At 71.8% G+C, this 49,989-nt stretch carries 40 protein-coding genes, 1 tRNA gene and 1 rRNA gene; 27 read left to right on the forward strand and 15 right to left on the reverse strand.

Features of this window, described 5'->3' with window-relative positions:
* The first annotated feature begins 124 nt into the window (after positions 1 to 124).
* From rrf to ACTT8P_RS22075, 3 genes are all read left to right on the forward strand, one after another.
* Positions 125 to 241, forward strand: a 5S ribosomal RNA gene (gene rrf, locus ACTT8P_RS22065).
* Between the two features lie 115 nt (positions 242 to 356).
* Positions 357 to 1,019, forward strand: coding sequence for a DegT/DnrJ/EryC1/StrS family aminotransferase (locus tag ACTT8P_RS22070; protein ID WP_442833459.1), 663 nt, complete (start codon positions 357 to 359; stop codon positions 1,017 to 1,019).
* A gap of 74 nt (positions 1,020 to 1,093) precedes the next feature.
* Positions 1,094 to 1,169 (forward strand) — tRNA-Thr (locus tag ACTT8P_RS22075).
* A gap of 60 nt (positions 1,170 to 1,229) precedes the next feature.
* Here ACTT8P_RS22075 and ACTT8P_RS22080 read toward each other — a convergent pair.
* Positions 1,230 to 3,980, reverse strand: coding sequence for a SpoIIE family protein phosphatase (locus ACTT8P_RS22080; protein WP_442833426.1), 2,751 nt, complete (start codon positions 3,978 to 3,980; stop codon positions 1,230 to 1,232).
* Positions 3,981 to 4,373: 393 nt separating this feature from the next.
* On the opposite strand from ACTT8P_RS22080, the gene ACTT8P_RS22085 reads away from it, so the two are divergent.
* The 10 genes from ACTT8P_RS22085 (at position 4,374) to ACTT8P_RS22130 (ending at position 19,646) form a co-directional block, all read left to right on the forward strand.
* Positions 4,374 to 9,860: a HAMP domain-containing protein gene (locus ACTT8P_RS22085; protein WP_442833427.1), complete on the forward strand. Its 5,487-nt coding sequence runs from the start codon at positions 4,374 to 4,376 to the stop codon at positions 9,858 to 9,860.
* Positions 9,861 to 10,191: 331 nt separating this feature from the next.
* Entirely contained in the window at positions 10,192 to 10,866 is a 675-nt protein-coding gene (locus ACTT8P_RS22090) for a response regulator (protein WP_442833428.1), read from the forward strand.
* A gap of 136 nt (positions 10,867 to 11,002) precedes the next feature.
* On the forward strand, positions 11,003 to 13,714 hold the full coding sequence (locus tag ACTT8P_RS22095) for a DNA translocase FtsK (protein WP_442833429.1): 2,712 nt from the start codon (positions 11,003 to 11,005) through the stop codon (positions 13,712 to 13,714).
* Between the two features lie 249 nt (positions 13,715 to 13,963).
* Positions 13,964 to 14,836, forward strand: a complete 873-nt coding sequence (locus tag ACTT8P_RS22100; protein WP_442833430.1) for a helix-turn-helix domain-containing protein — start codon at positions 13,964 to 13,966, stop codon at positions 14,834 to 14,836.
* Positions 14,837 to 14,927: 91 nt separating this feature from the next.
* The gene (gene rimO / locus ACTT8P_RS22105; protein ID WP_442833431.1) at positions 14,928 to 16,487 is read left to right on the forward strand and encodes a 30S ribosomal protein S12 methylthiotransferase RimO; all 1,560 of its coding nucleotides are present in this window, start codon (positions 14,928 to 14,930) and stop codon (positions 16,485 to 16,487) included.
* Entirely contained in the window at positions 16,484 to 17,497 is a 1,014-nt protein-coding gene (gene pgsA / locus ACTT8P_RS22110) for a CDP-diacylglycerol--glycerol-3-phosphate 3-phosphatidyltransferase (protein ID WP_442833432.1), read from the forward strand. Before rimO ends, pgsA begins: the two co-directional genes overlap by 4 nt.
* The gene (locus ACTT8P_RS22115) at positions 17,494 to 18,039 is read left to right on the forward strand and encodes a CinA family protein (protein ID WP_442833433.1); all 546 of its coding nucleotides are present in this window, start codon (positions 17,494 to 17,496) and stop codon (positions 18,037 to 18,039) included. Before pgsA ends, ACTT8P_RS22115 begins: the two co-directional genes overlap by 4 nt.
* 109 nt (positions 18,040 to 18,148) lie before the next feature.
* The gene (locus tag ACTT8P_RS22120; RefSeq protein WP_189420814.1) at positions 18,149 to 18,532 is read left to right on the forward strand and encodes a helix-turn-helix domain-containing protein; all 384 of its coding nucleotides are present in this window, start codon (positions 18,149 to 18,151) and stop codon (positions 18,530 to 18,532) included.
* A gap of 341 nt (positions 18,533 to 18,873) precedes the next feature.
* Positions 18,874 to 19,344, forward strand: a complete 471-nt coding sequence (locus ACTT8P_RS22125) for a Dps family protein (protein WP_442833434.1) — start codon at positions 18,874 to 18,876, stop codon at positions 19,342 to 19,344.
* A gap of 65 nt (positions 19,345 to 19,409) precedes the next feature.
* Entirely contained in the window at positions 19,410 to 19,646 is a 237-nt protein-coding gene (locus ACTT8P_RS22130; protein WP_442833435.1) for a hypothetical protein, read from the forward strand.
* Between the two features lie 22 nt (positions 19,647 to 19,668).
* Here the strand turns inward: ACTT8P_RS22130 and ACTT8P_RS22135 are convergent, their stop codons facing one another.
* Together ACTT8P_RS22135 and ACTT8P_RS22140 are read right to left on the reverse strand one after the other, a co-directional pair.
* Entirely contained in the window at positions 19,669 to 20,478 is an 810-nt protein-coding gene (locus tag ACTT8P_RS22135) for an Fpg/Nei family DNA glycosylase (protein ID WP_442833436.1), read from the reverse strand.
* An 82-nt stretch (positions 20,479 to 20,560) separates the two neighbouring features.
* A complete protein-coding gene (locus ACTT8P_RS22140) occupies positions 20,561 to 25,528 on the reverse strand; it encodes an ATP-dependent helicase (protein ID WP_442833437.1) in 4,968 nt (1,655 codons plus the stop codon).
* A 386-nt stretch (positions 25,529 to 25,914) separates the two neighbouring features.
* On the opposite strand from ACTT8P_RS22140, the gene ACTT8P_RS22145 reads away from it, so the two are divergent.
* Together ACTT8P_RS22145 and ACTT8P_RS22150 are read left to right on the forward strand one after the other, a co-directional pair.
* On the forward strand, positions 25,915 to 26,598 hold the full coding sequence (locus tag ACTT8P_RS22145) for an AzlC family ABC transporter permease (RefSeq protein WP_442833438.1): 684 nt from the start codon (positions 25,915 to 25,917) through the stop codon (positions 26,596 to 26,598).
* Positions 26,595 to 26,903, forward strand: coding sequence for an AzlD domain-containing protein (locus tag ACTT8P_RS22150; RefSeq protein WP_442833439.1), 309 nt, complete (start codon positions 26,595 to 26,597; stop codon positions 26,901 to 26,903). The genes ACTT8P_RS22145 and ACTT8P_RS22150 overlap by 4 nt, the downstream gene beginning before the upstream one ends.
* A gap of 6 nt (positions 26,904 to 26,909) precedes the next feature.
* Here the strand turns inward: ACTT8P_RS22150 and ACTT8P_RS22155 are convergent, their stop codons facing one another.
* Positions 26,910 to 27,764, reverse strand: coding sequence for a hypothetical protein (locus ACTT8P_RS22155; protein WP_442833440.1), 855 nt, complete (start codon positions 27,762 to 27,764; stop codon positions 26,910 to 26,912).
* Between the two features lie 79 nt (positions 27,765 to 27,843).
* Between ACTT8P_RS22155 and ACTT8P_RS22160 the strand changes: the two genes are divergently transcribed.
* From ACTT8P_RS22160 to ACTT8P_RS22180, 5 genes are all read left to right on the forward strand, one after another.
* Positions 27,844 to 28,038, forward strand: a complete 195-nt coding sequence (locus tag ACTT8P_RS22160) for a DUF3046 domain-containing protein (RefSeq protein WP_442833441.1) — start codon at positions 27,844 to 27,846, stop codon at positions 28,036 to 28,038.
* Between the two features lie 60 nt (positions 28,039 to 28,098).
* Positions 28,099 to 29,346 carry an AI-2E family transporter gene (locus tag ACTT8P_RS22165; protein ID WP_442833442.1) on the forward strand — a complete coding sequence of 416 codons (1,248 nt, stop codon included), beginning with the start codon at positions 28,099 to 28,101 and terminating at the stop codon, positions 29,344 to 29,346.
* Positions 29,347 to 29,595: 249 nt separating this feature from the next.
* Positions 29,596 to 30,723, forward strand: a complete 1,128-nt coding sequence (recA, locus tag ACTT8P_RS22170) for a recombinase RecA (protein WP_442833443.1) — start codon at positions 29,596 to 29,598, stop codon at positions 30,721 to 30,723.
* Positions 30,724 to 31,041: 318 nt separating this feature from the next.
* The gene (gene recX, locus ACTT8P_RS22175) at positions 31,042 to 31,854 is read left to right on the forward strand and encodes a recombination regulator RecX (protein ID WP_442833460.1); all 813 of its coding nucleotides are present in this window, start codon (positions 31,042 to 31,044) and stop codon (positions 31,852 to 31,854) included.
* Positions 31,855 to 32,107: 253 nt separating this feature from the next.
* Positions 32,108 to 33,067 (forward strand): sugar ABC transporter substrate-binding protein, encoded by a 960-nt coding sequence (locus ACTT8P_RS22180; protein WP_442833461.1) that lies wholly within the window; start codon positions 32,108 to 32,110, stop codon positions 33,065 to 33,067.
* On the opposite strand, the gene ACTT8P_RS22185 is transcribed toward ACTT8P_RS22180, so the two are convergent.
* From ACTT8P_RS22185 to ACTT8P_RS22220, 8 genes are all read right to left on the reverse strand, one after another.
* Positions 33,046 to 33,444 (reverse strand): rhodanese-like domain-containing protein, encoded by a 399-nt coding sequence (locus ACTT8P_RS22185; RefSeq protein WP_442833462.1) that lies wholly within the window; start codon positions 33,442 to 33,444, stop codon positions 33,046 to 33,048. The two genes, ACTT8P_RS22180 and ACTT8P_RS22185, sit on opposite strands and share 22 nt — an antisense overlap.
* Before the next feature lie 173 nt (positions 33,445 to 33,617).
* Positions 33,618 to 34,190 (reverse strand): cysteine dioxygenase, encoded by a 573-nt coding sequence (locus tag ACTT8P_RS22190; protein ID WP_442833444.1) that lies wholly within the window; start codon positions 34,188 to 34,190, stop codon positions 33,618 to 33,620.
* Between the two features lie 75 nt (positions 34,191 to 34,265).
* Positions 34,266 to 34,352 carry a putative leader peptide gene (locus tag ACTT8P_RS22195; RefSeq protein WP_311605579.1) on the reverse strand — a complete coding sequence of 29 codons (87 nt, stop codon included), beginning with the start codon at positions 34,350 to 34,352 and terminating at the stop codon, positions 34,266 to 34,268.
* A gap of 80 nt (positions 34,353 to 34,432) precedes the next feature.
* On the reverse strand, positions 34,433 to 36,079 hold the full coding sequence (locus tag ACTT8P_RS22200) for an FAD-dependent monooxygenase (protein ID WP_442833445.1): 1,647 nt from the start codon (positions 36,077 to 36,079) through the stop codon (positions 34,433 to 34,435).
* Positions 36,080 to 36,337: 258 nt separating this feature from the next.
* A complete protein-coding gene (locus ACTT8P_RS22205) occupies positions 36,338 to 37,219 on the reverse strand; it encodes an amino acid ABC transporter permease (protein WP_442833446.1) in 882 nt (293 codons plus the stop codon).
* Positions 37,216 to 37,884 (reverse strand): amino acid ABC transporter permease, encoded by a 669-nt coding sequence (locus ACTT8P_RS22210; RefSeq protein WP_442833447.1) that lies wholly within the window; start codon positions 37,882 to 37,884, stop codon positions 37,216 to 37,218. The genes ACTT8P_RS22205 and ACTT8P_RS22210 overlap by 4 nt, the downstream gene beginning before the upstream one ends.
* An 84-nt stretch (positions 37,885 to 37,968) precedes the next feature.
* The gene (locus ACTT8P_RS22215; protein ID WP_361162929.1) at positions 37,969 to 38,802 is read right to left on the reverse strand and encodes a glutamate ABC transporter substrate-binding protein; all 834 of its coding nucleotides are present in this window, start codon (positions 38,800 to 38,802) and stop codon (positions 37,969 to 37,971) included.
* A 100-nt stretch (positions 38,803 to 38,902) separates the two neighbouring features.
* Positions 38,903 to 39,679: an amino acid ABC transporter ATP-binding protein gene (locus ACTT8P_RS22220; protein ID WP_442833448.1), complete on the reverse strand. Its 777-nt coding sequence runs from the start codon at positions 39,677 to 39,679 to the stop codon at positions 38,903 to 38,905.
* 287 nt (positions 39,680 to 39,966) lie between these two features.
* On the opposite strand from ACTT8P_RS22220, the gene ACTT8P_RS22225 reads away from it, so the two are divergent.
* Positions 39,967 to 40,650 carry a response regulator transcription factor gene (locus ACTT8P_RS22225; RefSeq protein WP_442833449.1) on the forward strand — a complete coding sequence of 228 codons (684 nt, stop codon included), beginning with the start codon at positions 39,967 to 39,969 and terminating at the stop codon, positions 40,648 to 40,650.
* A gap of 9 nt (positions 40,651 to 40,659) precedes the next feature.
* Positions 40,660 to 42,084: an ATP-binding protein gene (locus ACTT8P_RS22230; RefSeq protein ID WP_442833450.1), complete on the forward strand. Its 1,425-nt coding sequence runs from the start codon at positions 40,660 to 40,662 to the stop codon at positions 42,082 to 42,084.
* On the opposite strand, the gene ACTT8P_RS22235 is transcribed toward ACTT8P_RS22230, so the two are convergent.
* Positions 42,074 to 43,069 carry a TAXI family TRAP transporter solute-binding subunit gene (locus ACTT8P_RS22235; RefSeq protein ID WP_442833451.1) on the reverse strand — a complete coding sequence of 332 codons (996 nt, stop codon included), beginning with the start codon at positions 43,067 to 43,069 and terminating at the stop codon, positions 42,074 to 42,076. The genes ACTT8P_RS22230 and ACTT8P_RS22235 overlap by 11 nt on opposite strands.
* Before the next feature lie 89 nt (positions 43,070 to 43,158).
* On the opposite strand from ACTT8P_RS22235, the gene ACTT8P_RS22240 reads away from it, so the two are divergent.
* A complete protein-coding gene (locus tag ACTT8P_RS22240; RefSeq protein ID WP_442833452.1) occupies positions 43,159 to 43,593 on the forward strand; it encodes a MazG nucleotide pyrophosphohydrolase domain-containing protein in 435 nt (144 codons plus the stop codon).
* A 128-nt stretch (positions 43,594 to 43,721) separates the two neighbouring features.
* On the opposite strand, the gene ACTT8P_RS22245 is transcribed toward ACTT8P_RS22240, so the two are convergent.
* On the reverse strand, positions 43,722 to 44,960 hold the full coding sequence (locus ACTT8P_RS22245; protein ID WP_442833453.1) for a cation:proton antiporter: 1,239 nt from the start codon (positions 44,958 to 44,960) through the stop codon (positions 43,722 to 43,724).
* Positions 44,961 to 44,964: 4 nt separating this feature from the next.
* Positions 44,965 to 45,450 (reverse strand): cation:proton antiporter regulatory subunit, encoded by a 486-nt coding sequence (locus ACTT8P_RS22250; protein ID WP_442833454.1) that lies wholly within the window; start codon positions 45,448 to 45,450, stop codon positions 44,965 to 44,967.
* 245 nt (positions 45,451 to 45,695) lie between these two features.
* Here ACTT8P_RS22250 and ACTT8P_RS22255 point away from each other — a divergent pair, with 245 nt between their 5' ends.
* The 4 genes from ACTT8P_RS22255 to ACTT8P_RS22270 all read left to right on the forward strand — a co-directional run bounded on the left by ACTT8P_RS22255 (position 45,696) and on the right by ACTT8P_RS22270 (position 49,903).
* Entirely contained in the window at positions 45,696 to 46,763 is a 1,068-nt protein-coding gene (locus ACTT8P_RS22255) for a HAMP domain-containing sensor histidine kinase (RefSeq protein WP_442833455.1), read from the forward strand.
* On the forward strand, positions 46,760 to 47,428 hold the full coding sequence (locus tag ACTT8P_RS22260) for a response regulator (RefSeq protein WP_442833456.1): 669 nt from the start codon (positions 46,760 to 46,762) through the stop codon (positions 47,426 to 47,428). Before ACTT8P_RS22255 ends, ACTT8P_RS22260 begins: the two co-directional genes overlap by 4 nt.
* A 67-nt stretch (positions 47,429 to 47,495) precedes the next feature.
* Complete coding sequence (gene miaB, locus ACTT8P_RS22265; RefSeq protein WP_442833457.1) at positions 47,496 to 49,016, forward strand: tRNA (N6-isopentenyl adenosine(37)-C2)-methylthiotransferase MiaB; 1,521 nt, start codon at positions 47,496 to 47,498, stop codon at positions 49,014 to 49,016.
* Positions 49,017 to 49,177: 161 nt separating this feature from the next.
* The gene (locus ACTT8P_RS22270) at positions 49,178 to 49,903 is read left to right on the forward strand and encodes a class III extradiol dioxygenase subunit B-like domain-containing protein (RefSeq protein ID WP_442833458.1); all 726 of its coding nucleotides are present in this window, start codon (positions 49,178 to 49,180) and stop codon (positions 49,901 to 49,903) included.
* Positions 49,904 to 49,989: the final 86 nt, after the last annotated feature.

Here is a 49,989-nt window from a genome sequence, read left to right on the forward strand (position 1 = left end):
GAAGCACCGTAAGGTGTGGAGTTGACTGGTACTAATAGGCCGAGGGCTTGTCCTCAGTTGCTCGCGTCCACTGTGTTGGTTCTGAAACCACGAACAGTCTTTTCTGGCTGTTGTTTCATAGTGTTTCGGTGGTCATAGCGTAGGGGAAACGCCCGGTTACATTTCGAACCCGGAAGCTAAGCCTTACAGCGCCGATGGTACTGCAGGGGGGACCCTGTGGGAGAGTAGGACGCCGCCGAACAAATCTTATAAAGAGCGGGACCCGGAACTTCCGTTCCGGGTCCCGCTCTTTTTTGTTTTCTGTCACTTGGTGTTCACGTTCCGCAACGACCATCCAGAGCATGAGTACTGCCGCAATGCTCAGGGCCGCCGGTGTCGGAGTCGGTGACGAGGTCGTCGTGCCGGCCTTCGGGAACGTGGAAGTCGCCGAGGCCGTCGCCCTCGCCGGTGCGATGCCAGTGTTCGCCGACATAGATCCGGTGACCTACTGCCTCGATCCCGCCGCCGTCGAAGCGGTCGTGGGACCACGGACCGCAGCCGTCGTGGCCGTCCACCGATTCGGCCGGCCGGCCGACCTGAAACGGCTGCACGACCTGGGGCAACGGCACGGGCTGCTGGTGTTGCAGGAGAGCGAACCGGGGGCGCCGTCCGACGAGATAGCGCAGCGCAGGCAGCGGGCCGCCTACCTCGACACGAGGCTTCGGGGGGTGCGCACACCTGATGGCGGTGACGGGCACACCTATGGGCAGTACGTGGTGCGGGTGCTCGGCAACGGGCGGCCGGACCGGGACGCGTTCGCGCGGGCCGTGCGCGGCCGGGGTGTCGAGTGCCGGGTGCCGGTGAAGACGCCCGTGCACCGGCTGCCCGAATTCCGGCGCTGTGTCGCGCTGCCGGAGACCGAACGGGCCGCCGACGAGACCCTCGCGCTGCCCGTCGACGCCTCGCTGACCAAGCGGGACATGCAGCGGATCGTGTCCGCGTGCAATGCGCTCGGCGGACTGCTCCAGACCGCTGTTTGAGGTGGTTGGGAGCATGGCTGTGTTCGGGGTATGATCTATTCCGTTGCCGCGAGGGAAACCTCGAAAAGCGACCGGCCCCCATAGCTCAGTCGGCAGAGCGTCTCCATGGTAAGGAGAAGGTCAACGGTTCGATTCCGTTTGGGGGCTCCAGCAGAGCAGTAGAGCCAAAGAAAAGGCCCCGCCCGATTGGGCGGGGCCTTTCTCATGCCCTCAGTCCGTGTGCGGCTCGGGGACCCGCATGGCCAGGATCGCCATGTCGTCGGACGGGGCGTCCGACGCGAAACGCTCCACCGCGCGCATGATGCGGGCCGCCACCGCACCGGCCGTCAGACCCGTGCAGGTGGTGAGGACGTCGGCGAGGCCGTCGTCGCCCAGCATGCGGGTGCCCTCGCGGCGCTCGGTGACCCCGTCCGTGACACAGAGCAGCACGTCGCCCGGGTCGAGGGTGACCGTCTGCTCGTACAGCTCCAGATCCTCTATGACGCCGAGCAGCGGCTGCGGTTCGGCGGCCGGTTCCACCGTGCCGTCCTGGCGGAGGCGGAGCGGGAGCGGGTGGCCGGCGCAGACGACCTTGAGTTCGGCGCTGCCGTCCTCCAAGGGGCGCATCTCGCCGTACAGGAGGGTCAGGAAGCGGCTGCGGGCTCCCTCATCGAGGATGGCCGAATTCAGACGTTCCAGGACCGCGGGGCCGCTGAGGCCCTCGCGGGCCAGCAGGCGCAGGGCGTGCCGGGCCAGGCCGGTGACCGCCGCCGCGTTCGGGCCCGTACCGCAGACGTCGCCGATGGCGAAGCCGTAGACGCCGTCGCGGATGGTGAACAGATCGTAGAAGTCGCCGCCGACCTCGTTGCCCTCGCCGGCCGCGCGGTAGATGACCTCCACCTCGACGCCCTGGATGCGCAGGAGTTCGGGGGGCAGGAGGCTGCGCTGGAGGGCCTGGCTGATGGCCGTGCGCTCCGAGTAGAGGCGGGCGTTGTCCAGGGCCAGGGCGGCGCGGCGGGAGAGGTCCTCGGCCAGTTCCAGGATCTCCTGGCGGAAGTGCTCGTCGGTCGGTTTGCCGAGGGTCAGCATGCCGATGACGCGGTTGCGGGCGACCAGCGGGAGGACGACCGTCTCGCCGCCGACCGCGGCGGCGGTGGCGAGGGTCGGGCCGATGCCCGGGGTGACCTGGCGGGTGGGCGTGCTGCTGAGACCGAGGCTGCGCATGGAGCTGCGGAGCGCCGCCTGGTGGGCGATCTCACCGGGGATGGCCCAGACCCGGGCGCCGGGAGTGGGGACCGGGTCGGGTGGGGAGACCTTGGAGAGCAGGGACTTGATGCCGTCGATGAGCTCCTCGTCCTCGTGCAGGACGTAGGAGAGATACGGCTCGGAGGCCTGGTCGGCGATGGTGTAGACGGCGCACCAGGTGGCCAGGGTGGGGACCGTCATCTGGGCCATCAGGGCGAGTGTCTGGTCGCGGTCCAGGGTGCCGGCGAGCAGATCGGACGCCTCGACGAGGAAGCTGAGGGAACCGCGACGCAGCCGCTCCAGTTCTCCCAGGCGGGCGGACTCGACGGCCAGGGCGATGCGGTCGGCGGCGAACTGGAGGCGCAGCGCCTCCTCGTTGGTGTAGCGGCCCGACGCCTCCGCGGCGACGCCGAGGGAGCCGGTGAGCCGGCCCTCGACCTTGAGCGGGACGGTGACCACCGAGCGCATGCCGGTGCCGCCCAGCAGCGGTACGGCGCCCGGTACGGCGGCCAGGTCGTCGTGGACGGCCGGCATCCGGGCCGAGCCGTAGCGGCCGGGACCGGCCTCCACGGGGACCCGGGCGAAGCGCTGGCGGGCGGAGGGCAGGCCGGTGGAGGCGCGGACCTCCAGTTCCGTCTCGTCGTCGGTGGCCAGCAGCAGGAAGGCGGCGTCGCCGTCGAGCATGTCGCGGGCCCGCTCGACCGTGCGCTGGAGCAGGCCGTCGAGGTCGTCCGGGGCGGGGGAGCCGATGAAGACTTCGAAGGGGTCGGTGTTCTGGCCCTCGGCGGAGGTGTTCGTGTCGGAGGCCGGGACCCGCAACGGGGTCTGGAGCACCGCGCGTTCATGGTCGCGGACGAGGAGGCAGACCGTGGACGGTTCGCCGCCGGTGTCGCGGACCCGCAGGTGGGAAGCGTAGACGGGGGTGATGCGGCCGCTGGCGCCGCGGATGCCGTAGCTGCCCTCCCAGCGGGACAGCCGCAGGGCCTCGACGATGCCGGTGCTGGTGCCGGGGGTGTGCGGCCAGGCGGCGAAGTCGGTCAGCGGCTTGCCGGTGACCTGCTCGGCCCGGTAGCCGAAGAGGTCCTCGGCGTCCTCGTTCCACGCGGTGATCGCGCCGGCCCGGTCGATCTGGACGACGGCGACCCGGACCCGGCCGTCGGCGAGCGGCAGCAGGGCGGCCGGCAGCGCGGGCCCGGCGGCACGGGTGCCGACGGGGCGCTCGGGCAGCGTGAGCCGGAACCAGACGGTCTTGTGGGTGGGCGTGTACTCGACGCCCCAGCGGTCGGCGAGGGCCGCGCAGAGCTGGAGGCCGCGGCCGCCCTCCCGGTCCGGGCTGCCCATGTTGGCGGGCGACGACTGGAGCGGAACCTCGCGCTCCGGGTAGTGGTCGGCCACCTCCACCCGTACGCCTTCGTCGCTGCGCAGGCAGACGACGTTGGCGGCGGTGCCCGCGTGCACCACGGCGTTGGTGACGAGTTCGCTGGTCAGCACCACGGCGTCGTCGACGATGTCGGCGTGTCCCCAGCCCTGGAGCGTGTCCCGGACGAAGGCGCGGGCGCTCGCGACCGATCGCCCGACGGGCTCGAAGCTGGCGGCCGCGCGCGCGGTGATCACAGAACTCCTCGAACCTCTCTGTCCCTGCGGGGCTCCGCCGGCCGGATCGTGCCGCTGCTGCGGCAGACCTTCCGTCGGCTGGGGTTCCGGGGGTGGTCCCCCCGGCATCAGTCCGGTGGTCATGGTCGGCCGCCCCTCCGATGCCCGCTCGTCTCGTGCCACCGCCCAGGCCGGTCGGAACCGGCACGGCTGGACAGCCGCATGCAAGGTTACTTACCTTCGCCGTCCGTGCGGATGCCGGTCTGCAGTGTTTCCGCCCAGAGGGTGTGCGGACGATGTGCGAAGCTGCCGAACTGTTATGGCCTGGTTCGGCCGGGGTGAAACACTGGGCAGGCTCCCGGTGAGGGTTGCGGCGGGCCGAGTGCCGGTGGCGCGCGGTGGGCAGCAGCCCTGGAAGCGGCCCGGCACAGCGGGCGGGAGCGCGCGGCAGCACAGGAAATACCAAGCAGTAACCGGTACGCCGAGATGTGGTACCCGGGCACAGCGGTAACGGTCGACCCCTGCGGGAGGGACACAGTGGAGTCTGGCGCAGCGACGCGGGGCACGAAAACGCGCGCGAAAGGCGGACAGTCCCCGAACAATCAGGGCAAGCGAGGCAATGGCACCACGGTTGTGGACACGGCCTCGCTGAACCGGCTGCTGGCCGCTCTGGTGACGATGCGGGACGGGAACTTCCGCCGGCGCCTCACGGTGTCCGGGGACGGGGTGATGGCGGAGATCGCGGCCGTCTTCAACGAGGTCGCCGACCGCAATCTGCATCTGACCGGTGAGCTGGCCCGGGTGCGGCGCGTGGTCGGGCGTGAGGGAAAGCTCACGGAGCGGCTGGAGACGGGGGCGTGCGAGGGCTCCTGGGCGACCGCCGTCGACAACTCCAACGCGCTGGTGGACGATCTCGTACGCCCCGTCTCCGAGGTCGGCCGGGTGCTGACGGCGGTCGCCGAGGGCGATCTGTCGCCGCGGATGGAACTGCGGACGCAGGCGGCGGAGGGGGCCGGGCATCCGCTGCGCGGCGAGTTCCTGAAGGTCGGGCGGACGGTCAACAACCTGGTCGACCAGCTCTCGACGTTCACCGACGAGGTCACCCGGGTGGCCAGTGAGGTGGGTACCGAGGGCAAGCTGGGCGGACAGGCCCGGGTGCGCGGCATGTCGGGTTCCTGGAAAGACCTGACCGACTCCGTCAACACGATGGCGTACCGGCTGACCGCGCAGGTCAGGGACATCGCGCTGGTGACGACCGCGGTCGCCAAGGGCGATCTGTCGCGCAAGGTCACGGTCGACGTGGCCGGCGAGATGCTGGAGCTGAAGAACACCGTCAACACGATGGTGGATCAGCTGTCCGCCTTCTCGTCCGAGGTGACGCGCGTCGCGCGGGAGGTCGGTACCGAGGGTGAGCTGGGCGGACAGGCCCGGGTGCCGGGGGTGGCCGGCGTCTGGAAGGAGCTGACCGACTCCGTCAACACGATGGCCGGGAACCTGACCGCCCAGGTGCGCGGGATCGCCGAGGTGACCACCGCGGTCGCCAACGGTGATCTGTCGCGCAAGGTGACCGTGCCGGCCCGGGGCGAGGTCGCGCAGCTCGCCGAGACGATCAACCAGATGACCGAGACGCTGCGGATCTTCGCGGACGAGGTCACCCGGGTGGCCAACGAGGTCGGCGCGGAGGGGCAGCTCGGCGGGCAGGCGAACGTGCCGGGGGCGGCGGGGACCTGGAAGGACCTGACCGACTCCGTGAACACGGTGTTCCGGAACCTGACCACGCAGGTGCGGGACATCGCCGCCGTGACGACGGCGGTGGCCAACGGTGATCTGTCGCAGAAGGTCACCGTGGACGTGGCCGGCGAGATGCTGGAGCTGAAGAACACCGTCAACACGATGGTCGACCAGCTCTCGGCGTTCGGTGCCGAGGTGACGCGGGTGGCGCGCGAGGTCGGCGTCGAGGGTGAGCTGGGCGGGCAGGCGCAGGTGCCGGGGGCGGCGGGGACCTGGAAGGACCTGACCGACTCCGTCAACACGGCGTTCCGGAACCTCACCGGGCAGGTGCGCAACATCGCCCAGGTGACGACGGCGGTGGCCAACGGTGATCTGTCGCAGAAGGTCACGGTCGACGTCTCCGGCGAGATGCTCCAGCTGAAGAACACCGTGAACACGATGGTGGACCAGCTCTCCAGCTTCGCCGACCAGGTGACGCGGATGGCCCGGGACGTGGGCACCGAGGGGCGGCTCGGCGGTCAGGCCCGGGTGGACGGCGTGTCCGGTACCTGGAAGGAACTGACCGACTCGGTCAACTTCATGGCCGGGAACCTGACGTCCCAGGTGCGGCAGATCGCCCAGGTGACGACGGCCGTGGCGCGCGGTGATCTGTCGCAGAAGATCGACGTGGACGCGCGCGGGGAGATCCTGGAGCTGAAGAACACCATCAACACGATGGTGGACCAGCTGTCGTCGTTCGCCGAGCAGGTGACGCGGGTCGCCCGTGAGGTGGGCACCGAGGGGCGGCTGGGCGGGCAGGCCCAGGTGCCGGGCGTCGCGGGCGTCTGGCGCGATCTGACCGACTCGGTGAACGGCATGGCCGGGAACCTCACCGCTCAGGTGCGCAACATCGCGCAGGTGGCGACCGCGGTGGCGCGCGGTGACCTGTCGCAGAAGATCACCGTGGACGCGCGCGGGGAGATCCTGGAGCTCAAGAACACGCTGAACACGATGGTGGACCAGCTGTCGTCGTTCGCCCAGGAGGTCACCAGGGTTGCCCGTGAGGTCGGCACCGAGGGCATCCTCGGCGGGCAGGCCGAGGTGCAGGGCGTCTCCGGCACCTGGAAGGACCTCACCCAGTCGGTCAACGGCATGGCGAACAACCTGACGCTCCAGGTGCGCAACATCGCCGAGGTGACGACGGCGGTCGCCAAGGGCGATCTGTCGAAGAAGATCACCGTCGATGCCAAGGGCGAGATCCTGGAGCTGGTCACGACCGTCAACACGATGGTCGACCAGTTGTCGTCGTTCGCCGAACAGGTCACCAGGGTGGCCCGCGAGGTGGGCACCGAGGGCATCCTGGGCGGCCAGGCGCACGTGCCGGGCATCACCGGCATCTGGAAGGATCTCAGCGGCAACGTCAACCTGATGGCCAAGAACCTGACCGTGCAGGTGCGGAACATCTCCCAGGTGGCCGCCGCCGTCGCCAACGGCGATCTGACCCGGACGGTGACGATCGAGGCGCGCGGCGAGGTCGCGCAGCTCGCCGACACCTTCAACACGATGGTCAAGACGCTGAGTTCGTTCGCCGACCAGGTCACCAAGGTGGCCCGGGAGGTCGGCACGGACGGCATCCTGGGCGGGCAGGCGCATGTCCCGGGGGTGGCCGGCACCTGGAAGGACCTCACCGAGTCGGTGAACCAGATGGCGTCCAACCTGACCGGTCAGGTGCGCAACATCGCCCTGGTGACCACCGCCATCGCCAAGGGCGACCTCTCCAAGAAGATCGACATCGACGCGCGCGGGGAGATCCTGGAGCTGAAGACGACCATCAACACCATGGTCGACCAGCTGTCGTCGTTCGCCGAGGAGGTCACCCGCGTTGCCCGTGAGGTCGGCACCGAGGGGCAGCTCGGCGGGCAGGCGCGGGTGCGGGACGTCGACGGCACCTGGCGGGACCTGACCGAGTCGGTGAACGAGATGGCCGGGAACCTGACCCGGCAGGTGCGGGCCATCGCGCGGGTGGCGACCGCGGTGACCCGCGGCGACCTGAACCTGAAGATCGACGTGGACGCCTCGGGGGAGATCTCCGAGCTGCAGGACTACATCAACAAGATGATCGCCAACCTGCGCGACACCACGATCGCCAACAAGGAGCAGGACTGGCTCAAGGGCAACCTGGCGCGCATCTCGGCGCTGATGCAGGGTCGCCGGGACCTCCAGGACGTCGCCTCGCTGATCATGAGCGAGCTGACGCCGGTGGTCTCCGCGCAGCACGGCGCGTTCTTCCTGGCGATGCCCCTGGTGGACGGTCAGGAACCGGCCGCCGCGCGGGAGGACAACTACGAGCTGCGGATGCTCGGCTCGTACGGCTACTCGATGGGGTCGATGCCGACCTCCTTCCGGCCGGGGGAGGCGCTGGTCGGGACGGCCGCGCAGGAGAAGCGCACGATCCTGGTGGAGAACGCGCCCAGCGGCTATCTGAAGATCTCCTCCGGGCTCGGCGAGGCGCCGCCCGCGCAGGTGATCGTGTTGCCGGTGCTGTTCGAGGGCAAGGTGCTCGGCATCATCGAGCTGGCGTCGTTCACGCCGTTCACGCAGATCCAGAAGGACTTCCTCAACCAGATCGCCGAGATGATCGCGACCAGCGTCAACACCATCTCCGTCAACACCAAGACCGAGGTGCTGCTGAAGCAGTCGCAGGAGCTGACCGAGCAACTGAGGGACCGCTCCGAGGAACTGGAGCAGCGGCAGAAGGCGCTCCAGGCGTCCAACGCCGAACTGGAGGAGAAGGCCGAGCTGCTGGCCCAGCAGAACCGTGACATCGAGGTGAAGAACACCGAGATCGAGGAGGCCCGGCAGGTCCTGGAGGAGCGCGCCGAGCAACTGGCCGTCTCCATGCGCTACAAGAGCGAGTTCCTGGCCAACATGTCGCACGAGCTGCGTACGCCGCTCAACTCGCTGCTGATCCTGGCCAAGCTGCTGGCCGACAACGCCGAGGGGAACCTGTCCCCGAAGCAGGTCGAGTTCGCCGAGACCATCCACGGTGCCGGGTCCGACCTGCTCCAGCTGATCAACGACATCCTGGACCTGTCCAAGGTCGAGGCGGGCAAGATGGACGTCTCGCCGACCCGGATCGCGCTGGTCCAGCTGGTCGACTACGTCGAGGCCACCTTCCGGCCGCTGACCGCCGAGAAGGGCCTCGACCTGTCGGTGCGGGTCTCGCCGGAGCTGCCCGCCACGCTGCACACCGACGAGCAGCGGCTGCTCCAGGTGCTGCGCAACCTGCTGTCCAACGCGGTGAAGTTCACCGACTCCGGCTCGGTCGAGCTGGTCATCCGGCCGGCCCGGGACGACGTGCCGCAGCGCATCCGGGAGCAGCTCCTGGAGGCCGGTTCGCTGACCGACCCGGGGGCGGCGCTGATCGCGTTCTCGGTGACCGACACCGGGATCGGCATCGCGGCCGGCAAGATGCGGGTGATCTTCGAGGCGTTCAAGCAGGCCGACGGCACCACCAGCCGCAAGTACGGCGGCACCGGTCTCGGGCTGTCGATCTCCCGGGAGATCGCCCAGCTGCTCGGCGGCGAGATCCACGCGCAGAGCGAGCCGGGCCGCGGCTCGACGTTCACGCTGTACCTGCCGCTGCACCTCAGTGAGCTGCCGCCGCAGGGCTACCAGCAGCCGGTGGCCGCGCTGGAGGCCGGTGACCTGGTGTCCGCGGCGGTCCGGGACGAGGAGGCGGAGGCCCGGGCGCGGGCCGAGACGCCCGCCGAGGTGAAGTCGTACCAGGAGACGCAGCACGGTCCGGCCGCGCTGTTCCGGCGCCGGCGCCGGGCGTTGCCGCAGCTGCCGGAGGCCGAGCCGGGGCCCGCGCCGCAGGAGGACCGGTCGGCCGTGGAGCAGGAGCCGCTGCCGCAGTCGGTGCGGGGCATCCGGTTCGGCGGCGAGAAGGTGCTGATCGTCGACGACGACATCCGCAACGTGTTCGCGCTCACCAGCGTCCTGGAGCAGCACGGGCTGTCGGTGCTGTACGCGGAGAACGGGCGCGAGGGCATCGAGGTGCTGGAGCAGCACGAGGACGTCGCGGTGGTGCTGATGGACATCATGATGCCCGAGATGGGCGGGTACGCGACGACCACGGCGATCCGTCGGATGCCCCAGTTCGCCGGGCTGCCGATCGTGGCGCTGACCGCCAAGGCGATGAAGGGCGACCGGGAGAAGGCGATCGAGTCCGGTGCCTCCGACTACGTGACCAAGCCGGTCGACCCGGACCATCTGCTGACGGTCATGCAGGAGTGGATGAGGGGTGCCTGAGCGGTGGGTTCGGGGGGCGTGCGAACGTAGTACCGACGGACCACCGACGGCAGGGCGGGCACCTCGGGGTGCGCGCGCGGTCGCTGACTCAGTGTGCCCGAAGCCGTGTAGAGGCGCGGGATTCGGGGAACCTTCTGGTCCCCCGCTGCGTTTCTGCTACGTGCACAGTGACATCTCGGTGACAGGGTGTGGCGACAGGCGGGGTGCGGCTACGATGACCGGCACAAGGACGGGCGGCGCAAGGGAGTCGTCCCCCGGGGCGGCACCGGTCGGTGCCACCCCAAGTCCTGCGGACAGGGGAGGCCCCACGCCGGGGCGAGGAGGGCGGGCCATGGTGCAGAAGGCCAAGATCCTCCTGGTCGATGACCGGCCGGAGAATCTGCTGGCGCTGGAGGCGATCCTCTCGGCGCTCGATCAGACGCTGGTGCGGGCATCGTCCGGGGAGGAAGCGCTCAAGGCACTGCTCACGGACGACTTCGCGGTCATTCTGCTGGACGTCCAGATGCCGGGCATGGACGGTTTCGAGACCGCGGCGCACATCAAGCGGCGGGAGCGGACCCGGGACATCCCGATCATCTTCCTCACCGCGATCAACCACGGACCGCACCACACCTTCCGCGGCTACGCGGCCGGCGCGGTGGACTACATCTCCAAGCCGTTCGACCCGTGGGTGCTGCGCGCGAAGGTCTCCGTCTTCGTCGAGCTGTACATGAAGAACTGCCAGCTGCGGGAGCAGGCGTCCCTGCTGCGGCTCCAGTTGGAGGGCACCGGCGGCAAGTCCGCGGCCGGCGAGGCCAGGGAGTCGGCCGGGCTGCTCGCCGAGCTGTCGGCGCGGCTGGCGGCCGTCGAGGAGCAGGCCGAGGCGCTGTCCAAACAGCTGGGCGACGACTCGACGGACGCCGCAGCGGTGGCCACGGCGGCGCACCTGGAACGCAAGCTCACCGGGCTGCGGCGGGCGCTGGACGCGCTGGAGCCGGGCTCGGGCGGCCAGAGCGCGGTCCACTGAAGCCCGCACCTCTCGTGAGGTCGCGTCACCGCCCCTCGCGGACGCGTCAGTTCCGGTGTCACCGCAAGCACGACACGAACGGGTGAAGCAGTAGGCACACGTGTCCGTCGCCGTCTCCACCGGTAACCTCACACCTATGGCCTCACGTCCCTCCGCAGCCAAGAAGCAGCCCGCGAAGAAGGCGGCTCCCGCGAAGGCTCCGGCGAAGAAGGCCGCCGCGAGGAAGGCGCCCCCGAAGAAGGCGCCCGCCAGGAAGGCCGCGGTGAGGAAACCCGCGCCCGCCCCGGCCCTCAGTCCCACCAGTGGTGTCCTGCGCCTGGTCCGGGCGCTCTGGCTGGGCCTGGCGCACGCGGTCGGCGCCGTGTTCCGCGGCATAGGGCAGGGCGCGAAGAACCTCGACCCGGCGCACCGCAAGGACGGCGTCGCGCTGCTGCTGCTCGCCATCGCGCTGATCGTCGCCGCGGGCACCTGGGCCGATCTGAAGGGCCCGGTCGGCGACCTCGTGGAGATCCTGGTCACCGGCGCCTTCGGCCGGCTCGACCTGCTGGTGCCGATCCTGCTCGGCGCCGTCGCCGTGCGCTTCATCCGGCACCCGGAGAAGCCCGAGGCCAACGGCCGCATCGTGATCGGCCTCTCGGCGCTCGTCATCGGCGTGCTCGGCCAGGTGCACATCGCCTGCGGCTCGCCCGCGCGCGGCGACGGCATGCAGGGGATAAGGGACGCCGGCGGGCTGATCGGCTGGGCGGTGGCGACCCCGCTGTCGTACACCATGACCGACGTACTGGCGGTGCCGCTGCTGGTGCTGCTGACCGTCTTCGGGCTGCTGGTGGTCACCGCGACCCCCGTCAACGCCATCCCGCAGCGGCTGCGGCTGCTGGGCGTCCGGCTCGGCGTCGTCCGCGACCCCGTGGCCTTCACGGACGACGAGGAGCGGTACGAGGAGCAGTGGCGCGAGGCGCTGCCGGCCCGGCCTCGGGGGCGCCGGGGACCCGCCCCGCAGGCGTACGACCCCGAGACGGCCGAGGAGGAGGCGCTCACCAAGCGGCGCGGCCGGCCCCGGCGGTCCGCCGTGCCGCAGCCCGACGGGGAGCGCCGGATGGACGCCGTGGACGTCGCCGCCGCGGCCGCCGCCGCGCTGGACGGCGCGGTGCTGCACGGGATGCCGCCGTCGCCGCTGGTCGCCGACCTCACCCACGGGGTGAGCACGGGGGAGCGGGAGCAGACCACCCCCACGCCGGTGCCGAAGCCGGTCCCCGGGGCCCGGCCCAAGCAGGAGAAGCTGTCCAGCGGTGCGGTCCCGGACCTGACCAAGGCCCCGCCGGCCGCGGAGCGCGAGCTGCCGTCGCGCGCCGAGCAGCTCCAGCTCTCCGGGGACATCACCTACGCCCTGCCGTCGCTGGACATGCTGACGCGCGGCGGTCCCGGCAAGTCCCGCAGCGCCGCCAACGACGCCATAGTGGAGGCGCTGACCACCGTCTTCACCGAGTTCAAGGTCGACGCGGCGGTCACCGGCTTCACCCGCGGGCCGACGGTCACGCGGTACGTGGTGGAACTCGGTCCGGCCGTGAAGGTGGAGCGGGTCACCGCCCTGACCAAGAACATCGCGTACGCCGTCGCCAGCCCCGACGTGCGGATCATCAGCCCGATCCCCGGCAAGTCCGCGGTCGGCATCGAGATCCCCAACACCGACCGGGAGATGGTCAACCTCGGCGACGTACTGCGGCTCGCGGAGTCCGCCGAGGACGACGACCCGATGCTGGTCGCCTTCGGCAAGGACGTCGAGGGCGGGTACGTCATGCACTCGCTGGCGAAGATGCCGCACATGCTGGTGGCCGGCGCCACCGGCTCCGGCAAGTCGTCCTGCATCAACTGCCTGATCACCTCGGTGATGATGCGGGCCACCCCGGAGGACGTCCGGATGATCCTGGTCGACCCCAAGCGGGTCGAGCTGACCGCCTACGAGGGCATCCCGCACCTGATCACGCCGATCATCACCAACCCCAAACGGGCCGCCGAGGCGCTCCAGTGGGTGGTCCGCGAGATGGACCTGCGCTACGACGACCTGGCCGCCTACGGCTACCGGCACATCGACGACTTCAACCGCGCGGTGCGCGAAGGCAAGGTCAAGCCGCCCGAGGGCAGCGAACGCGAGCTCCAGCCGTACCCGTACCTGCTGGTGATCGTGGACGAGCTGGCCGACCTGATGATGGTGGCGCCCCGGGACGTCGAGGACGCGATCGTGCGCATCACGCAGCTCGCCCGCGCGGCCGGCATCCACCTGGTGCTCGCCACCCAGCGGCCCTCCGTCGACGTCGTCACCGGTCTGATCAAGGCCAACGTGCCGTCCCGGCTGGCCTTCGCCACCTCCTCGCTGGCCGACTCCCGGGTCATCCTCGACCAGCCCGGCGCCGAGAAGCTGATCGGCAAGGGCGACGGCCTGTTCCTGCCGATGGGCGCCAACAAACCGACCCGTATGCAGGGCGCCTTCGTGACCGAGGACGAGGTCGCGGCGGTCGTCCAGCACTGCAAGGACCAGATGGCGCCGGTCTTCCGGGACGACGTCACCGTCGGCACCAAGCAGAAGAAGGAGATCGACGAGGACATCGGCGACGACCTCGACCTGCTGTGCCAGGCGGCCGAGCTGGTGGTCTCCACGCAGTTCGGATCGACGTCCATGCTCCAGCGCAAGCTGCGGGTCGGCTTCGCCAAGGCGGGGCGGCTGATGGACCTCATGGAGTCGCGGAACATCGTCGGACCGAGCGAAGGCTCAAAGGCGCGTGATGTTCTTGTGAAGCCTGACGAGCTGGACGGCGTGCTGGCCGTGATCCGGGGGGAGTCTGAAGGGTAGGGGAGCGGGCGCGCGAGCCGGACGGGCACCGTGATCCATCCGCAATCGATCAGTGGGCAACCGTTTCCCCGCGGCGTACGTCAAGTTGAGGAAAGCAACGAACACGTGCTCCATCATCGGCCTGCCGGGCCAGTCCGATGGGCCATTCAGATGGCGTACAAAGTACGACCGCCCGGTTGCCCCACCCGTTCGTACCCCCCCTAGACTGAACGTCCAGCACAGGTGGCTTAACGCTCGAAAGGCGCCCCCGTGTCCATCGGCAACTCTCCCGGTAACTCCCCCGAAGACGAGCGTCCGTCCGTCGATGCGCCCGACGACGTGTCCGACGGTGTTCCTGAGGAAGACCGCCCCTCCATCGGCCGGACTCTGCGGCAGGCGCGGATCGCCGCCGGGCTGACCGTCGACGACATCAGCGGTGCCACCCGGGTGCGGATCGCCATCGTGCACGCCATCGAGGCCGACGACTTCACGCCGTGCGGCGGCGACGTCTACGCCCGCGGGCACATCCGTACGCTGGCCAGGGCGGTCGGGGTGGACCCGGCGCCCCTGCTGGACCGGTTCGCCGCCGCGCGCGGCGGACGCCCCGCCCCGACCCCCGCGGCGCCGCTCTTCGAGGCGGAGCGCATCCGTCCCGAGCGGCGCGGGCCCAACTGGACCGCGGCCATGGTCGCCGCGATCGTCGCCGTGATCGGCTTCGTCGGGTTCACCATGGTCAAGGGCGGCGACGACAGCGGTGCCACCGAGGCCAACGTGGCCGAGGGGTCCACGCCGACCGCGAGCAAGTCGGCGTCCTCGTCCACCGGGACCAAGAAGCCCGCCGATCCCAAACCGACCGACAGCGCCATCGCCGCCGTACCGCAGGACAAGGTGACCGTCCAGGTCAGCGCCACCGACGGGCGCAGCTGGATCTCCGCCAAGGACCACAACGGCCGGTCGCTCTTCGACGGGGTGCTCGACCAGGGCGACTCCAAGACGTTCCAGGACAACGAGAAGGTCAACCTGGTCCTCGGTGACGCCGGCGCGATCCAGCTCCATGTGAACGGCAAGAAGATCGAGGACGATTTCCAGCCGGGCGCGGTGGAGCGGCTGACGTACACCAAGGGCGACCCCCAGGTCGGATAAGGGACCTGAGAGGCGAGTCGGTACGGGGTTGGCCAAGATCGGCCAACCCCGTCGACGTGGGCTGTCGGCGGGACGAAGTAGTCTTGAGCCCATGCCTGAAAGCCGCACCGTCGCACTCGTCACCCTTGGCTGCGCCCGTAACGAGGTGGACTCGGAGGAGCTCGCAGGCCGTCTGGAGGCGGACGGCTGGAAGCTCGTCGAGGACGCCGAGGACGCGGACGTCGCCGTGGTGAACACCTGCGGCTTCGTCGAGGCCGCCAAGAAGGACTCGGTCGACGCCCTCCTGGAGGCCAACGACCTCAAGGGCCACGGGAGAACGCAGGCCGTGGTGGCGGTGGGCTGCATGGCCGAGCGGTACGGCAAGGAACTCGCGGAGGCCCTCCCCGAGGCCGACGGGGTGCTCGGCTTCGACGACTACGCCGACATCTCCGACCGGCTGCGCACCATCCTCGGCGGCGGCATCCACGCCGCGCACACCCCGCGCGACCGGCGCAAGCTGCTGCCGATCAGCCCGGCCGAGCGGCAGGACGCGGGGGCTGGGGTCGCGCTTCCGGGACACGGCGCGGCCGAGCCCGCCGAATCCGCGACCGCTGATCTTCCGGAGGGCCTCGCGCCGGCGTCCGGCCCCCGCGCGCCGCTGCGCCGCCGACTGGGCGGCGCCCCGGTGGCCTCGGTGAAGCTCGCCTCCGGCTGCGACCGGCGCTGCTCCTTCTGCGCCATCCCCTCCTTCCGCGGCTCCTTCATCTCGCGCCGCCCGAGCGACGTGCTGAACGAGACGCGCTGGCTGGCCGAGCAGGGCGTCTCCGAGATCATGCTGGTCTCCGAGAACAACACCTCCTACGGCAAGGACCTCGGCGACATCCGGCTGCTGGAGTCGCTGCTGCCGGAGCTGGCCGAGGTCGACGGCATCGAGCGGGTGCGGGTCAGCTACCTCCAGCCGGCCGAGATGCGCCCCGGTCTGATCGACGTCCTGACCGGCACCCCGAAGGTCGCCCCGTACTTCGACCTCTCCTTCCAGCACTCGGCGCCCGGCGTGCTGCGCGCGATGCGCCGCTTCGGCGACACCGACCGCTTCCTGGAACTGCTGGACACCATCCGCAGCAAGGCGCCCGAAGCGGGCGTGCGCTCCAACTTCATCGTGGGCTTCCCCGGTGAGTCCGAGGCCGACCTGGCCGAGCTGGAGCGGTTCCTGAACCACGCGCGGCTGGACGCCATCGGCGTCTTCGGCTACTCCGACGAGGAGGGCACCGAGGCCGCCGGATACGACGGCAAGCTGGACCAGGACGTGGTCGACGAGCGCCTCGCGCGGGTCTCCCGGCTGGCCGAGGAACTCGTCTCGCAGCGCGCCGAGGAGCGGGTCGGGTCGACCGTGCGAGTGCTGGTGGAGTCCGTGGGTGCGGTGGATTCCGCCGAGGGCGAGGAGGGTGTGTACGGGCGGGCCGCGCACCAGGCGCCGGAGACGGACGGCCAAGTGCTGCTCACGAGCGGCGAAGGGCTGCGGGTCGGTCGTATGGTCGACGCGAAGGTGGTCGGTACGGAAGGTGTCGACCTGGTGGCCGAGCCGCTGGCCGGGCCGGTCGAGGACGGCTCGTCCGGTGCGGATCCGTTCGGCGCGGACGCTGTCGCGTGTACTGAGGAGGCGGGCAGATGACCGGAGCACCGGCGTCCGCGGCGGGAGGCCCCTCCGGCGCGCGGCGGGTCGGCCCGCGTACGGCACCGGGTGCGGCGGCGTCCGGTGCGACTTCGGGTTCGGGGGCGACCTCGGGGGCGGGGGCGGGTTCGGGGGCGACCTCGGGTTCGGGTGTGACTTCGGGTGCGGTTGCGGCTTCGGGTTCGGGTGTGGTGCCGGGTTCGGGTGTGGCTTCGGGTTCGGCTTCGGGTGCGGTGGAGCGGCCGGGGGTGTTGCGGCGCACCGGGCCGGGGGCCGGGGCCGGCGGCGGTCGTGCGGCCGGTGAGCGCGGGCCGGACCGGGGAGCGGGCCGGGGGACGGACGACGGAGGTGCCGCCGGGCGCGAGGGCGTCCAGCGGGGCGGTGCGCAGCGGGGCGGGAAGATCGTGGCCGCCGCCGTCGACCAGGCCAGTGTCTGGAACGTCGCCAACCTGCTGACGATGCTGCGGCTGGTCCTGGTGCCGGTCTTCGTCGCGCTGATGCTCGGCAACGGCGGATACGACCCGGCCTGGCGCTCGTTCGCCTGGGCCGCCTTCGCCGTCGCCATGATCACCGACCTTTTCGACGGGCACCTGGCGCGTACGTACAACCTGGTCACCGACTTCGGGAAGATCGCCGACCCCATCGCCGACAAGGCGATCATGGGGGCGGCGCTGATCTGTCTCTCCGCGCTGGGCGATCTGCCGTGGTGGGTCACGGCCGTCATCCTCGGCCGGGAACTCGGGATCACCCTGCTGCGTTTCCTGGTCATCCGGTACGGCGTCATCCCCGCCAGCCGGGGCGGCAAGCTCAAGACCCTCACCCAGGGCGTGGCCGTCGGTATGTATGTGCTGGCGCTGACGGGGCCCCTGGCCACCCTGCGGTTCTGGGTGATGGCCGTGGCGGTCGTCCTGACCGTGGCGACCGGTCTCGACTATGTGAAACAGGCCATTGTGCTGCGCAGAGAAGGAATTGCCGAGCGCGAGGCGGCGTTGAAGGAGACGGACGCTTGAGTTCCGAGGCCGCCGACGTGGTGCGACTACTGACAGTGAGAGGTGCGACCGTCGCGGTCGCCGAGTCGCTGACCGGTGGTCTGGTCGCGGCCGACCTGACCTCGGTCCCCGGCGCCTCCAAGGTGTTCCGGGGCTCAGTGACGGCGTACGCCACCGACCTGAAGCACGGGCTGCTCGGCGTCGATGCCGCGCTGCTGGCGGCGCGCGGCGCAGTCGATCCCGAGGTCGCCGCCCAGATGGCGGCCGGTGTACGGAAGGCTCTGGGTGCCGACTGGGGCGTCGCGACGACGGGCGTCGCCGGTCCGCACCCGCAGGACGGCCAGGCCGTCGGGACCGTCTTCGTGGCCGTCCACGGACCGGACGGAGCGGCTACCGGTTCTGCCCCTGGCGGAAAAGTGGAGGCGCTGCGGTTGAACGGCGACCGCGCGGAAATTCGTATGGAGAGTGTACGGAGCGTACTCGCCCTGCTCCTGAAGGAGCTGGCGGGCGAACAGACCGGGAATGAGCGGGCACAGGATACGGAACAGAACGGGGGGTTTTGATGTTTGCAGCCCTGAGTGAACACGACATCGCTCCCCGCACGGCCGCGGCGCGAGGCGGTACGGTGGGGCGAGAAGGATGCGGCTACGCGGTCCGAGGAGGGAGCCACCGATGATTCTGCTCCGTCGCCTGCTGGGTGACGTGCTGCGTCGGCAGCGCCAGCGCCAGGGCCGTACTCTGCGCGAAGTCTCCTCGTCCGCCCGAGTCTCACTCGGCTATCTCTCCGAGGTGGAGCGGGGGCAGAAGGAGGCTTCCTCCGAGCTGCTCTCCGCCATCTGCGACGCGTTGGACGTACGGATGTCCGAGCTCATGCGAGAAGTGAGCGACGAACTGGCCCTCGCCGAGCTGGCCCAGTCCGCTGCGGCCACCCCCAGCGAAACCGTTCCCACGCCGGTGCGTCGTCCCATGCTGGGCTCCGTGTCGGTGACCGGTGTGCCACCGGAACGGGTGACGATCAAGGCGCCCGCCGAAGCGGTGGACGTCGTCGCCGCCTGAGCGACGCCGCCCCTGCCGGGCGGTCCGTAAGGCGTGAAGAAGGTGTGCCAGGCCCCGGCCGGGCCTTCTCCGGAGATCCGGAGAAGTGCGGTCGGGGTTTTCGCATGCCCAGGTCCTGCATGTGGCGGTTCTCGCGTGTGCGGTTGTTTTCGCGTGTGCGGGTTTCGGATGTGCCGGGTTTCGCGTGTGCCGGGTTTCGCGTGTGCGGGTTTTCGCGTGTACGGGTTTCGCGGGTTCCGGGACGGTCGGTGGCGGGTGCGTTTGCCGGGGGTCGGTGCTGCGGTCATCGTTGAGGGACATGACGGGGGCAACCGGTGGGGGGACAGCTCACGGAGGTGCGGATGTACGTCGTCAAGAGCCCGTTGTCCGACGCGGACCTGAAGACCGTGTCGGAGGCGCTCCAGGGCGCCCTGGTCGACCTGGTGGATCTGGCCCTCGTGGCGAAGCAGATCCACTGGAACGTGGTGGGGCCGCGCTTCCGGTCCGTGCACCTCCAGCTCGACGAGGTGGTCAGCACCGCTCGCGCCCACTCCGACACGGTGGCGGAGCGCGCCGCCGCGCTGGGCGTGCCGCCCGACGGGCGGGCCGCGACCGTGGCCGTCGGCAGCGGGATCGGCGTGACACCGGAGGGCTGGGTCGACGACTCGACGGCGGTGGGCGCGATCGTGGAGGCGCTGGGTGCCGTGATCGGGCGGATGCGGGAGCGGATCGCGGCCACCGGTGCTCCCGATCCCGTCTCGCAGGACCTGTTCATCCAGGTCACCGCCGATCTTGAGAAGCAGCACTGGATGTTCCAGGCCGAGAACGGCTGAGGCCTTCGGTCCTGCCGGTCCTCCCGGTCCAGCCGGGTGTCCACGGGGGCTGGAGGTGACGGAGCATGCCGGGTCGAATAGTGCGCCGGGGGGCTGCGCTCGGACTGGGAGCGGTGTGGTGGTGGGCGGTGCTGCGACTGACGCTGACCTCCGACGCCGGAGTGCTGGAAGGAGCGGTCGCGGCCTCGGGGTGGGGGCTGAGCGTGCTGCCGGTGCACTGTGTGGCGAAACAGCGGGCGGAGGGGGCGGTCGCGACGGGGCGGTGGGGGCGGGCTTGGCGGGAGTGGCGGGGCGGGCGGTAGCAGTAACTGGCCCTTCCGGTCCTCACGGACGCGCGGTGTGCGGCGTCGGGCCCGACTGGCAGGTGGGGCACCAGTAGGTCGGGCGGTCGCGGGAGCCGTCGCCCTGGTCGGCGACCCGGATCGAGGTGCCGCAGCGCAGGCACGGTCGTGGGGCGCGGCCGTACACGAACAGGTCGGGGTTCCGGCGGCCCGTGGTGTTGCGGACCGGGCGGTCGCGGTTCGCCTCCAGAAGCCGGGCGGCGAGGACGGGCAGGGCCGCCGCGCGGTCGGCGGGCAGGTCGCCGGCGGGGAGCCACGGGGTGACGCCGAGCAGGAAGCAGAGCTCGCACTTGTACACGTTGCCGAGGCCCGCGAGGTTGCGCTGGTCGAGCAGGGCTTCGCCCAGGGGACGGGCGGGATCCGCCAGAACGTTGGCCAGGGCCTGGTCAGGGTTCCAGTCGGGGCCCAGCAGGTCGGGGCCCAGATGGCCGACGGCTCGGTCCTCGTCGGCGGTGCGGAGCAGTTCCAGTACCGGGAGACGGTAGCCGACGGCGGTGCGGTCGTCGGTGCCGAGCACCACGCGGATCTGGTGGGCGGGGCCGCCGGTCCAGCGCCGGCCGGGAGCGAACACCTTCCAGGCGCCGTCCATCCGGAGGTGCGAGTGCAGGGTCAGGCCGCCCTCGATACGGGTGAGCAGGTGCTTTCCGCGCGGAGTGACGTCCAGGACGGTACGGCCGGTGAGGTCGACGGTGGCGTACTGGGGGACGCGGAAGTCGGTGAGGGTGAGCACCCTGCCCGCGAGGGCGTGGTGCAGCCGCTTCGTGGCCTGCCAGACCGTGTCTCCTTCGGGCATGGGTCAAGGGTGGCATGGCTGAGGTGGACGAGGTGGAGGTGGACGAGGTGGTGGTGGACGGGGACTGGACCGGGGGGTGGGCTCAGGCCCGGATGCGCAGTCCTCTGGGGGTGGCGATGAAGCCCGCTGTTTCCAGGAGGGCGCCCAGCGGGGAGGTGAGGGCGGCGGTGCCGTTGATCCGTTCCACGGTGACCGTGCCGGCGGAACCCTCCCGTGCGGCGGCGGCGAGTGCCTCGGTGGCCGCTTGCAGCCGGGTGTCGTCGGTGGCCGGGGCGTCGGGGTCGGCGGGCCAGGCGAGCAGGGTCTTGCCGCCGCGCTCCATGTAGAGGGCCAGGTCTCCGTCGACGAGCACCACCAGGGAGCCCGCCTTGCGGCCCGGCTTGTGTCCGGCGCCGGTCGGGGGCTCGGGCCACGGGAGCGCCGCGCCGTACGCGTTGGCCGGGTCGGCGGCGGCCAGGACGACGGCGCGGGAGGCCGGGGTGCGGGTGGAGGGGCGGGTACGGCGGTTGGGGTGAGCGGGGCTGTGGGGGCGGCGAGGGAACGCATTGTCGTAACGGCCGGCGTTGCCGCGGGGGTCGCGGGAGCCTGGCGGAGCGTAGTCGCCGTGGTCCTGGTAGCTCCCGTGGTCGCCTGCCGGGGCCGGGGCCGCGAAGTCGGTGTCGAGGGCCGGGAAGGGGGTGCCCGGGTGGAGGGACGCGCCGCCGGACCAGTCGGGCTCTCCGGTGGCGTCCGGGTGCCTGGGGAGCCCGGCGGTGGCCTGGGGCGGGAAGTCGTCGGCGGGGTGTCCGGCACCGCGCGGGGCGTCGCCGCGCTCACGGGCGCCCGCGACCGCGCGGAGCCGGTCCACGGCGCCGTCCATCGCGAACTGGGCCGCGCCGAGCCCCTCCACCACGTAGCCGCGCCGGGCCTGCCCGCTCTCCTCGAAGACCGACAGCACCCGGTAGGTCGCCGAGAAACCGCCCTCGACGCCCTCCGCCGCGACCGCGCCCCGGGTCACCACACCGTGCCGGTCGAGCAGGGTGTGGGCCAGGGCGTGCGCCCGCACGGTGGGGTCGGTCTCCTGGGCGGGCAGCAGCGACCAGCGGCCGGCTACGGTCGGCGGGCCCGAGCGGGAGGCCGGGCGGGCGGCGGCGGTGAGGGAGCCGTAGCGCCCGCGGGGGACTCTGCGCTTCGCGCGGTGCGCCGTGGAGCCCGCCGTGCGGCCCGAGCCGAGGAAGGAGCGCAGCGGAGCGAGCGTGTCGTTGGTCAGCAGACCGGACCAGGTGAGCTCCCACAGGACGTCGGCGAGCTGTGGGTCGCTCGCGTCGGGGTGGGTCGTGGCCCGGACCTGGTCGGCGATCTGGCGGAAGAACAGGCCGTAGCCGCCGGAGAGGGTGTCCAGGACGGACTGGTGCAGGGCCGTCGTCTCCAGGGGGTGCGGCGGGGGCAGGAGGAGCGGGGCCGCGTCCGCGAGGTAGAGGGAGAGCCAGCCGTCCTTTCCGGGGAGTGAGCCCGCTCCGGCCCACACCACCTCTCCGGCGGCGGTCAGCTCGTCCAGCATCGCGGGGCGGTAGTCGGTCACTCGGGAGGGCAGGACCAGCTTCTCCAGGGCGGAGGCCGGGACCGAGGCGCCTTGCAGTTGTTCGACCGCGCGCACCAGGCCGTCGATGCCGCGCAGGGTGTGGCCCTTGCCGATGTGCTGCCACTGGGGGAGGAACTGGGCCAGCGCGGGCGGCGGCACCGGCTCCAGCTCGTGCCGCAGCGCGGCCAGCGAGCGGCGGCGCAGGCGGCGCAGTACGGCCGCGTCGCACCACTCCTGGCCGATCCCGGCCGGGTGGAACTCGCCCTGCACCACCCGGCCCGCCGCCATCAGCCGTTGCAGCGCGCCGTCGGTGACGGCCACGCCGAGGCCGAAGCGGGCGGCGGCGGTGGCCGAGGTGAAGGGGCCGTGGGTGCGGGCGTAGCGGGCCAGGAGGTCGCCGAGGGGGTCCTTGACCGGTTCGGTGAAGGCTTCGGGTACGCCGACGGGCAGCGCGGTGCCGAGCGCGTCGCGCAGCCGTCCCGCGTCCTCGATCGCCGCCCAGTGGTCGGCGCCGGCGATGCGGACCTTGATGGCGCGGCGGGCGGCGGCCAGCTCCGGGGCCCACTGCGGTTCGGCGCCCCGCTCGGCCAGCTCGGCGTCGGTCAGCGGGCCGAGCAGCCGCAGCAGGTCGGCGACGCTTTCCACGTCCTTGGCGCGGCGGTCCTCGGTGCGCCACTGGAGCTCTTGTTCCAGCTCGGTCAGTACCTCGGCGTCGAGCAGTTCGCGCAGTTCCGCCTGGCCGAGCAGCTCGGCCAGCAGCCGGGAGTCCAGGGAGAGCGCGGCGGCGCGGCGCTCGGCGAGCGGTGAGTCGCCCTCGTAGAGGAACTGGGCCACGTAGCCGAAGAGGAGGGAGCGGGCGAAGGGGGACGGTTCGGGGGTGGTGACCTCGACCAGGCGGACCTTGCGGGACTCCACGTCGCCCATCAGCTCGACGAGTCCGGGGACGTCGAAGACGTCCTGGAGGCACTCGCGGACCGCCTCCAGGACGATCGGGAACGAGCCGAACTCGCTCGCCACCTCCAGCAGCTGGGAAGCGCGCTGGCGCTGCTGCCACAGGGGAGTGCGTTTGCCGGGGGTGCGGCGCGGCAGCAGCAGCGCGCGGGCGGCGCACTCGCGGAACCGGGACGCGAACAGCGCCGAGCCGCCGACCTGGTCGGTGACGATCTGGTCGACCTCGCCCTTGTCGAAGACGACGTCGGCGGCGCCGACCGGGGACTGGTCCGCGTCGTACTCGGCGCCGGTGGTCCGCGGTTCCTGGTCGAGCAGGTCCAGGCCCATCAGGTCGGCGTCCGGCAGGCGCAGCACGATGCCGTCGTCGGCGTGCATGACCTGCGCGTCCATGCCGTACCGCTCGGACAGGCGGGCGCCGAGGGCGAGCGCCCACGGGGCGTGCACCTGGGCGCCGAACGGGGAGTGGACCACCACCCGCCAGTCGCCCAGCTCGTCCCGGAAGCGCTCGACCACGATGGTGCGGTCGTCGGGGATGTGGCCGCAGGCCTCGCGCTGCTCGGCGAGGTAGGCGAGGACGTTGGTCGCGGCGCGGTCGTCCAGGCCGGCGGCGAGCAGACGCAGCCGGGCGTCCTCCTCGGTGAGCGAGCCGACCTCGCGCAGGAACGCGCCCAGCGCCCGGCCCAGTTCCAGCGGGCGGCCCAGCTGGTCGCCCTTCCAGAAGGGCAGCCTGCCCGGCACGCCGGGGGCCGGGGAGACCAGGACCCGGTCGCGGGTGATGTCCTCGATCCGCCAGGAACTGGTGCCGAGCGTGAAGACGTCCCCGACCCGGGACTCGTACACCATCTCCTCGTCCAGCTCGCCGACCCGGCCGCCGCCCTTCTTCGGGTCGGCGCCGGCCAGGAACACCCCGAACAGGCCGCGGTCGGGGATCGTGCCGCCCGAGGTGACGGCGAGGCGCTGGGCGCCCGGGCGGCCGGTGACGGTGCCGGCCACCCGGTCCCACACCACGCGCGGGCGCAGTTCGGCGAAGGCGTCGGACGGGTAGCGGCCCGCGAGCATGTCCAGGACCGCGGTGAACGCCGAATCCGGCAGCGAGGCGAAGGGCGCGGCGCGGCGGACCGTGGTGAGCAGGTCGTCGACCTGCCAGGTGTCCAGGGCCGTCATCGCCACGAGCTGCTGGGCCAGGACGTCCAGCGGGTTGGCGGGGATCCGCAGGGACTCGATGGCGCCGGTGCGCATCCGCTCGGTGACCACGGCGGACTGGACCAGGTCACCGCGGTACTTCGGGAAGACCACGCCCGTGGAGACTGCGCCGACCTGGTGGCCGGCGCGGCCGACGCGCTGGAGGCCGGAGGCGACGGACGGCGGCGACTCGACCTGGATGACGAGGTCGACCGCGCCCATGTCGATGCCGAGCTCCAGGCTGGAGGTGGCGACCACGGCGGGCAGCCGGCCCGCCTTGAGGTCCTCCTCGACCTGGGCGCGCTGCTCCTTGGAGACCGAGCCGTGGTGGGCGCGGGCGATCACCGGCGGGGCGCCCTGGGCGGCTCCCGAGCCGCCCATCAGTTCGGCGGGGGAGTGGTGCTCGTCCAGGGGCTCGCCGGTGGCGCGTTCGTACGCGATCTCGTTGAGTCTGTTGCACAGGCGTTCGGCCAGGCGGCGGCTGTTGGCGAAGACGATGGTGGAGCGGTGGGACTGGACGAGGTCGGTGATCCGCTCCTCCACGTGCGGCCAGATAGAGGGGCGCTCCGCGCCGTCGTTGCCGTCCGCCACGGGGGAGCCGCCCAGTTCGCCGAGGTCGTCGACCGGGACGACGACGGAGAGGTCGAACTCCTTGCCGGAAGGGGGCTGGACGATGTCGGCCTTGCGGCGCGGGGAGAGGAAGCGGGCGACCTCGTCGACGGGGCGGACCGTCGCGGAGAGGCCGATGCGGCGGGCGGGGCGGGGGAGGAGTTCGTCGAGGCGCTCCAGGGAGAGCGCGAGGTGGGCGCCGCGCTTGGTGCCGGCGACCGCGTGCACCTCGTCGAGGATGACGGTTTCCACGCCGGTCAGGGCGTCGCGGGTGGCCGACGTGAGCATCAGGAAGAGCGACTCGGGGGTGGTGATCAGGATGTCCGGGGGGCGGGTGGACAGGGCGCGGCGCTCGGCTGCGGGGGTGTCGCCGGACCGGATGCCGACCTTGACCTCGGGCTCGGGCAGGCCGAGGCGGACGGATTCCTGGCGGATGCCGGTGAGGGGGCTGCGGAGGTTGCGTTCCACGTCGACGGCGAGGGCCTTGAGGGGGGACACGTACAGGACCCGGCAGCGCTTCTTCGGGTCGGCGGGTGGGGGTGTCGAGGCCAGTTGGTCCAGGGCGGCGAGGAAGGCGGCCAGGGTCTTGCCGGAGCCGGTGGGGGCCACGACCAGCACGTCCGAGCCCGCCGCGATGGCCTTCCACGCGCCTGCCTGGGCGGCTGTGGGCGCGGAGAAGGCACCCGTGAACCAGCCGCGGGTCGCGGGGGAGAAGCCGTCCAGGGCTCGGTGTGCGGAGCTGACCATGCGTCCATCGTGCACCCGGGCACTGACAATCGGCTTACGGGCCGGTGGGGGCGGGTGTGCGTGTGCCTGCGGCGGCCTGTGCGGGTTCGGTGGGGGTGCGCGTTGCGCCCTCGGTTTGGTTTTGGGTCGGGGCCGGGGTGGGGGGTGTCCGTCCTCGGAACGGCGCGGAATGGGTCTTCTACGGGGGTGAACCGGGTTGACGCGCCAACCGCTGCGGGCGGACACCCCCCACCCCGGCCCCTTCGCGCCGCGGGCGGGTGCGGCGCCTTTCCCGCTGGGGACGGGGGTGCCCAGCGGCGGGAGCGCGAGAACGTGCGAGACGTCCGGTGGCGGTTGGTCCTACCGTCTGCGGTGTGGCAGTGGAAGAGACAGTGATTCGAGAAGGTGTGCGGAAGTCCGACGCGGCCGTCGTGCGGGACGGTCTGGGGGTCGGTGTCGCCGTGGGGTTGTCCGGGTTCGCCTTCGGGGTGACCTCGGCGGGAGGTGGGCTGACACTGGCCCAGACCTGTGCGCTCAGTCTATTGGTGTTCACGGGGGCGTCGCAGTTCGCGCTGGTGGGGGCGCTCGCGGCCGGGGGGAACCCCTTCACCGCCGCGGCCGGGGCCTTCTTCCTGGGGGTGCGCAACGCCTTCTACGGGCTGCGGCTGTCGCAGTTGCTGGCCCTGCCGAAGGTGGTGCGGCCGTTCGCCGCGCAGTGGGTCATCGACGAGACGGCCGCGGTGGCGCTGGCCCAGCCGACCCGGCGGGCGGTGCGGCTCGGGTTCACGGTCACCGGGGTGAGCCTTTATGTGCTGTGGAACCTCACGACGCTGTTGGGCGCGCTGGGGGCGGAGGCCATCGGGGACACCGACGCCTGGGGGCTCGACGCGGCCGGGCCCGCGGTGTTCCTGGCGTTGCTCGCGCCGATGCTGAAGACCTCGGTCGAGCGGACGGTGGCCGGGCTCGCGGTGCTGCTGGGGCTCGGTCTGCTGCCGGTGCTGCCGACCGGTACGCCGGTACTGGTCGCCGCGCTGGCCGCGCCGGCCGTGCTGTGGGCGCGGGGGCGGCGCGGACGTGAGGACGCGCGGTGAACGTCTGGATCGCGATCGGCCTGACCGCGCTGGGGTGCTACGCGGTCAAGCTCGCCGGGCTGCTGGTGCCCGCGGGCGCCCTGGGGCGGCCCCTGGTGCGCCGGTTGGCCGCGCTGCTTCCGGTCGCCCTGCTGGCCGCCCTCACAGCGCAGCAGACCTTCGCCGACGGGCGGGTGCTCGTGCTGGACGCGCGGGCCGCCGGGGTCGCGGCGGCGGCTGTCGCGCTGGTCCTGCGCGCGCCGTTCCTGCTGGTCGTCGCCGTGGCGGTCGCGGTGACCGCCGGGGCGCGGGCGCTGGGCGGGTGAGCGGCGTCAGGTGACGGAGCGGCCGTGCGCGTGGAGGGTGCGCAGGGCGCCGATGGTCGCCCCGGGGCGGGCCTCCAGGACGGCGCTCGGTGTCCTCCGGTCGGGGCTGTGCACCGGCCAGCCTCCGTCCTGCTCCTGTGCCGCGGCCAGGAAGTCCAGGGAGCGTGCCATCTCGTCGTCCGTGAACCACGCGCGCGCGAGGGAGCGCGGAGTGGGCGCGTAGTCGTGGGGGAGGAGGCGACGTTCGCCGGGGGTGCGGGCGTCCGGGTCCAGTACCGCCAGGTGCTGCTCGCGCAGCAGGCGGCCCAGGCGGTCGGCGATCGCCTCCGCGCGGAGGCGATCGGGGACGGAGTCCAGGAAGGCCACCGCCGCCCGGATCTCGTAAGGGTCGCGGCTGCGCAAGGACTCGGTCCTGAGCCAGCAGAACTCGGTGGCCCGGAAGAGCCAGGCGTGCCACACCCCGTTGCGGTGCAGCAGGCCGACCACCGGGCCGGTGGCGGTCAGCGCGCCGGGCAGGGCGCCGTCCGAGGTGGAGAGGGAGGCCAGGTAGCGGCACATCTGTTCGACGAGTGGTCCGTTGCGGCGGCCCACGGCGTCCAGGACGCGCAAGGCGTGCACGGTGTGCGGCACCTGGCTGTCCGGGCCGCGCAGCGCCGGGTCCAGCGCGTGGCCGTAGCCGCCGTCCGGGTTGCGGTAGGCGTCGAGCGCCGTCTCCACCGGGGCCGCCGCACCGCCCCGGAAGTGGTACGCGAACAGATGTCGTTCCAGCACCCGCGCGGTGAGCCACACGAAGTGCTCGGCACGGGCCAGCGGGGAGCGTGCCGTGGGCGTCGGGGGGAGCGGAACCGCGGTGTCGGCCATGTGTCAGACCGTAGGGCGGAAAGCGGTCTCCGCAGGCGGCCCGGGCCGGTCCCGCACCCATGGGCGGGATACTGGGGGCATGCGGTTGACGGTCTTCTGGCAGCGGATGGCGGAACACTTCGGTTCCGGGTACGCCGACACCTTCGCGCGCGACCACGTGATGGCGGAGCTGGGCGGGCGCACGGTGAACGAGGCGCTGAATTCCGGCTGGGAGGCGAAGGACGTGTGGCGCGTGGTGTGCTCGGTCATGAACGTGCCACAAGAGAAGCGCTGAATCGTCACGAAGATCGCCGGACGGCGTCCGGCTGTCGGTGGCGTGGGCGAAACTGGGACCGTGGCATCCACTGACGAGACCGGGCGGGAAGCCCCGCACTCATCCCCGTCCGGCCCGACGCCGCCCGCCGGCCCTCCGGCGGGCCCCGCCGGGCCGGCCGGCCGCATGCCGCGCTGGCTGCCCCGGGCCATGGTGCTCGCCCTCACGCTCTACGCCGTCTTCCAGCTGAGCAGCTGGGCCTTCCACCAGCTCACCGGCCTGCTGATCAACGTCCTGATCGCGTTCTTCCTGGCCCTCGCCATCGAGCCCGCGGTCAGCTGGATGGCCGCGCGGGGACTGCGCCGGGGGCTGGCCACCTTCCTCGTCTTCCTCGCCGTGCTGATCGCCGCCGCGGGCTTCGTCACGCTGCTCGGCTCCATGCTCGCGGGCCAGATCGTCAAGATGGTCGAGGAGTTCCCCGAGTACCTCGACTCCGTCATCAACTGGGTCAACGGCCATTTCCACACCGAGCTGCGCCGGGTCGACATCCAGGAGGGCCTGCTCCGCTCCGACTGGCTGCGCAACTACGTGCAGAACAGCGCCACCGGAGTCCTGGACGTGTCCGCCCAGGTCCTCGGCGGACTCTTCCAACTGCTGACGATCACCCTGTTCGCGTTCTACTTCGCCGCCGACGGACCACGGCTGCGCCGCGCGCTCTGCTCCGTCCTGCCGCCCGCCCGGCAGGCCGAGGTACTGCGCGCGTGGGAGATCGCCGTGAACAAGACCGGCGGCTATCTGTACTCACGCGGCCTGATGGCACTGATCTCCGGGGTGGCGCACTACGTCCTGCTGGAGATCCTGGAAGTGCCCTACGCGCCCGCGCTCGCCGTGTGGGTGGGGCTGGTGTCGCAGTTCATCCCGACCATCGGCACCTACCTCGCGGGCGCCCTGCCGATGCTGATCGCCTTCACGGTCAACCCCTGGTACGCGCTGTGGGTGCTGGTCTTCGTGGTGATCTACCAGCAGTTCGAGAACTATGTGCTGCAACCCAAGCTGACCTCGAAGACCGTCGACATCCATCCCGCGGTCGCCTTCGGCTCGGTCGTCGCGGGCACCGCGCTGCTCGGTGCCGTCGGCGCGCTGATCGCGATCCCGGCGGTCGCCACGCTCCAGGCGTTCCTGGGTGCGTACATCAAGCGGTACGACGTCACGGACGACCCCCGGGTCCACGGGCGCCGGGACCGAGGGGCGGGGCCGGGGGCCTTCACGCGCGCGCGGCAGGTGTGGGCCAGGTGGTCCGCACAGCGGTCCCGGAGGGGCTCTTCCTGAGCGGCCGCAGGGCTGCGGCGTGGCCTCGGGAGGGGCGTGCGGTGTGCGTGTGGTGCGCTTGACACGAAAATCGAACATCCATTCTTATGGAAGCGTCGACGGGCGCTCGCGATGGGCGATTCGGTTGGCTATGGACGGAGATGCACCCGAGTTATCCACAGGTCGGACCTGCGTCGGGGCGCATTGTCAGTGGCAGGCGTTAGCGTCTTTGACGTGAAGCGATCGACTCAAGCAAATCGGGTGGAACCCATGGCAGGAACCGACCGCGAGAAGGCGCTGGACGCCGCTCTCGCACAGATTGAACGGCAATTCGGCAAGGGCGCGGTCATGCGCATGGGTGACCGGCCGAACGACCCCATCGAGGTCATCCCGACCGGGTCTACCGCGCTCGACGTGGCCCTCGGTGTCGGCGGTCTGCCGCGCGGCCGCGTGGTGGAGGTCTACGGTCCGGAGTCCTCCGGCAAGACGACCCTGACCCTGCACGCGGTGGCGAACGCGCAGAAGGCCGGCGGCCAGGTCGCCTTCGTGGACGCGGAGCACGCCCTCGACCCCGAGTACGCCAAGAAGCTCGGCGTCGACATCGACAACCTGATCCTCTCCCAGCCGGACAACGGCGAGCAGGCCCTGGAGATCGTGGACATGCTGGTCCGCTCCGGTGCCCTCGACCTCATCGTCATCGACTCCGTCGCCGCGCTCGTCCCGCGTGCGGAGATCGAGGGCGAGATGGGCGACAGCCACGTCGGTCTCCAGGCGCGGCTGATGAGCCAGGCCCTGCGGAAGATCACCAGCGCGCTCAACCAGTCCAAGACCACCGCGATCTTCATCAACCAGCTCCGCGAGAAGATCGGCGTGATGTTCGGCTCCCCGGAGACCACCACCGGTGGCCGCGCGCTGAAGTTCTACGCCTCGGTGCGCATCGACATCCGGCGCATCGAGACGCTGAAGGACGGCACGGAGGCGGTCGGCAACCGCACCCGCTGCAAGGTCGTCAAGAACAAGGTCGCGCCCCCCTTCAAGCAGGCCGAGTTCGACATCCTCTACGGCCACGGCATCAGCCGCGAGGGCGGCCTGATCGACATGGGCGTGGAGAACGGCTTTGTCCGCAAGGCCGGTGCCTGGTACACGTACGAGGGCGACCAGCTCGGCCAGGGCAAGGAGAACGCCCGTAACTTCCTGAAGGACAACCCCGACCTCGCCAACGAGATCGAGCGGAAGATCAAGGAGAAGCTGGGCGTCGGGGCCCGCCCCGAGGAGCCGGCCGCCGAGCCGGGTACGGACGCCGCCGCGGTCCCCGCCGCTCCGGCCGACGCGGCCACGACGGTGCCGGCGCCCGCCGCCAAGGCCACCAAGACCAAGGCCGCGGCCGCCAAGAGCTGACCCGTGACGCGACGAACCGACTGGGCCGAGTACGACGCCTACCCGGCCACCCCGGCGCGGTGGCGCGGGCGGGGCGGCCGGGGCGACGAGGGCTCCACCCGGGAGGGTGGGGACGGGCACGGAGACGGATACGGCGACGGATATGGGGACGGCGGTGACGCCGTGGGGGCGGTCGCCGGTACGGGGGCGGGGCGCGGTCGTCGTCCGTCGCCGTACGGCGGCTCGGCCTCGTACGGCGGCGCGGCTTCGTTCGGTGGCTCGGCCCCGTCTGACGGTCCGGCCGCGCACGACGGGGCGCCGCCGTTCGGTGCCGAGGCGCTGTACGGGGAGCACGAGGCTGACGGTGGTTTCGGGGCCGGCGGGAGGGATGAGCCGGACGGGCCGTACGGAAGAGGGACGGAGGACGGCGAGGGCTACGGCAGTGGTTCACGCGGTGTCGGCGGGACGCGCCGGGGCGGTGGTCGGGCCCGGGCCCGGGAAGGTGCGGGTGGTTCCCGGGGGCGACGCGCGCGCGACCGCGGGGACGGGCCCGCTGAGGACGGAGGCGTCACTTTCTCGTCGAGGGCCGAGAAGGGGGAGCCTCCGCGGGACCCGGTCGAGCAGGCACGGGCGATCTGTCTGCGCCTGCTCACCGGGACCCCGCGCACCCGTAAGCAACTCGCCGACGCCCTGCGCAAGAAGGAGATCCCCGAGGACGCCGCGGAGGAGGTGCTGTCCCGGTTCGAGGAGGTCGGCCTGATCAACGACGGTGCCTTCGCGGATGCCTGGGTGGAGTCCCGGCACCACGGCCGGGGACTGGCCCGGCGCGCGCTCGCCCGGGAACTGCGGACCAAGGGCGTCGATTCCGCCCTCATCGACGAGGCGGTCTCGCAGCTCGACTCCGAGCAGGAGGAGGAGACCGCGCGTGAGCTGGTCGCCCGGAAACTGCGCTCCACCCGCGGGCTCGACCGGGACAAGCGGCTGCGCCGGCTCGCGGGCGTGCTGGCCCGCAAGGGCTACTCGGAGGGCATGGCCCTGAGAGTGGTCCGCCAGGCGCTGGAGGAGGAGGGCGAGGACACGGAGTTCCTCGGGGACGGGGACGGGGACGGGGACGGGGCCGGGGCCGGGGACGGGGACGGGACGTCGTTCTGACGGGGCGGGCCGAGCCCACTCGCGGCGCACGATTACCTTGCGTTCCCGGAAGGGTCACCCTTCCCCACGCGGCTGTACCGTCTGCTGCCGTCGCGCGGGTGCCCGAGCCGTGACGTCGCGCATGCGCCGCCCCCTGGAGTTCCGGTCGGAGGGCTGAAACCCGCACGGATCTTCTCCGTGTCCAGAAAGGCGGCCCGCCGTGCCCTCAGTCACGCCCTTTTCCAGCCCGTCCCGGATTCCCACCCCGGCCCGAATCCCCACCTCGCCCCGAAGCGCCCCCCTCGCCCTGCTGCTCAGCGCGGGTCTGCTGCTGAGCGGCTGCGGCGTGTTCTCCGACGCGGATTCGGGGACCTCGGTCGACGGCCGGCTCACCCTCGGGTTCGTCAACGGGGGCGACAGTGAGTTCCACCAGTGCCTCCAGAAGACCGTCGAGCTGACGGCCAGGACCAACTTCGCCACGCTGGTGACGGCCAACTCCCGGCAGGACGCCGCGACGGAACTGTCCAACATCGAGGACATGATCGCCCGCAAGGTCGACGCGATCATCCTCCAGACGGTCAGCACGGACGTGCTCAAGCGCGGTGTCGCCAAGGCGCAGGAAGCGGATGTCCCCATCTTCCTGACCTCCGTCAGCACCGATCCGTCCGACATCCTCGGTGCCGTCGTCGTCGACCTCAAGGCGGTGGGCCGGCTGGACGCCCAGTGGATCGACCGGGACGCCGCGGGCCGCCCGGCCAAGGCCGGGGTGATCGCCGGAGCGCCCGGTGCCGCCTCCGACCTGCTCGTCGGCGGCCTCACCAAGGCGCTGCCCGGCAACGTCCGGGTGGTCGCCACCGAACCCGGCATGTACGACGCCGACAAGGCCCGCAAGGTCGCCGCGGCCATGATCCGGGACCATCCGGACCTGGACTACGCCTTCGTCGCGAACGAGCAGATGGCGTTCGCCGCCCGCGAGGCGTTCGACGCGGCCGGTGCCGACGGGGTGCGGATCGTGACGGTCAACGGGACCGACGAGGCGCTGGCCGCGCTCAAGGACGGCCGGTTCTCGGCGACCGTCTCCAACTCGGCCGGTGAGACCGGGGAACTGGCCGTACGTAACACCATCGCCCTGCTGCGCGGCCGGACGGCGGAGAAGATCGCCAAGACGCCGATCCGGCTGATCACCAAGAGCACGGCGGACACGGCACCGTTCTACTGCGACTCCGACGCCTGAGCCGGTGGGCGCCGCACCGGCAGCCCGGCCGCCCGCCAGGCCTGGAAGCCGCCGGTCAGATCGGTGGCCCGGCGCAGCCCCAGACGGTGCAGGGACTCCGCCGCCAGGCTGGAGGCGTACCCCTCGTTGCACAGGACGACGATCCGCAGGTCGTGGCCGGTGGCCTCGGGGACGCGGTGGCTGCCCCGGGGGTCCAGCCGCCACTCCAGTTCGTTGCGCTCGATCACCAGGGCGCCGGGGATCAGGCCGTCCCGCTCGCGCAGCGCTGCGTACCGGATGTCGACCAGGAGGGCCTCGCCCGCCTCGGCGGCCCGGTACGCCTCGCGGGGCTTGATCCGCTGGTAGCCCCGGCGTACGCGCGCCAGCAGGGCGTCGATCCCCTCGTGCCGGGCGGTTTCCTCGGCCCTTGCGGTCTCCTCGCGTCCGGTCTCTTCGTGTCCGGCGGGCGGTTCGCCCCGCGCGCTCTCCTCGCCCTCCGCGGTCTCCTCGCGCCCGGTGGACGTCTCGCTTCGCAGAGTCCCCCCGCGCCCGTCAGACCCGTCCGGGCCGGTCACTGCCAGTCCTCCGGGCGTTCGACCTGCTCCAGGCGGAGTACGGGGCCGGTGCGGCTGTAGCGGCGCATCAGCGGCAGCGGCGGGTAGTAGGCATGGACCGAGACGGCGTGCTGGTCCGGGGACTCGTTGAGCACCTCGTGCACGTGGTGCCGGCCGAAGGCGCGTCCCTGCCCGGCCGACAGCCGGCGTGCCCGGTCGACGCCGTCGGCCAGTTCCAGGGTGCGCCAGGCGTGGGTGGGCAGCCGGACGGCGAGCGCGTTCTCCTTGAGCTCGCCGGCCGCGGTCACGAACGCGCCCACCGAGTCGGCGTGGTCGTGCCAGCCGGTGCCGGTGCCGGGCGGCCAGCCGATCAGCCACGCCTCGCTGCCGCCCGGCCCCTCCAGCCGTACCCAGGTCCGGCCCTGGGGGTCGAGGGGAAGCGAGGCGACGAGCGCGGTGTCGGCGGCGGCCCGGCGGGCGAAGGCGAGCAGCTCGGCCTGGGTGGGCGCGGCCGAGCGCGCCGCCGCGGAGGAGGAAGCGGGGGAGGAAGCGGAGGTGGAAGGGCTGGGAGCAGGGGTGGAGACAGACACGGTTACCGTCCTGGAAGTTCGCGGGAGCGCGCGGCGGCGTGCGGAACGGCGCGCGCGAGGAAGAGGGAGGCGAATTCAGCAGGACGGACGACACACGCAGCCCGCATAGCGGACGAGGTCCATATGGACCCTCCGCCACAGGCGCACATCGGTGTCGGTCATGGTCCGGAGTACACCATGACCGTGCGGACCGGTCAACTCACCGTCACCATGCGGGCGGTACGGTGACGAGGAGTGGTGTCTCAGCCGGAAGCCGCGGACGCGGACGTAGCGGCGGACGCCGAAGCCGACGCCGCCGAAGCCTCCCGAGCCGAGCCCGCCGCCCCGCCCAGCGCCGCCTCGGCCGCTGTGTACAGGTCGGCCGGACGCACCCCGTTCAACGCCGTGACCAGGTGTCCGTCGGGCCGTACCAGCAGCACGGTGTGGGCGCCGGCGCCCGGGTAGCTCTCGGCGACCAGCAGCTCGGCGCGGTACGGCAGCGCGGTCACCGCCGCGGCCAGCCGGGGCATGATGCCGGCGGTCACCCAGTGCCTGCGCTCCCACACGCCGGTGCCCGGCGCGACCAGCACCACCAGCAGCGCCCCGCGCCCCAGCCGGTCGCGCAGCCGGACGAAGGCGCCGTCCTCCGCGGTCACCCGTACGTCGCTGACCTGCGCACCGGGCGCCGTACCGACTGTTGTCTCCCCGTCGAGGCGCGGAGGTGCGAGCGGTGAATCGGGGTACGCCCCCGGCGCACCGAGCGCGCCGCGCCCCAAGTGACCGTCCGTGTGCAGCGCGTCGTGCCCCCGGGCCGAGCCGGGGACGTATCCGCGCAGTCCGCCGCCGCCGCGCAGCAGCGGCAGGGCCTGGTCGGCGGCGCGCAGCCGGGCGGCGACCGCGGTGCGCCGCTCGGCCTGGTAGCTGTCGAGGAGGGCGTCGTTCGGGCCGGGTCCGTGGTGCCAGGCCGCCGCCAGCTTCCAGGCCAGGTTGTCGGCGTCCCGCAGTCCCTCGTCGAGTCCCTGGGTGCCCAGTGCGCCGAGCAGGTGGGCCGCGTCCCCGGCGAGCAGCACCCGGCCCACCCGCCAGCGGCGGGCGAGGCGGTGGTGGACGGTGTGGACGCCGGTGTCGAGGAGTTCGTAGGCCGGGGTGTCCCCGCCGTTCCAGCCGGCGAGGGTCTCGCGGATGCGGGAGACGAGCAGTTCGGGGGTGACCAGGTCCTTGCCGGGCGGCAGCAGCCAGTCCAGCCGCCACACCCCGTCGGGCAGCGGCCGGCCGGTGATCTCGCCGGCCGCCGGGCCGGACGTACGCCACGGCGGGGAGCGGTGGAGCAACGCTTCTTCACTCCACGGCAGTTCGGTGCGCAGCGCGGCGACGGCGTGCCGTTCCACCGCCGTACGGCCCGGGAAGCGGATGTCCTGGAGCTTGCGCACGGTGGAGCGGGGGCCGTCGCAGCCGATCAGGTAACTGCCGCGCCACCAGGTGCCCTTGGGGCCACGGGTGTGGACGGTGACACCGGAGGGCTCCTGCTCCAGGGTGTCCAGGCGGCTGTCCACGGCGATCCTCACCAGGGACTCGCGGGCCAGGGCGGTGCGCAGCGCGCCGGTCAGCAGGTGCTGGGCGAGGTGCAGCGGGGCGGGGTCGGTGTCGTCGAACGTGATCTCGCGCGTCACCTGCTTGCGCCGCATCGACCGCCATCCGGCCCAACGGAAACCGAGCCGGGCCAGCGGCGCACGGGTGAGCCGTTCGAGCAGGGCGACGGTGTCCTCGGGCAGGACGACGGTGCGCGCGGGGCGTGGTTCGTCCTTGCCCGGTCCCTCGTCGAGGACGACGCAGGGCACCTCCTGCCGGGCCAGGGCAAGGGCGAGCGTGAGCCCGACGGGCCCCGCTCCGACGATGATCACCGGGTCCACGGCGCGGCGCCCCCTGCCCGCTGCGGTGTCCGCCGGGACACAGGTGAACAGGACGTTTGAGCAGGGTGCACGATCACAGAACGTATGCAACCCATTGCCGGTGTCCGCGTCAAGCGACGGAGACACCGATGCGGACATCGGCGCGCACACCGGCGCGGGAGACTGACGCAGACACCGACGGAGGCAGCGGCGATCATGCCACTGCCTCCGTGCGGGCGGTGCGCGGGTGCCGCGGGGATGCCGCGGGACGAGTGGCCGTCAGGCCGACACCGCTCCGGCGTTCGGCTGGTTGTCGTCGGCCGTGAGGACCGCGCCGGTCGACTTCTTGCCCTGCCGCAGCCGGCGCTCCAGCCAGCTCGCGAAGCTGGTGAGGGCGAAGTTGATCGCGATGTAGATCAGGGCCACCACCGTGAAGCTGGCGATGGTGTTGGCGCCGTAGTAGCCGCTCATGGTGTTGGCCGAGGACAGCAGCTCGGAGTAGGTGAGGACGGCGCCGCCGAGGGCGGTGTCCTTCACGATCACCACGAGCTGGCTGACGATGGCCGGCAGCATCGCGGTGACCGCCTGCGGCAGCAGGATCAGCCGCATCAGCTGGCCCTTGCGCAGACCGATCGCCATCGCGGCCTCGGACTGGCCCTTGGGCAGGGTGAGGATGCCGGCCCGGACGATCTCGGCGAGCACCGAGGCGTTGTACAGCACCAGACCCGTGACGACCGCGTACAGCGGACGGTCGTCCGAGCTGACGTCGGTGTACTCGGCGAACAGCGCCAGACCGAAGATCATCAGGACCAGGACCGGGATGGAGCGGAAGAACTCCACCACGATGCCGGCCGGGATCCGCACCCAGCGGTGGTCCGACAGCCGGGCGATGCCGAACACGGCGCCGAGCGGCAGCGCTATCACCACCGCGAGGGCGGCCGCCTTGAGGGTGTTCTCCAGGCCCGGCCAGATGTACGTCGACCAGGCCTCGGTGCCGGTGAAGAACATCTCCCACTTGGCCCACTCCAGCTGGCCCTTGTCCTGGAGCGTGCCGATGACCCACCACAGCAGGGCGGCGACGGCGACCACGAAGACCGCGGTGAGGACGATGTTGCGCCGCTTGGCCCGGGGGCCCTGGGCGTCGTAGAGAACGGAGCTCATCGCTTCACCGCCACCTTCTTGCCCACCCAGCCCAGGATCAGACCGGTCGGCAGCGTCAGAATCACGAAACCGAGGGCGATGATCGCGGAGATCAGCAGCAGCTGGGCCTCGTTCTCGATCATCTCCTTCATCAGCAGCGCCGCCTCGGCGACCCCGATCGCGGCGGCCACCGTGGTGTTCTTGGTGAGCGCGATCAGCACGTTGGCCAGCGGGGTCACGGAGGAGCGGAACGCCTGGGGGAGCACCACCAGGGACAGCACCTGGCCGAAGCTGAGGCCGATGGCCCGGGCCGCCTCGGCCTGGCCGACCGGCACCGTGTTGATGCCGGAGCGCAGCGCCTCACAGACGAAGGACGAGGTGTAGAGGATCAGGCCGAGGACGGCGAGCCGGAAGTTGAGCGACTCGAAGTTGCCGCCGGCGCCCAGGGTGACGCCCAGGGTCTGGCTCAGGCCCAGGGACGAGAACAGGATGATGACGGTGAGCGGAATGTTCCGCACGATGTTCACGTACGCGGTCCCGAAACCGCGCATCAGCGGGACCGGGCTGACGCGCATGGCGGCCAGCAGAGTGCCCCAGATCAGGGAGCCGACGGCCGACAGCAGGGTGAGCTGCACCGTCGTCCAGAAGGCTCCCAGCAGGTCGTAGTCTTCCAAGAAGTCGAACACGATCTCCCGCGCTTCCGCGTGTAGGGGTGCCCGCACAGGGTGCGCCGCCCCCACCCGGGACGGCGCACCCTGTCAGGCGCTGCCTCAGCTCTTGATGTCGCCGATCTTCGGCGCGGGCTCGTTCTTGTAGTCGGCCGGGCCGAGGTTGTCCTTGACGGCCGTGTCCCAGGCGCCGTCGGAGACCATCGCCTCGAGCGCGGTGTTGATCTTGGCCTTGAGGTCGCTGCCCTTCTTGACCCCGATGCCGTAGTTCTCGTTGGTCATCTTGAAGCCGCCGAGCTTGAACTTGCCCTTGAACTGCGACTGCGAGGCGTAACCGGCGAGGATCGAGTCGTCCGTGGTCAGCGCGTCGATGGCGCCGTTCTGAAGACCGGTCAGACAGGCCGAGTAGGTCGGGTAGTTCTGGAGCTGGGCCTTGGGCGCGAGCTTGTCCTTGACGTTCTGCGCCGAGGTGGAGCCGGTGACCGAACACAGCTTGGCGTCGTTCAGGTCCTCCGGCGCCTTGATCTTGCTGTCGTCGGCGCGCAGCAGCACGTCCTGGTGGGCCAGCAGGTACGGGCCGGCGAAGTCGACCTTCTCGGCCCGCTCGTCGGTGATCGAGTAGGTGGCGGCGATGAAGTCGACGTCACCGCGCTGGAGCATGGTCTCGCGGTCGGCGCTCTTCGCCTCCTTCCACTCGATCTGGTCCTCGCTGTAGCCGAGCTTCTTGGCGACATAGGTGGCGACGTCCACGTCGAAGCCCGCGTAGCCGTCCGGGGTCTTCTGGCCGAGGCCCGGCTGGTCGAACTTGATGCCGATGGTGATCTTCTTGCTGTCCCCGGAGGAGCCGCTGTCGTCGTCGCCGGAGCCGCAGGCGGTGGCGGACAGGGCGAGGGCGAGCACGGTGGCCGAGGCGGCGGTGACCTTGCGGAGCTTCATGGTGAACATCCTTCGACTGTGTTCAGATGAGCAGATGGGGCCGTCAAGCGCGGGTGACGTGAGCCGGGTGTGGGGCAGCGGCGTCGGTGGAGCAGCGGCGTCAGTGGTGCAGGATCTTCGACAGGAAGTCCTTGGCGCGGTCGCTGCGCGGGTTGCTGAAGAACTGGTCCGGCGTGGCCTCTTCGACGATCCGGCCGTCCGCCATGAAGACCACCCGGTTGGCCGCGGAGCGGGCGAAGCCCATCTCGTGCGTGACGACGATCATCGTCATGCCGTCCCGGGCGAGCTGCTGCATGACCTCCAGGACCTCGTTGATCATCTCCGGGTCCAGCGCCGAGGTCGGCTCGTCGAAGAGCATCACCTTCGGGTCCATGGCCAGCGCGCGGGCGATCGCGACGCGCTGCTGCTGGCCGCCGGAGAGCTGCGCGGGGTACTTGTCCGCCTGATGGCCCACCCCGACCCGGTCGAGCAGGGCCCGGGCCTTCTCCTCGGCCTGCTTCTTGTCCGCCTTGCGGACCTTGACCTGGCCCAGGATGACGTTGTCGAGCACCGTCTTGTGCGCGAAGAGGTTGAAGGACTGGAAGACCATGCCGACGTCGGCCCGCAGTCGCGCCAGCTCCCGGCCCTCCTGGGGCAGCGGCTTGGCGTCGATCGTGATGGCGCCGGAGTCGATCGTCTCCAGCCGGTTGATGGTGCGGCACAGCGTGGACTTACCGGACCCGGAGGGCCCGATCACCACGACGACCTCGCCGCGGGCGATCGTCAGATCGATGTCCTGGAGCACGTGCAACGCGCCGAAGTGCTTGTTGACATTCTTCAGTACGACCAGATCGCCGGTTGCGGCCACGTCATCCTTGGCCACCGATACTTCGGTCATCGCTCTGAGGCTCCGTCCTCCTCGGTTTTGGAGGACAGTAGTGACGCCGGACGACCTGCGTCATTACATCTGAGGAGGATCTGAGCATCACGATCCGATAGCGATCGGACACGTGTCGTAGCACGTACGAGCAGGGCGCATATCGGCCGGATAACTTCGGGGTTTCCGCAACCGGAACCCTCTTGACGCCGTCCCTGTCCATCAGCGTGACTGCACGGGTACGCGCGCGTACCGACGTCGTTTGTACCCGTGCCGAGCGTACGGCGGATGAACCGAAGGGGGACCGGATGAGACTGCTGCTCGTCGAGGACGACAACCATGTCGCCGCCGCCCTGTCCGCGATCCTGGCGCGGCACGGCTTCGACGTCACCCACGCGCGCAGCGGCGAGGAGGCGCTGCGGGCGCTGGTCCCCGAGAGCGACGGCTTCGGTGTCGTCCTGCTCGACCTGGGCCTGCCCGACCAGGACGGCTACGAGGTCTGCGGCAAGATACGCAAGCGCACCGCCACGCCGGTCATCATGGTGACCGCCCGCGCGGACGTCCGCTCCCGCATCCACGGCCTCAACCTGGGCGCCGACGACTACGTGGTCAAGCCGTACGACACCGGCGAACTGCTGGCCCGGATCCACGCCGTCAGCCGGCGCACCGCCCACGAGGACGCGCCGGGCGCGGAGCACGAGGTGCGCCTCGGCGCCGTGCACATCGAACTGCCCACCCGCCAGGTACGGGTGGACGGTACCGTCGTCCAGCTCACCCGCAAGGAGTTCGACCTGCTCGCCCTGCTCGCCCAGCGCCCCGGCGTGGTCTTCCGCCGGGAACAGATCATCAGCGAGGTCTGGCGCACCAGCTGGGAGGGGACCGGGCGCACCCTGGAGGTGCACGTCGCCTCCCTGCGCGCCAAGCTGCGCCGGCCCGCCCTGATCGAGACCGTGCGCGGCGTCGGCTACCGCCTCGTCGCGCCCACCGCGTAGCGGGCCCGGGTGCGCGCGCGTCTGCTGCCGCTGCTGATCGTCCTGATGGCGGCCGTCCTGCTGGCGTTCGGCGTGCCACTCGCCGTCAGCGTGGCCCGGGCCGAGCAGCAGGAGACGGTCGTCGACCGGATCGACGACACCGCGCGGTTCGCGGCGCTCGCCCAGTTCGTCGGCGACGCGCCCTCAGGGTCGCGCACCACGCCCACCGAGCGGCTGGCGACCCTCCAGAGCGAACTGATCAGCTACTACGAGGTCTACGACATCCGGGCCGCCGTCTTCTACACCAATCACATCCCCATGGCCAACGCCCCGACCACCTGGTTCCTCCCCCAGCAGGGCGAGGCGCGGGACGCCTTCGACGAGGCGCTGCTCAGCCGCCGCAGCCACGACCCGGAGCAGGTGTGGCCCTGGGAGGACGGCCGGCTGGTGGTCGCCTCACCGGTCATCCGGGACGGCGACGTGGTCGCGGTGGTGGTCACCGACTCGCCCACCGGTCCGATGCGCTCGCGCACCCTGGACGGCTGGCTGGTCATCGCCGCCGGTGAGATCGCCGCGATGTTACTGGCCGTGGGCGCCGCCCTGCGGCTCACCGGCTGGGTGCTGCGCCCCGTACGCGTCCTGGACGCCACCACCCACCAGATCGCCACCGGCCGCCTCAAGTCCCGGGTCGCCCCGTCCGGGGGACCGCCGGAACTTCGGCGGCTGGCCCGGTCGTTCAACGAGATGGTGGACAACGTCGAGGACGTGCTGGAGCAGCAGCGCGCCTTCGTCGCCGACGCCTCCCACCAACTGCGCAACCCGCTGGCCGCGCTGCTGCTCCGCATCGAGCTGCTCGCCTTCGAGCTGCCCGAGGGCAACGCGGAGATCGCTTCCGTGCAGACCGAGGGCAAGCGGCTGGCCCACGTCCTGGACGACCTGCTGGACCTGGCGCTGGCCGAGCACACCGAGCCCGACCTGAAGGTCACCGACATCGGCGCGCTGGCCGCCGAGCGGGTCGCGGCCTGGTCGCCGACGGCCGCGGCCAAGGGCGTGGTGCTGGCCGGGGACTGCCCGCCGACCACCGCCTGGGCGGACCCGGTGGCGCTCTCCAGCGCCCTGGACGCGGTGATCGACAACGCGGTGAAGTTCACCCCCGAGGGCGAGATCGTGCAGGTCACGGTCGCCTCCGACGGCGTCTCCTCGACGGTCGTCGTCGCCGACCGCGGCCCCGGTCTGACCGACGAGGAACTCTCCCGGGTCGGCGACCGTTTCTGGCGCAGCGGCCGGCACCAGAACATCAAGGGCTCCGGGCTCGGCCTGTCCATCTGCCGCGCCCTGCTCGCCGCGGGCGGCGGCACGATGGCCTACGAGCACCATCGTCCGCACGGGCTGAAGGTGACGGTGTCGGTGCCGAGGAGCGCGCCCCCGGACAGCCCCGGGCCGGTCAGGGTTTGACGGACGCGTAGTAGCGCCGGGCGCCCTCGTGGAGCTGGAGCGGGTCGGTGTAGATCGCCGTGCGCAGATCGACCAGCTGGGCCGAGTGCACGTGCGCCCCGATGCCGTCCCGGCTCTCGATCACCGTCCGGGTCAGCCACTCGGTGATCCGGGGATCGGCGTCCTCCCGCGTGATCAGCACGTTGGACACCGCCATCGTCGGCACCGCGTACCCGTTCTGGACCGTGGGATAGGCCGACTCCGGCATGGCGGCGGCCCGGTAGTAGCGGGTCGGCCCCGCCTGGTCGTGCAGCTTGGCGACGAGCTTCTCCTCGATCGGCACGAACCGGAACGACGGCTTCTTGGCGATCCGTTCCAGCCCGTCCGTCGGCAGCCCGCCCGACCAGAAGAACGCGTCGAGCCCGTGCCCCAGCCGCTCGGGGCCGGTGTCGATGCCGTCGGCCCGCGGGGTGATGTCCGTCTGCGGATCGATGCCCGCGGCCTTCAGCAGCCGGGTCGCTATCAGCCGCACGCCCGAGTCGGGCAGCCCGATGGCCACCCGCTTGCCCCGCAGGTCGGCGACTGACTGGATCGGCGAGTCGGCGGAGACGACCAGCTGTACGTAGTCGTCGTACAGCCGCGCCACCCCGCGCAGCCGGTCGGCGCCGGGCCGGTCGTCGAAGGCGTACGTCTCCACCGCGTCGGCCGCGGCGATCGCGAAGTCGGCCCGGCCGGTCGCCACCCGCGCGACGTTCTCCTGGGAGCCCGCGCTGGTGCGCAGCCGCACCTTCAGCCCCGGCATGTCCTTGCGCAGCTGCTCGCGCAGCAGTTCGCCGTACTTCTGGTAGACCCCCGCGCGGGTGCCGGTGGCCAGCGTGATCGTCCCCGTCGGGGGCTTCTCGCCCAGCGGCAGCAGCCACCACAGCAGCAGGCCGAACGCGACGACGGCGGCCGTCGCGCCCAGCAGGGCCCGGCGGGTGCCGATACGGGAGAACAGCGTGGGCATGCGCGCGATCCTGCCAGCCCGCATGCCCGCTGACCAGGGCGGCCGGGCGCGGGGCCGGATTGTCACAGGCGGTCGTTACAGTCGGTCGCATGAGTTCGTCCCCCGCCGACCGCGCGACTTCGTCCCCTGCTGACCTGGTCCGGGCCTTCCACCGGACCTTCGGGCTGGACACCCGCGACACCCCGGCGCGGGTGGATCCGCGCCTGGCCGCCCACCGCGGCGAACTGCTCGCCGAGGAGGCGGCGGAGGTGGCTGAGGTCTCCGTCGAAGGACCGCTGGACCACCTCGCGCACGAGCTGGCCGACGTGGTCTACGTCGCCTACGGCACGGCGTTGGTGCACGGCATCGACCTGGACGCGGTGATCGCCGAGATACACCGGTCCAACATGACGAAGCTGGGCCCAGAGGGGCAGATCAGCCGCAGGGCCGACGGGAAGGTCCTCAAGGGCGAGCACTACGAGGCACCGGACGTGGCGGGGGTGCTGCGGCGGCAGGGGTGGACGCCGGACTGCCCCGCCTCTTAGCCGGCCACCGTCGCCGGGCTGCCCTGCGCCTCAGTCGGCCACCGTCGCCGGATCGCCCCGCTCCTCGGCCACCGTCGCCGGGCTGTCCCGCCCTTCACTCGGCCACCGTCGCCGGATCGTCCCGCTCCTCAGTCGGCCACCGTCGCCTCCGCGTCAGCCGTCCGGGGGGTCTCCTCGGGGACGTCCGGGCGGCGGTCCCGCCTGGCGTTCCGGCGGCGGGCCAGCAGGCTCGCGACCGACTCGGTGTACCGGGCGGTGAGCGGACCGAGAATGACCAGAATCAGCACGTACGCCGTGGCCAGCGGGCCGAGGGACGGTTCGATACCGGCCGAGACGGCGAGCCCCGCGATCACGATGGAGAACTCGCCGCGGGCCACCAGCGCGCCGCCCGCCCGCCAGCGCCCCTTGACCGAGATCCCGGCCCGCCGCGCCGCCCAGTATCCCGTGGCGATCTTCGTCAGGGCGGTGAGGACCGCCAGCGCGAGGGCGGGCAGCAGCACCGGCGGAATGCTCGCCGGGTCGGTGTGCAGCCCGAAGAAGACGAAGAACACGGCGGCGAACAGGTCCCGCAGCGGGCTCAACAGCGTGTGCGCGCCCTCCGCGACCTCCCCGGACAGCGCGATGCCCACCAGGAACGCGCCGACCGCCGCCGACACCTGGAGCTGCTGGGCCACACCAGCGACCAGGATCGTCAGACCCAGCACGACCAGGAGCAGCTTCTCCGGGTCGTCGCTGGAGACGAACCGGGAGATCACCCGGCCGTAGCGGACCGCCACGAACAGCACGATCCCGGCCGCGCCCAGCGCGATCGCCAGCGTCACGCTGCCCGTCATCAGCCCGGCACCGGCCACCAGCGCCGTGACGATCGGCAGGTACACCGCCATCGCCAGGTCCTCCAGGACCAGCACGCTGAGGATCACCGGGGTCTCCCGGTTGCCGACCCGGCCGAGATCGCCGAGCACCTTGGCGATCACACCGGACGACGAGATCCAGGTGACCCCGGCCAGTACGACGGCGGCGACCGGGCCCCAGCCCATCAGCAGCGCCGCCACCGCGCCCGGCAGGGCGTTGAACGCGCAGTCCACGAGCCCCGCCGGATAGTGCGACTTCAGATTGGTGACCAGGTCACCGGCCGTGTACTCCAGGCCCAGCATCAGCAGCAGCAGGATGACGCCGATCTCGGCGCCGGTCGCGACGAACTCCTCGCTCGCGCCGAGCGGCAGCAGCCCGCCCTCGCCGAAGGCCAGCCCGGCGAGCAGGTACAGCGGGATGGGGGAGAGCCCGAACCGGCCGGCGAACCGGCCGAGCAGGCCGAGGCCCAGGATGATGGAACCGAACTCGATCAGCAGTACCGCGGAACCGTGCACCGGGTCACTCCCGCCCGAGTATCGCCGCGGCCGCGTCGACGCCTTCTCGGGTGCCGATGACGATCACCAGGTCGCCGCCCATCAGCCGGAAGTCCGGGGTCGGGGACGGGACCGCCTCGGCGTGCCGCAGCACGGCCACGATCGACGCGCCGGTCTCGGTCCGCATCCTGGTGTCGCCCAGCACCCGCCCGTTCCAGTGGGAGGTCGCGGCCACCTCGATCCGCTCGGCCACCAGCCCGAGGCCGGAGGCGCCCAGCAGGCTCGCGCTCTGGTGCGACGGCTTCAGCGCGTTGATCAGCGCATCCGCCTCGGCGGACGTCAGCTTCAGGGACTGCGCGCAGGAGTCGGGGTCGTCGGCCCGGTACACGTTGACCGTGCGGGCGCCGTCCCGGTGCGCCACCACCGACAGCTGGCGGTGTTCCCGGGTGACCAGGTCGTACTGGACCCCGATGCCCGGCAGCGGCGTCGCCCTCAGGCGTGGAGCGGACACGTGGCTTCTCCTCGTTCGTTCTCGTGCTGTGCTGCGCCCGGCCCGGTGCCCATGGGTGTCCGGTGGCGCGTCGCCATGCTGTCACCCGCACGTACGGTGGCGATATGGGTGTCGTGACGGATATGCGCAACCGGCCGGGAGTACGGAGACTGCTCCCGGCGGCGTCGTGGGCGAGAGCGGCGTCCGCCGCACCGGCGTCCGCGAAAGCCGCGTCCGCGAGTTCCGGAGGGAGCGGGAAGCAGACCGTGTCGCTGTTCTGGCGGATCTTCTCGCTCAACGCCACCGGCCTGGTACTGGCCACCGCGCTGCTGCTGGGACCGGTCACCGTCTCCACCCCCGTGCTGCCGCACGAGGCACTGATCCTGCTCGGCGGCCTCGCCGCGCTGCTGATCGGCAACGCGATCGTGCTGCGGGTCGGCCTCACCCCGCTGCGCCGGCTGGGCCACGCGATGTCCACCGCCGACCTGCTGCGTCCCGGAACCCGCCCGGAGGTCTCCGGCCCGGCCGAGGCGGCCGTGCTGATCGCGACGTACAACACCATGCTCGACCGTCTCCAGGCGGAACGCGCCGCCGGGGCCGCCCACGCGCTGCACGCCCAGGAACGCGAGCGGCACCGCATCGCCCGGGAACTGCACGACGAGGTCGGTCAGACCCTCACCGCCGTCCTGCTCCAGCTCAAACGGGTCGCTGACCGGGTGCCCGCCGAACTGCGCGACGAGGTGGGCCAGACCCAGGAGGCGACCCGGGCCGGACTGGACGAGATCCGGCGCATCGCCCGCCGGCTGCGCCCCGGCGTGCTGGAGGAGCTGGGCCTGGCCAGCGCCCTGCGCTCGCTCGCCGCCGAGTTCACCCACCACGGGCTCACCGTGCGCCACCAGGTCCCCGGCGAGCTGCCCCCGCTCTCCCCGGAGGCGGAACTCGTCCTCTACCGGGTCGCTCAGGAGGGCCTGACCAACACCGCCCGGCACTCCGCCGCCGACCGTGCCGACGTCACCCTGCGTCGGCTTCCCGACGCCGTCGAACTCCTGGTCCGCGACAACGGCACCGGCATCGGCGACGCCCCCGAGGGGACCGGCATCGGCGGCATGCGGGAACGCGCCCTGCTGGTGGGAGCCGACCTGTCGGTGGCATCCGGCCCGGACGGGGGCACCGACGTACGCCTGCGCGTCCCCGCAGCACCCGCCGGAACCGGCCCCCACGCGCGCGTACTGACCGGAAGGCCCGGAGCCGACCTCCACGCGCGCGTGCCGACCGGAAGGCCCGGCCCCGACCCGCACGCGAACGCGCCCACCGCGCCCGGAGACCGCCGATGACCACCCACTCCCCGCCGCCCCCGATCCGCGTCCTGCTCGCCGACGACCACACCCTGGTACGCCGCGGTGTGCGCCTCATACTCGACGGCGAACCCGACCTGAGAGTCGTCGCCGAGGCCGGGGACGGCGCCGAGGCGGTCGCGGCGGCCCGGTCCGGCGACGTGGACCTCGCCGTCCTGGACGTCGCCATGCCCCGGATGACCGGCCTCCAAGCGGCCCGCGAACTCTCCCGCCGCCTGCCCGACCTGCGCATCCTCATCCTGACGATGTACGACAACGAGCAGTACTTCTTCGAGGCCCTCAAGGCGGGCGCCTGCGGTTACGTGCTCAAATCGGTCGCCGACCGCGACCTGGTGGAGGCGTGCCGGGCCGCCGTGCGCGACGAGCCGTTCATCTACCCGGGCGCCGAGCGCGCCCTGGTCCGCGCCTACCTGGACCGCCTGCACCGGGGCGACGGACTGCCCGCGCGGCCGATCACCGAACGTGAGGAGGAGATCCTCAAGCTCGTCGCCGAGGGCCACACCTCCAAGGAGATCGGCGAACTCCTCTTCATCAGCGCCAAGACCGTCGAACGGCACCGCGCCAACCTGCTCCAGAAGCTCGGCGTCCGGGACCGCCTGGAGCTGACCCGGTACGCGATCCGGGCCGGCCTCATCGAGCCCTGACCAGCGGCTTTCACGGTTGTCCACAGGCCGCCCGGGTCACTGCCGCGGACCGCCTACCCTTATTGCCATGACCAGCATCGACCGGAGCCAGACCGTGGGCGCCCCCCGCACATACGAGGTACGCACCTACGGGTGCCAGATGAACGTCCACGACTCCGAGCGATTGTCAGGTCTGTTGGAGGACGCCGGGTACGTCCGCGCCCCCGAGAGCGCCGACGGCGACGCGGACGTCGTCGTCTTCAACACCTGCGCGGTGCGTGAGAACGCCGACAACAAGCTGTACGGCAACCTGGGCCACCTCGCCCCGAAGAAGGCGAGCCGCCCCGGCATGCAGATCGCGGTCGGCGGCTGTCTGGCCCAGAAGGACCGCGACACCATCGTGAAACGCGCCCCCTGGGTGGACGTGGTCTTCGGCACGCACAACATCGGCAAGCTGCCGGTCCTCCTGGAGCGCGCCCGCGTGCAGGAGGAGGCACAGGTCGAGATCGCCGAGTCGCTGGAGGCGTTCCCGTCCACGCTGCCCACCCGCCGCGAGAGCGCCTACGCCGCCTGGGTCTCCATCTCGGTGGGCTGCAACAACACCTGCACCTTCTGCATCGTCCCCGCCCTGCGCGGCAAGGAGAAGGACCGCCGCCCCGGCGACATCCTGGCCGAGGTCGAGGCCCTGGTCGCCGAGGGCGTCTCCGAGATCACCCTGCTCGGGCAGAACGTCAACGCGTACGGCTCGGACATCGGCGACCGCGAGGCGTTCAGCAAGCTGCTGCGGGCCTGCGGCACCATCGACGGCCTGGAGCGGGTCCGCTTCACCTCACCGCATCCGCGCGACTTCACCGACGACGTGATCGCCGCCATGGCCGAGACACCGAACGTGATGCCGCAGCTGCACATGCCGCTCCAGTCCGGCTCCGACCCGGTCCTCAAGGCGATGCGCCGCTCCTACCGCCAGGAGCGCTACCTCGGGATCATCGAGAAGGTCCGCGCCGCCATCCCGCACGCCGCGATCACCACCGACATCATCGTGGGCTTCCCCGGCGAGACCGAGGCGGACTTCGAGCAGACCCTGCACGTCGTCCGCGAGGCCCGGTTCGCGCAGGCGTTCACCTTCCAGTACTCCAAGCGCCCCGGCACCCCGGCCGCCGAGATGGACGGCCAGATCCCCAAGAAGGTCGTCCAGGAGCGCTATGAGCGGCTGGTCGCCCTCCAGGAGGAGATCTCCTGGGAGGAGAACAAGAAGCAGGTCGGCCGCACCGTGGAGCTGATGGTCGCGGAGGGCGAGGGCCGCAAGGACGGCAGCACCCACCGCCTCTCCGGCCGTGCCCCCGACAACCGCCTGGTCCACTTCACCAAGCCGGACCAGGAGGTCCGCCCCGGCGACGTGGTCACCGTCGAGATCACCTACGCCGCCCCGCACCACCTGCTCGCGGAGGGCGCCGTCCGCGCCGTGCGGCGCACCCGCGCGGGCGACGCCTGGGAGAAGCGCCACACGGCGGAGCAGACCGCCAAGCCCACGGGCGTGCTGCTGGGCCTGCCGAAGATCGGCGTCCCCGAACCACTGCCGGCCGCGGTCGGCGGCTGCGGCTGCGACTGACCGCACGACCGGGAGCCGCCGGGAGTCGCGCGGGGCGGTGGCCGGGGCGGTGGCCATCGGCCGCAAGGGACGCAGAGGTGAATGCCGGCAGGCCGGTCCGCGTCCCGCCGACCCCGCCGCCCTGAAAGCCGTCCCGGACGGACGGGGATACGCTGCCGATCATGCTTGTCGCCGCCGCCGTCTGTCCTTGCCCGCCCCTCCTGGTCCCCGAGGTCGCCTCGGGCGCCGCGCCGGAACTCGACCCGGTGCGCGCCACGTGCACGGACGCGCTGGGCGTGCTCGCCGCCGCGCGGCCCGACCTGCTCATGGTCGTCGGGCCCGCCGAGGGCACCGGACCGGAGGAGACCGAGCGGTACCCCCAGGGCACCCGCGGAACGTTCCGCGGCTTCGGCGTGGATGTGGACGTACGGCTCGGTGCCGACCGGGGCGGTCAGGTGACCGGGCCGGAGCTGCCGTACGGGCTCGCTGTCGGTGCCTGGCTGCTGGCGCGGACGGGGTGGTCCGACGCGCCGGTCGAAGGGCTCGGCGTGGGGGAGTCCCTAGCCGCCGAGGGGTGCGCCGCCCTCGGGCAAGACATCGCCGGGCGGGCCGGCCGGGTGGCGATGCTCGTGCTGGGAGACGCCAGTGCCTGCCGCACGCTCAAGGCGCCCGGCTATCTCGACGAGCGGGCGGCACCCTTCGACGCGGAGGCGGCCAGCGCGCTGGGCGCGGCGGACCTGGCGGCGCTCAGGGCCCTGGACGCGGAGCTGGCCCACGAGCTGAAGGTGTCGGGTCGGGCACCCTGGCAGGTCCTCGCGGGCGCCGCTGAGGGCACCGGCCTGAGCGGCGCGCTGCTGTACGCGGACGCGCCCTATGGGGTCGGCTACATGGTGGCCGCCTGGTCGTAGCGCCGTAGCGCCGTAGCGCCGTAGCGCCGTGGCGCTGAAGCAGGGTGCGCCGGTACCCGACGGCGGACGGCCCGGAGCCCATGCGC

It is taken from the genome of Streptomyces sp. JW3 (assembly GCF_052216785.1).
In the GTDB taxonomy this organism is placed as follows: Bacteria; Actinomycetota; Actinomycetes; order Streptomycetales; family Streptomycetaceae; genus Streptomyces.

Excerpts from the sequence above, each read along its gene's own strand:
- ACTT8P_RS22235 (WP_442833451.1), bottom strand. The coding sequence starts at position 43,069 with ATGCCCACGCTGTTCTCCCGTATCGGCACCCGCCGGGCCCTGCTGGGC.
- ACTT8P_RS22155 (WP_442833440.1), bottom strand. The coding sequence starts at position 27,764 with ATGGCCGACACCGCGGTTCCGCTCCCCCCGACGCCCACGGCACGCTCC.
- ACTT8P_RS22095 (WP_442833429.1), top strand. The coding sequence starts at position 11,003 with ATGGCCTCACGTCCCTCCGCAGCCAAGAAGCAGCCCGCGAAGAAGGCG.
- ACTT8P_RS22160 (WP_442833441.1), top strand. The coding sequence starts at position 27,844 with ATGCGGTTGACGGTCTTCTGGCAGCGGATGGCGGAACACTTCGGTTCC.
- ACTT8P_RS22240 (WP_442833452.1), top strand. The coding sequence starts at position 43,159 with ATGAGTTCGTCCCCCGCCGACCGCGCGACTTCGTCCCCTGCTGACCTG.
- ACTT8P_RS22220 (WP_442833448.1), bottom strand. The coding sequence starts at position 39,679 with ATGACCGAAGTATCGGTGGCCAAGGATGACGTGGCCGCAACCGGCGAT.
- ACTT8P_RS22205 (WP_442833446.1), bottom strand. The coding sequence starts at position 37,219 with ATGAGCTCCGTTCTCTACGACGCCCAGGGCCCCCGGGCCAAGCGGCGC.
- ACTT8P_RS22140 (WP_442833437.1), bottom strand. The coding sequence starts at position 25,528 with ATGGTCAGCTCCGCACACCGAGCCCTGGACGGCTTCTCCCCCGCGACC.
- ACTT8P_RS22080 (WP_442833426.1), bottom strand. The coding sequence starts at position 3,980 with ATGACCACCGGACTGATGCCGGGGGGACCACCCCCGGAACCCCAGCCG.
- ACTT8P_RS22225 (WP_442833449.1), top strand. The coding sequence starts at position 39,967 with ATGAGACTGCTGCTCGTCGAGGACGACAACCATGTCGCCGCCGCCCTG.
- ACTT8P_RS22260 (WP_442833456.1), top strand. The coding sequence starts at position 46,760 with ATGACCACCCACTCCCCGCCGCCCCCGATCCGCGTCCTGCTCGCCGAC.
- ACTT8P_RS22135 (WP_442833436.1), bottom strand. The coding sequence starts at position 20,478 with ATGCCCGAAGGAGACACGGTCTGGCAGGCCACGAAGCGGCTGCACCAC.
- ACTT8P_RS22125 (WP_442833434.1), top strand. The coding sequence starts at position 18,874 with ATGTACGTCGTCAAGAGCCCGTTGTCCGACGCGGACCTGAAGACCGTG.
- miaB (WP_442833457.1), top strand. The coding sequence starts at position 47,496 with ATGACCAGCATCGACCGGAGCCAGACCGTGGGCGCCCCCCGCACATAC.
- ACTT8P_RS22215 (WP_361162929.1), bottom strand. The coding sequence starts at position 38,802 with ATGAAGCTCCGCAAGGTCACCGCCGCCTCGGCCACCGTGCTCGCCCTC.
- ACTT8P_RS22270 (WP_442833458.1), top strand. The coding sequence starts at position 49,178 with ATGCTTGTCGCCGCCGCCGTCTGTCCTTGCCCGCCCCTCCTGGTCCCC.
- ACTT8P_RS22090 (WP_442833428.1), top strand. The coding sequence starts at position 10,192 with ATGGTGCAGAAGGCCAAGATCCTCCTGGTCGATGACCGGCCGGAGAAT.
- ACTT8P_RS22070 (WP_442833459.1), top strand. The coding sequence starts at position 357 with ATGCTCAGGGCCGCCGGTGTCGGAGTCGGTGACGAGGTCGTCGTGCCG.
- pgsA (WP_442833432.1), top strand. The coding sequence starts at position 16,484 with ATGACCGGAGCACCGGCGTCCGCGGCGGGAGGCCCCTCCGGCGCGCGG.
- recA (WP_442833443.1), top strand. The coding sequence starts at position 29,596 with ATGGCAGGAACCGACCGCGAGAAGGCGCTGGACGCCGCTCTCGCACAG.
- ACTT8P_RS22120 (WP_189420814.1), top strand. The coding sequence starts at position 18,149 with ATGATTCTGCTCCGTCGCCTGCTGGGTGACGTGCTGCGTCGGCAGCGC.
- rimO (WP_442833431.1), top strand. The coding sequence starts at position 14,928 with ATGCCTGAAAGCCGCACCGTCGCACTCGTCACCCTTGGCTGCGCCCGT.
- ACTT8P_RS22130 (WP_442833435.1), top strand. The coding sequence starts at position 19,410 with ATGCCGGGTCGAATAGTGCGCCGGGGGGCTGCGCTCGGACTGGGAGCG.
- ACTT8P_RS22195 (WP_311605579.1), bottom strand. The coding sequence starts at position 34,352 with ATGACCGACACCGATGTGCGCCTGTGGCGGAGGGTCCATATGGACCTC.